We start from the raw sequence: 42,805 nt of genomic DNA on the forward strand, positions 1-42,805 counted from the left end.
TGTTCCAGGCTCCGGCGCCCGTTCCCGCGATTCCCCGCCAGCGTCCGCCGGCTCCGGCCGAGCGGCGCCGCGTCAGGGGCACTCGCGTGCCTCGGAAGCCCGCCCCGCGGCACCGCAACCGGCGCGTGCGAAGCGGCTCCCCGCTCGAACCGGTCGGGGGTGTGGTCGCATGACGGAAGTCGAGCCGTACGCGGACGTCTTCGCCGTCGAGGACGGGCCCGCGGCAGGTATGAAGCTCTGCTACACCGCCTTTCCCGGTACGGACGAGGTCACGGTGACCGACCCCGGTTCCCGGAACGCGCTGGTCGCCGTCGCCTCGGGCATCACCGCGTTCGACTATCCGCGGTTGGTGTTCGAGCCGGGGTACTTCGACCTGCTCAACTACGACCGCAAGACCATCCGCGACAACGCCCGAGCGCACTACGAGGGCGCCATGTGCGAAAGGTCGGTCCTGTGACGCCGCTCGGGCCGGAAGTCGGCCCCCACTCCACCACGACCGTGACCATCGGTGACGGCGACCGGGAACGGGTCCTGGCGCTCAAGGTGTTCGCCAGCAGCGGCCTCGCGACCGTCTCGGCGAGCGAGGACGCGCCCGAGTTCCTCGGGACCGTGACCGGCCTGAACACCCGCGAAGGCCACTTCAAGCCGAAAGCCGTGGTTGCTGGCGAGTTCACTCAGATCGAATGCACGGCGCTGTGCCAGGCCGCGGACGCGGCCTACCAGGCGGCGCAGGCGAACCTGCGGGCCGCCAGCCTGGTCGACCCCGCGGGCCCGCCGATCCTCGCCCCGCGTGCGGGCTCGACGTACTTGACGGTCGACGGGCTCAAGATCGCGTTCACCCCCGACACAGGGAACGGGTCGGTCTCGCTCCACACCGGGACCGGATCGCCGCGGAACATCGGCCAGGTCCGCAGTCTCGGCGGTGCCGGTGACGCTCAGGCCGTGCTGTGGCTCGCGGGCTACTGGGGCTTCCGGTTCGGCGGCGACGACCTCTCACGCGAACTCAAGGAGGCCGCGGGCAACATCTGGCGTGCGGCACGCGATGCGACCACACCGAGCGAGGTGCAGCATGGGTGAGCGAGCGACAGCAACGGCCGTGCAGGAGGCGGGCGCGGGCGGGAACGTCGGCCAGTTCCACCTGGACGCGCCCGGCGGCGGCGAGTGGACCTACCGCATGTACCTCCACGGCGCGGACACGATCGTGGTCCACCGGGCCCACCCCGATCCGGCGACCGGCCGGTACATCGCGACCGCAACCAATCTCGACCGGCTCGATGCGGGCGGGGCGGTCTTCGACTTCCCCGCCGACTGGGCCGAGAACGGCAACGCGGTCCTGGCCGAGGCCGCGATCATCGACGCCTACCGGCGCATCGCGGACGCCGCCGTGTCGGCCTCGATCCGGTTCGGGGAGGTCGTGCTCGTCATGACCACCGCCCCGGGGATGAACCTCGTCAGGGTCGAGGAGGCGACTACCGGGCCCGAGCCGCGGTGGGCGGCCACGCTCACCGCGCCGCACCGGGACTACATGGCCGTGCAGGTCTCCTGGAACGGGCCCGACTTCGGGCACGTCCTCGGGACCGACGCCGAGAGCAACCCGGGACGCGCGAACCGGTTCCTGCTCGCGCGTGCCGGGTCGGCGCTGTGGCGCTCGGTCAACCGCGACCGGCTCACCCTCCCGCGCCAGCCTCGCGCTGACGATGTGAACGAGGGGTGCGACCTGCTCAATGGATGACTCCGCGGAGGTGCTCGGCGAGTTCGAGCGCGAGGACTACGTCTTCACCGTCCTGCACGTGGACAAGGTCTATCGCATCGAGGCCCGAACTGAGAAGCGACGGCCGGTGCTGGTCGGGCTCATTCACCACCTCGGCACCCCGACCAGTTGGTCCGGGGACTGGGGCGGGGACTCCTGGCGGTCGTGGATCGACCAGAAGGCCCGCCCGATCATCGCCGGGGCCCAGCAAGACGCCCGCGACCGCGCGGATGCCGCTGCGGCACAACCAGACCACATAGCCGAGTAGCGGCAGTCCGCGACGCGATCACCGCGCCGTCTCTGACAGCCGGAAGGTCATTGCGAACCCGCTCCTCACCGACTCGGGTGCGGCGGCGCTCCCGATCCGGCGGCCGAGTCCCATATCGGCCCGCCGCCGCCGCACCCGACCCTCCACTACCGAACCGAGACGGAGCGACATCTCCCATGCACGAACCCACCACCGCGACCGCCGAACCCGATACCGGGCCCCTGGTCCCGCCCGAGGTCACCAGGGCCCGCGCCCGAGCGTTCGCACTCGCCCCGATGCTGTCCCTGGCCGCGATCATCGGGTGCATCAGCCTCGCGGTCGCCGCCGCCACCCTGGCCGTCGCCGACCCCACCGGACCACCGCGCCCGGTCCTGGTGTGCGGCATCCTCTCCCTCCTGTTCGGCCTGGGCGCGTACGCCGCATTCGTAGGGACCATGAAGCTCCTGGTCGAGGTCGTTGAAGACCTCGACCAGTGGGAGTGGAACCGCTGGCGGAACCGGTCCGCGTCATGACCGCGCCGATCGTCGCCGAACACGGCCACATCGCCGTGATCTCCCAGCACCGCAGGGAAATGCTGGTGGCCTACCGCGAGGACGCCGATGGCGGGGGCCACTTCGACCTCGCCGTCGCCGGCGGATGCCTCGCCGACACCCCCATCGGCCACATCAGCGTGAACACGGGCCTGCTCAGCGCGCACCTACTCCCGGTCGCCGACCGCCTCGGCCTCGGCGCGGGCACCCCGGCCCGCCGTGAACTGCGGGACGCGGTCGACGAGCTGTCGAACCTCCTCAACGGCGCCGCCGCACTGCGGGATTTCGGCGTCCAGCTCGCCCCCGGCGGATACCGGCTCCTGCGCGGCCCCGGCTCAGCGGTTCCGGTGGCCCAGCTCTATGGAGGCACCGCATGGGCGGCCTGATCGTCGCGTACCTGCTCCGGGCCGTCCCCTATCTCGTGCGGCTGTTCTGGGCCGCGCTCGTCATCGCCGTCCTCACCTGGCTCGCCTCCGGCGTCTGGCACCGCGCCGCCAGCGGCGCGCTCGACTGGGAAGCCGCGTCGATCATGCTGGCCGCCTTGTCGGTCCTCGCCGCCACGAGCATCGTCGTGTCCGCCGCCAGCATCCGCGCCTACCGCAAGAGCGTCCCGCCCACCCCCCACCTGTAGACACCGAACCTGGATTGCTCCAACATGGACGAAACCACCGTCACCGCTTCCGACCTCGACCTCTCACCGGGCCTCGTCATCGGCATCATCCTCATGCTCGCCGCCATCGGCTCCTTCAGCCCCGCCTTCCGCGGGTGGCTCGACTACCGCCTCTTCAAGCTCACCCGGTCCCTGCTGATCATCGGCGCCCTGTACTTGGTCGCACGGGCCTACGCCAGCTCCTAGTGAAAGGCACTCCGATGCGTCCCCGCACCAGTCGGCTAGTCCCGCTGCTCAATACCGGGCTCGCCCCGTTCACCGCCCGCCGCGACGCGGACCGCTACCTCCACAAGATCCTCGACCGGCTCGGCACCAGCCCCGGCGAGGACCCCGAGTTCATCGACGGGATGCGGTTCCTGTTGCGCGAAGTCGCCCAGGCCGACCGGCTCTCCCCCCTCGGCTGGCTCTCCTTCACCGGGGACATCAAGGCCCGCATCGCCAACCGGGCCCGCATCCGCCGCCGGATCGCCGAGTGCCCCGCGATCCTGGACGAGCGGATCGAGCGGCCCATCGTGGTCGTCGGCCTCCCGCGCACCGCCACCACCCTCGCCCATCGCATCCTCGCCGCCGCACCCGGTGCGAGGGGCCCGGCCCTGTGGGAGTGGGGGCACACCGACCTCGCCCTCCCCGAGGCCCAGCGGCGCAAGGCCATCCGCAGCGTCGACAACGCGATGCGGGTCGTGGGCCTCCTCGCGCCCGCCCTGCGCGACATCCACCCCCAAAGCGCCGAAGCGGCCGACGAATGCGCGTTCCTGCTCCCGCACGGTGAGCAGCATCTTGCCCGCACCTCCCTGCCCGGGTACGAGTCGTGGTTGGCGACGTACGACTTCGGCCCGGACTACGAGTACCACCGGCAGGCGCTTCAGGTCCTCCAGTACGGGCGGGAGCGGCGCCGCTGGGTCCTGAAGTGCCCCACGCACCTGGGCCGTCTCGACCTGATCTTGCGGCTGTACCCGGATGCGCTGATCGTGTGGACCCACCGCGACCCCGCCGAGGTCGTCGGCTCGATCGCCTCGCTGGTGGAGGCCAGCCGCGGCGCCCACCAGCACCGCCTGAACACCGACGACCTCCACGACATCGGCCGCATGGTCGTCACGTCCATGTCCGGCCTGGTCGACAAGGGACGCACTGCCCGCACCGGCATCCCCCGCGATCAGATCATCGACCTGCGATACCCCGAGCTGACCGCCGATCCTCTCGGCAAGGTCGAGTGGCTGTACGGCCAACTCGACCTCGAATGGACGGCGGCCGACGAGGACCGGGTCCGCGCGGCCACCGAGTACCGCCCCGGACGCCCCCACGAGTACGCCCTCGACCGGTACGGCCTCACCCCTGCCGACATCAAGACCGCCTTCGGCGACTACGGGCGACTCGCCGAGCCCCCGGTCTTCGGCAGCGGCTCGACCTAGACCGGGACGGCCATGGAGGCGTGGCAGAGCGGCCAAATGCAGCCGCCCGCTGGTCAGAGCGGGCGGTAGTTCGGGCTAGCGATCCAGCAGGCCCGGCCGGAGGTTCAAATCCTCCCGCCTCCGCAACTTCAGATCAGGGGCCGCTACCGAACCGGACGCAACGGCGGCGGCCCCACCCAGACGGACGCGAGGCCCAATGGCGTGCCCCGCGTCCCCGGGGCAGCCGCGCCAGTCATATTCGACGTATATCGGATGTTCTCACCGGCGCGACTGCCCCACCACCCCCACCGTCACGTTCCCTGGCAAATCGGTCTCGCGGATCACGAGCCGACAAGAGATAATCAACCGGCTACCCCAAGTAATCGCATTGAGAGTGGGGCCCTGTGGACCGCAAGCACCCTCCCCTTCCACCTGAACTCGTGGCGGCCGTCGACCAGAAGATCGGCGACATGCTCGACGGCCTCGCCGAGATGATCGCCGCGATCCGCGCGGACCCGGCCTTCGACCCCGACGATCCTGTCGCCAACACGGTCACCGCCCGCACGCTCATCAACGGGCTCAAGGCCAGCGGTGGAGAGACCTTCGCCGACACCCTCGCCGCGACGGCGTTCGCGGTGCTCGCCGCCGCCGACTGGCAGGCCCCGAGCTGACACTGCGGGGACCGGCCCGGTACCGATCCCCGCGCACCGCAATCCCAATGGCCCAAAACAGAACGGAGCACGACATGATGCAGGCACGAGAGCTGTTCCCGCTCAGCGGGAACGGCGGCGTCACGGTCTCGGTCAAACACGAACCCGGGACAGTCCGCCCCTTCGCGGCCACGATCGCGAGCGCCCTCGCCCCCCAGGCGGACAAGCACTCGCGCCCGCCGACCTCGAAGACCGTCAACACCACACAGAAGACGTCCATGGACGGACAGCAGGTCGACGACACCGCCAACGACACGCAGAACGACTAGCGATGAGCGAAGTCCTGATCCTCAGCAACGACGACGACGGCTCCGCCGACCTCGTCGCCCAGCACCTCACCGAGACTGGTCGCCCGCCGCTCCGGCTCGACCCCGGCGACTTCCCCTTGGAGTCCGGGCTCTCGGCGACGATCCTGGACAGCGGCGGCTGGCGGACCACGGTCGGCGGCATCGACCTCGACCAGGTCTCGGCGGTGTACTACCGCCGCCCGACCGTCTTCACCATGCCCGAGGGCATGTCGAACGCGGATCGGGACTTCGCCATCGGAGAGGCCCGCCGCGCCTTCGGCGGGCTTCTCGCCTCCCTCCCCGCCCGACTGTGGATCAACCGGCCCGAGCACAACGCCGCCGCCGACTACAAACCCCACCAACTCCACACCGCCGTCGCGGTCGGCCTCACCGTCCCCCCGACCTACATCGGGAACAACCGCGAGGACGCCCTGAAGTTCGCTGTCGCCTTCGGGCCCGACCTGATCGCCAAGACGTTCCAACCCCGCCTCGTCGTCGAACACGGCGTCACCCGGACCACCTGGGCGACCGCGATCCGCCCAGAGCAACTGGAAGACCCCGCGTTCACCGTCACCGCCAACCTCATCCAGCAGCGCATCGAGAAGGACTACGAGGTCCGCGTGACCGTAGTCGGCGCCCGCGCGTTCGCCGTCAGGATCGACGCGCACTCGCCAGCGGCCCGCACCGACTTCCGCTCCGACTACGACGCCCTGACCTACCGCCTGATCGACCTGCCCGAGGACATCGCCCGGAAGCTCCAGAGCTACATGGCCCGGACGCGGCTCGTCTTCGCCGCGTTCGACTTCGCCGTCACCCCCGGCGGGCACTGGGTGTTCTTCGAGTGCAACCCCAACGGCCAATGGGGCTGGCTCGAAGACGAGACCGGCGCGGCGATCTCCCAGGCCATAGCCGAACTCCTACGCTCGGAGGCATGATGACCGAAACGACCTGGCAGACCCACGCCGCCGCGCTCGCCGCGACCATCGCCCAGGAAGTGAACCTGAGCGAGGCGTGGCGCGCCGCGTTCGAGCAGACCCCCCGCCACCGATTCGTCCCCGACGTGGCCGAGGACCAGGCGTACGAGGACGCGTCGATCGTCATCAAGACCATCCACATCGGCGGTTTCGACTGGCCCGTCTCCAGCTCGACCCGCCCGAGCCTCATGGCCTACATGCTCGAAGCGCTCCAGCTCCAGGAGGGCATGACCGTCCTGGAGATCGGCACCGGGACCGGGTACAACGCCGCGCTCCTGTGCAACCGGCTCGGAGACGACGCCCTCGTGGCCTCCGTCGACCTCGACGCCGAGCTGGTCGACGCCGCCCGCGCGCGGCTCGACGCCCTCGGGCTCCACCCGACCCTCACCGCGCTCGACGGCCGCAACACCACCACCCTCGGCCAGACGTTCGACCGGATCATCGCCACGGCCGGCGCCCGACGCATCCCGCCCGCCTGGGGCTCCCAACTCAACGAGGACGGCCGACTCGTCGCCGATGTCGGCGGCGGGACCTGCCCGCGCATCGCCACCCTCACCCGGCAGCCGAACGGGGACCTGCGAGGCCGCCTCCACACCCGACCCGGCTGGTTCATGCCCATGCGCCCCAACGCGGCACATCCCCACGAGCACCCCGGCATCAGCCCGACGCCGATCGACCAGGATCACGCCATTGAGACCACTACCCTCACCGCCCTCCAGGATCTCGCCGAGAACGAAGGGCTCGCGTTCGCGATCAACTGGTACATGCAACCCGAGATGATCACCGACCTACCCGCCGACTCAGGCCATGGCCCCGGTTCGCTCATCACCTTCACCGACGGGTCATGGGTCGAGACCACCAAGACCAGCACCCGCTACAGCGGACCCAACCCGCACCTCAACGACCTCGCCCAGCTCGCCACCGCATGGCGCGAACTCGGCAAACCCGGCTCCGACGACCTCCGCCTCACCGTGACCCCAGACGGCGCGCACACCCTCAGCGCATACGGGTACGAGTGCCTCTGGCAGAACGATTAACAGCAGGAAGGCCCCGCCGTTCGGCGGGGCCTTCTTCAAACATCGAACCCATCAATCCGTCGCGTGCGGCTCTCCGGCATCATCTTCGCCGCCGCGCAGCGCTCGCCGCCCAGCTTCGATCACGTCGAGTGGCGCAATGGCGGCAATTACACGCCCCCGGTCGGACAAGTACACGATTCGGCCGTCGAGGCCGGCGTCCCGAACCAGGTTGCCGAAATTCGCGCGAGCCTCCTTGATCGGTATCGCTCCTTGCGGTTCAGCACTGCTCATACGCGTAAGTGTACCCTAGAGGAATCTAGAGTACTCTAGTGTACACTTCAATGGATCTCGCTCCCCTCCTTGAAAGGTGCACCTCATGAGCCAGCACTACCACCTCCACCGACGCGACCCCGAGACCGGCGAGGACCTCGGCGTCTCCCGCTACGTGTTGGCGGAGGCGAATGCGCTCAAAGACGGGTCTCATGACGTGCGGATCTCGCTCGTGCGAGAGGAGCGGTCCGACCGGACCCGGTTCGAGGTCGACTTGAACTCCAAGATCCTCGACGGCGAGGGCGAGGTCCGCCAGGCGATCTCGTGGCTCGACCGGTTCGGTGGCGAAGAGGGGCACGAGGCGCTCAAGGCGTTCCACGGCCAGGTCGCCTTGTTCGCTCGCGAGGTCAGCTCGTGGGACGTGTTCTACGCCCCCGAGGACGAGTCGAAGCCCTAGAACAAGGTCGGCCCCGGGTCTGGTGCGCGAACACCTCTCCGGGGCCTACGCACCGTTTACCCGCTCGGATTAGGAAAAGAGAAGGAAGCCGATGCGCTCCGAACAGCCTACCCACTCCCAGCCCCCCGGCTTCATCCGTGCCCTCCCGTGGGTCGGGCTCGCCGCCGCGACGGCACTCACCATGCCCACCGAATATGAGTTCGCCGTGGCGCTCCACTGGTACCCCGTCGTCGCGTGGCTGTACCCGGTCCTGCTCGACGCGTACTCCGTCATTGCCTACTGGGCCCACCGCCAGGGCGACATCGCGGCGGTCATCGCCATCAAACTGGCCGCGAACATCGGCGCGCACCTGGTTGCGGCGGGCATGATCGAGATGAACTGGATGGTGCTCGCAGCCGGATCGGGGCTCGTCGTCATCGTCGGCTGGCGCCTCCACGCCATGATGATCCACAAGCCGCCCACCGAGTTCGAGCAGCCTCCGCTCCCTGCCATGCCACCCGCTCAGACGACTCCCGCCGCGGTGGCGCCTGCCCCGGTCGTCGAAGCTGCGCCCGTGGCGCCGGTTGCGTCAGACCCGGCCGTGCCCGACTCCCCGGCGGCGCTTGACGGACTCGGTGCAGCGGTCGCCGAGCCCGTCCGGTTCCCCAACGGCATCGCCCCGACCGGCATCCACCAGGAGGTCTGGGACGAGATCGTGCCCCTCCACCGCCGGCACCCCGGCTTCTCGGCACCGGACTTGAAAGAGCGGTTCAACCTCGTCCCGTCCGTCCGCACAATCCAGCGGGTTGTGAAGGAGGCCAAGACACGCGACAATGTCCTGATTGCTGTGTAGCGATAGGAGATTCCTCATGCCCCGGCGCCGCCACCCAATCCGGACCCCGTTCAAGCGCGCCGTGGGCCGCTCCAAGGCCCGCGTCCTGCGCAAGGCTGATCCTGGTACGCGGCGGGTCGTCACGACCGTCCGCAAGGCCCGCAAGGTCAAATGGTGGACCCGGCGGCTGCTCTGACCTCTAGCGCTACAACGAGAAGCGGCCCCGCCCCTTCGGGCGGGGCCGCGCGCCGTGCTCAGGTTAGCGGGTGCATCGGACGATGAACCGCCAGGCGATCCGGCGGGCGTCCCTGCGCGAATATCCGGTGTTCCTGGCCGCGGAGTAGACGCTGTGCGAGGAGCGGACGACCGCGGACCAGACCGCGGCGGCGATCTCTATCTTGGCGTCCACCAGAGCGTCCTCCAGGCCCTCCTGGAGCCCGGAGAGCAGGCGGCGGGCCTCGCCGTCGTCGAAGGCGTCAGCGCTTGGGGCTACCACTTGTACGGGGTGGTGTAGTACGGGCGGGCGAAGTTGTAGTAGAGCTTCATCAACTCCTCGGTGGCCCTGTCGAGGCGCTCGGGCGTGATGCGGACGGTCTTGACGGTGTCGAGGCCGAAGCGCATGGCATGACCGGACTCGCCGATCACCAGGGCCGTCCCGTCGACCTTGTTGACCTCGGGGGACTCGAAGATGAACTCCGTGCCCTTCTTCAGGGCGACGGTGACGGTGGTGCGGGACGGGGCGGTACTCATCAGATGGTGCTCCATTCGGACTCGGTGGCGAGGGCTTTGAATCGGATCGGGTTGCTGTTCATGGAGGTCACGACGACGCCCTCGGCGACGGCTCCGGGGGCGCCGATGTAGGAGCCCTCCTTGTCGAGGTGGTCGAGGGCCCAGGCGACGCGCTTGGTCAGCTCGTGGCCGGCGGCGGTCGCGATGCGCGGCACGACTCCCACGTTCGGGGGGAGCCCGTAGGGGAGGGCGTTGCGCCACTTCTCGTCGAACAGGGCCCAGACGCGGTGGTCCATGCCGTAGCCGCGTTGAATGCCGCGGCCGACCCACTCGCCGTAGTGGCGGCCGACGCCGAGGAGCGTGAGGGGCCCGGCGTGCTCGCTCGCCCACTGGGCGAACCCGAAGTTGTCGCGGGGACCAGGGGCGATCCAGCGGGTCCGGGAGGCGGCTCGGACGGCGAAGCACCCGTCCTCGGTGTAGACCACGGTGACGCCGTGGTGCTCGGGGAAGTCGAGGTCCGCCGCGGAGACACCGCTGCGGTCGCCGAGGCGGGAGATCGCGATGCACGCGTTCGTGCCGTCCAGCTTCTCCGTGATCACGAACGGCGTCGTCAACCGCGGGGTCTTGGGCCATTTGCGGTGCTCGTCGCGGACGGCGAGCAGCTTCGGCGGGGTGTCGGTCCGTTCCAGGGTGGTGTGCATGGTGGTGGGGGCTCCTTTCGCTGGCGGGGTTAGAAGGGGGGCGCGTCGCCGTAGGCGGGCGCGGGGGCACTCTGGCGCTGCGCGCCGACGCCTTTGTCAGGCCACTGCGGGGCGCACTGCGATCCGCGCGGGCCGGGGCAAAACCAGCCGGAGTAGGGCTTGCCGGAGTTCGCGGAGACGCCCGCCTTCCAGGTCATCTCGCCGTGGTCACAGACGCGGCGCTCACCGCCGGGGGCAGTCTGGGGGCCGGGTGTGGCGGCGTAGCCGGAGCGCTGTCCGGCGGGAGCGGCGGGCCGGGCGTTGGCGGCGTGGTTTTGTCCGCCCAGGCCCCGCCAGTAGGCGGAGATCGCCGAGGCCCGCTGGAGGAGCCCTTGGATCGCGGGCTTGTCGTCGAGGTGGGCGATGATGTCGGCCGCCGACCCGGACTCGATGGTGAGCCAAGGCGGGCCGTCCTCTTTGAGGGTGAGGCGCACGATCGCCGAAGGCACTGCGGCGGAACCTGATTGAGGCGCCGGGGCAGATACGGGGGTGCCCTGCCCCGGCGGGGATGACTGTACCGGTGCAGCCTGAACCGGTGTGGTCCACGGATCGTCGGACACGGGTGATCCTCCTAACAGCATGTATGTTCTTTATGGACATACAGATTGGTGAAGTGTGGACAGATGTGTCCGGGTGTTTTGCCTGTTCAGGGGCGGGTGGTGGCGCCGTACATGCGAGTGCGTTCCTCGGCGAGGTTGTTGAGGAGGTAGGTGAGGGCGCGGACGGCGCGGCTGACCTGGGAGGCGGTGGGCGCGGGCGTGCCCGCGTTGGCGAGGACGGGTCCGAACTTGGCGGTCAGGGCGTCGCGGTGGTGGTCGGCGACGAGGCCGAGGGCCGCGGTGAGGTCGGCGGCCTCGGCGAAGCCGACCGTGTACGCCCCGTCCGTGCCGCGGGCTTCGGTGGCGGCGCCGGGGATGAGGCCGATGCCTTCCTCCAGGAGGGCTCGGACGCGGAAGACGGTGTAGAAGTCCGACCCATGGAAGCGCCGGCGGGCCTCGGCGGCGGCGTGCGCGGCCCGGTATGCCTTGATCCGCAGGACCTTCTTCAAGGCCCCGGTCGTGAACCCGTCGATGAAGGAACGAGTCGCGGCCGTGTCGCGGGCGAGTTCGGTCATGAGGTCCTGGGCGAGGTCGTCGGCTTCGACCAGGCCGCGCGGCCAGGTGGCGAGTTCGTGCCGGGCGGCGGCGCGGGCCAGGCGCAGGAGCCGCGCCCACTCCTCGGCGGTGACCTCGTCGGCGGGGACGGTGCGGGTGGCGGTGTCAGTCGGCATGTGGGGTCTCGGTTTCGTCGTCGGGGAGCGGGCAGCACGCGCACTCGTCCCATCCGCCCTCGTGGGGCTCGTCGGTGAAGTACTCGGGGTAGGCGGCGCGCAGGAATGCGTCTTCGTCCCCGGGTTCGGGGACGGCCCCGAACTGGTCGTAGGCGCGGAGGTCAGACACCGGCGGGAACCGCCCGCGGGCCCTTAAGGACGTTGTTCGCCACGCCTTTGAGGTGGGCGTCGTTCACGTCCATGCCGTGCGGGCACGGTTCGACCACGGCGGCCGGGATCTGTTTCGCCAGCTCGGCGGCCCATTTCATCGACTGCCCGTCGTCGTCGGACTGGGCGAAGATGCGGACTTTCCGGTACCCGTAGAACGCCTGCGCCATATACGGTTTCCACGCTTCGACGCCGGGAACGCCCACGGCGTGGAGCCCGTAGGCGAGGGCGGTGATGGTGTCCCACTCGCCTTCGCAGATGCACATCTCGTCGACCGGGGCCAGAAGGTCCCGGGTGTTGTACAGGCGGGAGGCGTGGCCGGGCAGCGAGTTCATCTTGCCGTGGTGCTCGTGGGCGCACCCGGTCCTGATGCACGCGAACCGGATCGTCGTCACGTTCGGGCCGGAGTAGCCATAGCGCAGGTAGGGGATCGACATGAACCCGCGAAACCGCTCATGCTCCGCCGAAGGCTCGCCGACCCACCCCAGGCCGAGGCGTTTGATCAGAGCCGGGTCGCTGATGCCGCGGCGCCTCGCCAAATAGGCGGCGACCGGGGAGTCCTCGGCCTGTTCCGCGTAGTTCCTCGCCGATTCCAGGAGCGAAGCTCTCTGCTCGTTTGACAGCATCGTGGAAATCCACTCCTTCCTGTTGGCGGATAAGGGAAATGAGGTCCCACGCCTCACCGCACGAGTGGCACTTGAACGCGCCCTTGACGGGGTGGACGGAGGCGGAGGGGGTCTTGTCCTCATGAAGGGGGCACCGGGTCTTGTGCCAGCGGTCGGCCGGGCTGGCGGGGGCCTCCCAGCCGGGCCAGTAGTGGCGGATCGCCTCGTAAATCCCCGTGCTCATCGGCGGCGGGTTCGGGGCTCTTGAAGACCAGCACGCCCGCCTCCCACAGGCCCCACAGGTGGAGCAGCCGCAGGGCTAGGGCCTCCTCGAACGACCACGCGTTGTGGACGTGGGGGGCGTAGGAGTCTCCTCGGCGGTAGCGGTGGACAGTCGCCCAGTTCGCGCGCCCGGCGTTCTGGGCCTGGGCGCGGGCGGCGTCGAGGGTGGTCAGGAGGGACTGGTGCTTGGTGTTCTTAACCTGGATGACCAGGTCGAGGATCGGAACGTCGATGTCGCCGTGGTCGTTGGGCCCGTACAGGGTGCCGTTGCGCTTTGCGTCCGGGTCCGTGCGGCGGACCGCTTCGAGGACGTGGTTCTCGAAGTTCCTGCCTTTATCTTTGCTGGCTCGCCCATGGGGGGGCCGGGAAGGTGGAGTCACTGATAGCCATCCTGGAGAGATCGGCCTCCAGCTCGACGGTCAGGCCGCCCGAGGGGTCGGACCGTCCCGAGCGGCTCTTGACGATCGAGACCCCCATGAGCTTCTCGCCTGCCTTGTGGAGGGTGAGGATGAGCGCGGGAACCCGCGAAATCTGGCCCTTGACCCCGGACAGCGGGATCGGCGCAGCGCTGTCGTTGTGCGCGGCCGTGGTGTGGTGGAGGCCGAGCACATGAGCGCCCGTGGCGCGGGCCATCGAGTTCAGGTAGTCCATCAAGGACTCAAGACCTGAGAACGGATCTTCCGCGTTCGCCTGCGAGACACCGCGTACGTTGGTGACGTTGTCGACTACGACCAGGTACGGGTACTCGCCGTAGATCTCAAAGTAGCAAGCCACAGACGCCTCAATGTCGTCCATTGTGGGTAGTGGCGTGAAGTCCCAGCGGAAGAAGAGGTTCTGACCTAGCGTTTCGCCGATCTCGGCGGGCCAGCTCTGTGACCGGGTCCACTCTTCGGACTGCGCGAGTGGGGTTCCGGTGAGGATGGAGATCGTCCGGGAGGTCTGGACGTGGGAGTCGGAGTCCGCGCTGAGGTAGAGCACGGAGACGCCGGATTTCAGGGCGGTGGTGAGCGCGAGTGCGCTTTTCCCCGTGCCGGACGGGGCCGCGTACAGCGAGAGCTGTCCCCGGAGGTGCCGCGCTCCCCACCGCTCCAGGGAGCGGAAGACGGTGGGGAGGGCGGCTCCGGTGTCGCTCCCGGCGCGGTGGGCCTGGAGGAGCGAGAACACCGGTCAGGCGGCGTTGCGGTCGCGGTGGCGGCGGTTGCGCTCGGCCTGGCGGTCGGCTACGCGCTGGAGGAAGTCGTCCTGGAGGCCGGGCCAGACCCGCGGCGTGCCGATCTCGGAGACGGAGTGGACGGTGAATTCGCCCCTGGTGCGGGAGGTCTTGCCGCAGAACAGCAGGTCCGTCCATGCTGATCGGATGCGGTAGGAGTTCGGGCTGTGCCGCACCATGACGCCGAGGTCGACCAGGCGGCCCATGACCTCGCGCGGCCCGACTTCGAGCGCGCCAGCCAGGGACGCGCGTAGGTCCCAGACCGACTGGCCGCCGTACAGGGCCTCGGCGCCGATGGTCGCGACGGCCTTGGGCCCGAGCGTCGCGCACCGCTCGCCGAGCTGGTCGGCCTCGGCCTCCAGGTCCGCGTAATCGGTCTCCAGGTCCGCGTTCTCGGACTGGAGCGCGGTGAAGGCCGCGCGCAGCTTCGCGAGGTCCTCGGTCTGGGCGGCGGGGTCGGACACGTCGTACACGCCGCGACGCAGCACGGCCGGCAGCACGTCGTGGGTGACCCAGCGTTTGAACGCCTGCGCCTGGGGCACACGGGCCGAGAGGATCGCCGAGTACAGGCCCGAGACCGAGATGACCCGAATCCGCTGGTCACCACCAGGGGTATGCAGAATCCGCGTACCCTTTTCGTCCTCGTCGAGGCGGCGCACGAGCTGCGGGGCGTCCCGGTAGCCGAGGGCCTTCGCCACATCGGAGGCGACGAACCACGGACCACGGGCGTCGGTGGCCGTGCGGTAGACGCGGATCGCGTCGCCGGTCGAGGGGAACTCGAACCCCGCCGCCTCGTCGATTCCGGCGCCGGCCGGGGTCTCGGCCTCGTCGGCTGCGGTGGGGGCGGGTTCGGGCGGGCGGAACAGATTGTCCACGATGTCTCCTTGTAAGGGAAGCACCACTGATAGTGATGTGTGGGTACGTGCGGGTGCCGGTCCGCTCTTTTTGGACACCGCTGCGCCAGGTGGGGGCGGCACAGTGGCAGGTAGGTGGGAGAAACCGCGCGCGAGCCGGGCCGGATGGCCGGTGGAAACGCTCAGATCACGCGGGGGCTCAGACGGCGCGCTGCTCGCACCGGGAGTTGACCGGGCAGGACCGACACACCGCGGGAGACGGCGTGGGGTCGAACCGCTCGGCGCGGATGTTCTCATCGAGCGCGCCGAACTCGTCGGTCAGGTGCTCGACGGTGTATGCGGAGAGGTCCTTGACGCGGGACAGCCGTCCCGTCTGGCCCTTCCAGTAGTCGCCTTCGGTCGTCTCGATCCCGTAGAGCAGGAACAGGGCCACGGCGTAGGTCCCGAGTTGGAAGTGGTCGGACCCGGGGTCGCCGGTCTTGATGTCGCGCACGCGCAGCGGGCGGTCTGGGACGGTGGAGACGTTGTCGATGTAGCCCAGGATCGGCACCTCGCCGAGGGAGAACCGGACCTCCATTTCGACCGCGCGCCGGCCGTCGATGATCGCGGGCGTCTGCTCCGGGTTCGCCTGGCACCACTCGAAGTAGGCGCGGCACTGGTCCAGGCCGAGCGTGCGGCGGCGCTTGATGTCCTCGGCGGCCGGGTAGCGATGACCCGAGTCGGCCCAGAAGTCCATGTTCGGCGTCGTCTCAAGTTGCTGGGAGATCTCCCAGTCGTAGTGGGCGCGGAAGACCGCCTGCACCGCTTCGAGGGTCATCGTCCGCCCTGACCGCTCCAGGGCCGCGGCGGCTTCGTGGACCGCCTTGCCCTGTGCGCTCCAGGCGTCTGGACGCGTCCAGACGCCCTCGATGCGGATCAGCCGGAACTGTTTGGGGCACCGCCGGTACATGTTGCGCTGGGAGACCGAGCGGTGCGGGCGGTCGCTGCGGTCAGGAGGGGGAGCGGCCTGCTTTCTTTCGCGCATGAGGATCGTCATCGTTTCGACTCCGATGGTGGGGATGGTTGGGGTATATGGAGTTCTGGAACGGATTGGTGGGGAAAGCCCCGACTCTCGGGCGGGAGAGGATCAGCCTACAGAGCGTGGCAAGCGCCGCGCTACTCCACATTGACACCAGTCGCGTACTGCGCGACGGGGTACGTGAGTGACCCATGGGCCACTATGGACATAGAACGCGTGTACCGCAAAGAGTTTCAAGTTGACTGCGGGGTGTAGTTGGATTGGGAACGTTTTCATCAGGCACGTGCCTGAGCTGGGAAACCTGCCTGTGCAAGTGGCGACAATCCAAATGTCCGCATGTTGACATTTGCGATGTTCGATAGAGGCCGTTGCCAAGTTCCCATGATGTGGCAAGTTTTCTGGGACGATGCAAGCATTCCTCAAAGTGACCGACATCACTAGTCGATATGAGAGCGAGCCCACTGCAACCTGTTTCGCGTTGAGCTGCGACTGTGGAGGCTCCACTACCTTCCTCGTCGAAACCCGACATTGCACTGTCAAGCACCTGACAGTCCAGAAACTTGACCGCAAAGCGAACGCAGAGTACAAGCGCTGTCAGACCCGGCTGGCATCATCCCGGTATGCCTGACGCCAGCGCACCGGACTCCGCACTCGACTTCGCCCCCTATGTCAGGGGACGCGCAACGCGGAGATTCCGTCTCAGCTACGTCTGTGGCGAACAACAAGAGCGGTGGGGGGTCTCTCATCTGGGGGTGGGCCTTCGAGGACGGCTCCGTGCTCCTCAAGCTCTTCAAGACCCCCCGGGAGATCCACGAGTTCGCCGACCTGCCCAAGTGCTTCGCGCACTTCGGGATCAGTGCCGAGGAGCTGTACTGGAGCGAGGAACCCTGGCCGGTCCACCGCGAGTACATCCGCGTGCCGAACCCGCCGATCGCCGGCTACATCCAAGGGAACTACCGCCGCGGAGACTCATCCGGCAGCGGCACTTAGCTCAGCGATCTCGGCACGGCAGCCGTACCTCACCATAAGCAGGGTCGAGTCGTCAAACTCCAACTGCGTAGTCCCGCTTTGACGGGAATCGAGCAGGATCTCAAGGAGCATCATCGCCCGAAGCGCTTCGCGGTCGTAGTCGAGTGCCGCGGGACACGAGTGAACTAGGTTCTTCCAGTCGCGTGAACGCTTCACCCTCGCTCGCGCAGCATGACTCCGATCGCGTTGAGATGCGATCTGGACTCCAAACAGCATCGCGCTCAACTGGTCAGCTCGCACAACATGAGAGGCCAGTACCCCCTCCGCCGCCTGTCGAGCCTTTTCTTCAGGTCCGAAGCAGTAGCAGTAGCAAAGAACCATACCGAGCAAGCGGCCAAGAAGGAATGCAGCGTTCTCGTTCAAGGGAGCAGCTTTAGCCTGTGCCTTCGTCACAGCGGCCTTCGAGATGCCGAATCCGAACGACAGGCGGTAGTTTGTGAATCTCCGAGGATCAACGTGAGGCGCGAGCTGTATGAGCGAAGTCCGCTCGGCCTTGAGCACCTCGTGACGGTCTAGATCCTCAGCGATCTCCTTAATCAGGGCGGCAAGGTCTTCCTCAAGGACTTCCAGGTTGCCCCGCCAGTCAAATTTTGTCCCGTTAACTTCTTCAGCCACACAAACATCATGGGCCTCCGCAGCTCAGGAGGCCGCGCGACACACGGGGGCAACCTGGTAAACATCCGCCTACCCAACAGGCCGGTTGAGGCACGACCCGAACCTGTGTATCCTGGGCTCTCAACACTCCCAAGCGATCTAGCTGCGGTGACGTAGGACGTAAAACCGTTCCATTCCACTGGGCAGACGGCGGCGACACCAACGCCGACAACCTGATCCTCCTGTGCCGATTCCACCACGGCCGCATACATTCCTCGGGCTGGTCGGTCGAGAAGACCGCCCCCGGCAAGGCCCTCATCACCCACCACGACCACACCGCAGACGACACCGAGACCACCGGGACCGATCAAGCCAGGACATGCGGATGCGAGGACTGGCGAACCGATGCGGACATGGATGCCGACCACGCCACCGATGAGGCGAACAATGTCTTCCCGACCGGGCTCTACCGCACCGAATGGTCGGAGACACTGAAACCCGACCTGGACTCACGAGCCGAAGCAGCCGAAAGGCAAAGAGCCCTCGCCGCCATCCGAGCAGCCAGAGCCAAATGCCGAACACGCTTCACCCCCAAAGCCACCCCGGTCCCCGCCGGAGCCCCAGACGACCCGCCCTAAACCCGGCACCCCCACTCCCGCCCCACCCCCACATCTCTCCGTCGCCGCCAAAAAGCCCGCGCCCCAACGCACCCCGCAAGTCGGCGAACCCGCCCCACCCCACCCCCACATCTCTCCGTCGCCGCCAAAAGACCCGCGCCCCAACGCACCCCGCCAGCCGCAGCACCCGACCCCACCCTCCCACTCACCCCGTTGTCGCTGCCCGCTCTGACCGAAAGCACCACCCACTAACCACCCACCAACCACCCCCCAGACAGCACGAAAAGGGGCGCAAGGCAGATGAGTTGCCTTGCGCCCCTTCCCCTATGGTCCAGGTGTTTTGGGTCAGCCTAGACGGTCGCCGCGCGGGTCAGGCGCGGGTCGCGATTGTCGTCGGGCGTCCGTTTGTGGGCACTTAGTGGACGCCGACGGTGCGGGTGCGGCGCATCGAGAGCACGTACTCGACGAGCTTGATGAGCACCTGCTTGGTGGACTCGCGGTTGCGCGCGTCCGTGTAGACGACGGGGACCTCCTGCGAGATCTGGAGGGCATCGCGGATGTCCTGGATCTCGTGGAGCTGCTTGCCGTCGAAGCAGTTGACGGCCACCAGGTACGGCAGCTTCCGGTGCTCGAAGAAGTCGATGACCGAGAAGCAGTCGGCGAGGCGCCGGGTGTCGACCAGGACGATGGCGCCGATGGCGCCGCGGACCAGCTCGTCCCACATGAACCAGAATCGGGTCTGGCCCGGGGTGCCGAACAGGTACAGGATCAGGTCCTGGTCGATCGTGATACGGCCGAAGTCCATCGCAACCGTGGTCGTGGCCTTGTCGGGCACCAGGTTGTTGTCGTCGACGCCCTCCGAGGCCGAGGTCATGATCGCCTCGGTCGTCAACGGGGTGATCTCGGAGACCGAGCCGACCAAGGTCGTCTTGCCGACGCCGAAGCCACCGGCGATGACGATCTTGGCAGAGGTCACACGAGAGGTGTCTGCGGGTGAGTTCATTAGGGTCTATAGCCTCCTGAGTCCACTGAGAACGCGCTCAAGGAGCTCGGTTCCAACCGATTCGTCGCCGCCGTCCGCGTCGAAACCGGTGGGTTCGTGCACTGCCAGCAAGCCGTCGGCCGCCATGTCGGCGACCAGCACGCGGGCGACCCCGAGGGGCACCTCCATGCGTGCGGCGATCTCGGCCAGGGACTGGAGGCGGCCGCCGCACAGGTCGACGATCACCTTCTGCTCCCTGCCGCCGAGGAACTGCCCGGACCTGCCGCGCGCGGTGGTCTCCACCAGCGCTTCGAGGGCGATCTCCAATTGCGGCCGCGTACGGCCGCGCGTGACCGCGTACGGTCTGACGAGTGAGCCAGTAGGCTCATCACCACCGAGGACCATTGTTACCTCCAACTACGGCCTCGGATCCCACAACCCTTGTGCCGCAGTCTTGTCAGTTATCCATGTACCGGATGCCCGGGGAGGCACCGGCCCGTCGCCTGGGGATGCGACGGAGGGGTCGTTGTTCAGTTCGTCCCACTCGTGCTGCGTTCCGCTCGAATGGAGCCTACCGTGCCGCAACCCGTTGCGCCAAGCGCGCACCGGAAGCGGCCCGGATCAGCTTCGGGCCGAAGGCGTCAGGGCCTGGCCGACCCGGTCGACCAGGAGGGCCATCTCGTAGCCGACCTGGCCCACGTCGCAGTTCTTCGACGCCAGCACCGCGAACGAGGAACCGTCGCTGATGGACATCAGGAAGAGGAAGCCACGGTCCATCTCGACCACCGTCTGGAGGACGGCGCCGCCCTCGAAGCAGCGGGACGCGCCCTGGGTCAGGCTCACCAGACCCGAGGTCACCGCCGACAGCTGGTCGGCGCGGTCCCTGGGGAGGTCCCGGGAGGACGCCAGCAGCAGACCGTCGGCGCTGACCGCCACGGCGTGGGCCACGCCCGGCACGCGTTCGGCGAAGCCGGCCAGCAGCCAGCCCAGGTCCTGGACCGAGGTTCCACCAGTGCTCATCGTTTGCGCTCCTTAGTAGCGTCTGCCGTGTTGCGGATCAGCGACTCAGTTGCCGTCATTGCCACGTCCTCGCTGCACCCCACGGTGATAGGCCGACAGCAGGCCCCGAATGCCCTCGGGGTTGCGCTTCTGCGCGCTGACGGTCTCCTGAGATTCCTCCACCGCGCCGGGAACGAGGCGTTCCATGGGGCGGCGCTTGGGAAGACCGACCGTGGTCGTCTCTTCGATGGTCTCCGCGAAGGCGTCGTCGACGCGCGACCACCCGTCGTCGGCGGCGGTGCGCCAGGCGTAGGACCCGGTGTCGGTCTCGGGGGAGGTCAAGCGGCGGCGTTCCATGCCCGGGGCAGCGGCCGGCGACTCGTCGGCGGCGGGGGTGTGCTGCATGGTCGGGCCTTCCGTGGGCTGCGGAGGGGACGGCGGCGCCGCGTCCCAAGCCGGGGCGGGGGACTCGGCCGCACCTGACTGGTCAGCGTAGCGCGGCGAGGTTGCGTCCGCCACCTCCGCGGGTGCCGCCGGGGCGGCCCGGAAGGACGACGCGGGGGCGTCCTCGACCTTGGCGGCCTCGTCCTCGACCTTCTTCGGCGCGGGGGTGACCGCCTTGAACCAGGCGGACTCCACCTCGCGGAAGATCGGCAGCTCGGTCGTCGCGTCCAGTGCGGACACGCGGTCCCGGCGGGCGGCGCGGGGCGCCTCGGTCCCGGCGGGGGCCGCGGCCACGTCGGGCCACGACGGGGGCGCGGGCTCCGGCTCGGGGGTCCACGCTTCGAGCTGGATCTTCGGCAGGGCCACGTGCTCGGAGGAGACGATCTCCCCGGTCACCTCCATGACCTTGCCGTTGGCCTTGCGCTCGTCGGCGAGCCCGCCGGGGCGGAACATGAAGCCCGGTTCCTCGTCCGCCGGGGCGGTCTGCGGGAACGGCGGCTGGAACGACTGCTGCTGCGGCTGCGGGCGCTGCATCGGGTACTCGCCGGTGACGGGCTCGACCGGGTGCGGCGGCACGTTCGGGCGCGAGGGCATCGGCGGGGCGCTCGGCTGCCACGCGGGAGGCGTGGGCTGCGGCGGCGGCGGGGAGTGCGGGGCCTGGGGCGCGGCGGTGTCGAACAGGCCCGCGGGGCTCTCGGGGACCCGCGGCAGGGCGCCGGTGGACTCCATGCCCGACAGGAGCTCGCCGCGCGAGGCGGTGCCGTTGATGGCGTCGAGCGAGACGCCGGAGCGCAGGCCGCGCTCGGGGAGCTTCGCCTCGGTGAGGACGGCCTCGCCGAGGATGACCTCCGCGACGGTGCCGCGGTGCTCGCCGGGGCGCAGTTCGACGTGGACCTCGTGGCGCTTCGCGAGGCGCGCGACCACGACCAGGCCCATCATCCGCGAGGACGCGAGGTCGATGACGTCGGCGGACTCGGAGAGCTGCCGGTTGATGTCCTCGATCTGCGCGGGCGGCATGCCGATGCCGACGTCGTGGATGCGGACCCGGATGGCGCCCTGCGGGCTCTCGGCCGTGCGCATCTGCTCGGCCTCGACGAGGACCGGGGACTCCGGCGGGGAGAACGCCGTCGCGTTGTCCATGAGCTCGGCGATGAGGTGCACGAGGTCGTTGACGGCGGCCGGGCGGATCTCCCGCTCGGCCTCCAGGGACCCGAACTCGATGCGGGTGTACTGCTCGACCTCGGACTGGGCGGCCTGGAGGATGTCGCCGACCGGGGCCGGGTACCGCTCCTGGCGGGTGGAGTCCGCCCCGGCGAGCACCAGGAGGTTCTCGTCGTTGCGGCGCATGCGGGTCGCGAGGTGGTCGAGCTGGAACAGCTCGGCCAGGCGGTCCGGGTTCTCCTCGCCGCGCTCCAGGTGGTCGAGGTGGCCGATGAGCCGGTCGACCAGGTTCTGGGACCGGCGGGCCAGGTTGATGAACATCTGGGAGACGTTGGCGCGCAGGGCGGCCTGCTCGGCCGCGATGCGGATGGCCTCGGTGTGGACGATGTTGAACGAGTGCGCCACGTTGCCGATCTCGTCGCGCTGGTCGATGTCGATGACCGCGCCGGTGTCGGCGGCGACTTCGTCCGGTGTCCGGTTGCCGATGGTCTCCGCGTCGCGCATCTGCGCCACCGCCTGGGGCAGCGACACGTGCGCCACGTCGAGCGCGCCTTCGCGGAGGCGCCGCAGGCCGGTCGCCATGTTGCGGGCGATGAGCAGGGCGACCACGGTCGCGACGACGAACGCCGCGAGGATGAGCACGGCTTCGAGCAGCAGCTGGAAGATCTGCGCGTTCAGGTCGCTCTCGGCGTCCGCGAGGACCTGCTCGGACTCGTCGTTGACGTAGTCGAGGCCGTTCTCGAGGATCGCGTTGTACGAGTCGATGACCGCCGCGTTCACTTCGAGGGGCTTCGCGGTGCCCGCGTTGACGGCGTCGTTCTCGAACACCAGGGCCGCCTCGGCCTCGGTGGTGTTCAGGCCGCCGGGGCTGAAGAAGAACGCGAGCTGCTCGTCGCGGTCGGCCACGGTCTTGAACTCGTCCTCGGCCGTCTCGCGGAGCTTCGCGAAGGCGATGAAGTTCTGCCAGCGCGTGTTGTTGATGAAGTTCTTGCCGTTGCCGACGTTGATCGCGATCGACCGCTCCTCCTCCAGCGTCTCCAGGACGGTGGTGGCGGCGGCGATGGCCTGGAGGTTCCGGGCGATCTCGGGGTCGTTGACGATGCGCGAGGAGATGTCGGTGATCGTCACGAGCTCGGCGACGAGCCGCTGGTAGACGCGGGAGGTCTGGTCGATGGAGACGCCGTCGGGGCTGTCGGCGGCGGCCTGGCGGATCTGCACGAGGGTCTCGTACTGGGTCCGGACCGCGTCGATGCGGTTGGCGATGTCGTCGGAGATGTCGGGGAGTCCGTCGGCCTTCTCGTTGAACTGGGCGAGGGCGTCGTCGGTCTCGGCCTGGCGGGCAGCCACGGCCGCCTCGTCGTACTGGGCGGGGTCGATGTCGGCGACGTGGTCGTCGCCGATGCGGAGGTGCGTGACCAGCAGGGACCGCTCGACCTGGAGGTCGTAGCGGAGTTCGGCGGTCACGGCGTTGAACTCGACGAGGCTCACCATGTCCTGGGACTCGAACACCCGGTCCGCGAGGTCGTACAGGCGGAGGCCTGCGACCGCCACCAGGACGACGAGGGGCACGAGGAGGATCAGTCCCAGCTTGGACCGGATTCGCATGTCGGCGATGCGGGGCAGGCCGAGCGGTCCTCGTCGAGCCGCTGAACCCGCACGGTTCGAGCTGCGCTTGCTCACCTTGTCTAGCCTCCTGGGGTGGTCCTCTGTGTCAGACCGACGGGCCCGTGCCGGGCCGGGCTCGGTCTCGGGCCGACGGCGCGCGCCGGCTGCCGTCCTGCCGCCGGGGGCGGCGGGGGTTCGGCATGTGAAGCCCAGCAGATTCCATCATGACGAATGAGGGCGTCGAAATCCAGGGGCGTACCGGAGTACTGAACTCGGGCCCGTATCGCACCGAGTTACCGGGCGAATCTCAAGAAACGCTGGTATTTCGGACACACGCCTACTCCGTATTCGGCCGTCTGGTCGAGAAAAGCGACTACTCGGACGATGAGGCTCAGACCAACGGCCCCGTCCGCGGAAAATCACCGCCGTCGATACGTTGCGCGGCAGCACGAGCACGGTCGGTAGCGACCGTTTCGCGACCTTAGTCCGGTGACGCCGCGGGTCCATGCGACCACGCGTTCCGGACAGATCCTGCATATCCCCGCCCAAGCGCCGGACAAATCGCACCTCTTGTGCGACAGACTCCACCCCCCGCTAGGGCACGGTTGACCCACGACGCCTTCCAGGAGGTAACCCCATGGACCCGCTCGCGGTCACCCTAGAGCACCACCACTTCACGTACGGCTGGCTCAATCCGGCGATGGGCCTCGCCTTCGCCGCCGCCGGGTCCTACCTCGGCCTCTCGGCTTCCCGCTACGCCCGCGCCGCCGCCACGCGCGGCTCGCGACTGCGCTGGATCCTCATGGCCTCCTTGGCCATCGGGGGGATCGGCATCTGGATGATGCACTTCATCGCGATGATCGGCTTCACCGTCACCGGTGCGGACATCGCGTACGACCCCGCGCTCACCGCCCTGTCCTTCGGGCTCGCGGTGCTCGCCGTGGGGACCGGGCTGTCCGTCTCGGGCGGCAGGCGCGCTGGCTGGCCGCGCCTGCTGCTCGGCGGGCTGCTCTGCGGCGCGGGCGTGGTCGGGATGCACTACACCGGCATGGCGGCGGTCGCGACGGGCGGGCGGGTCGTCTACGACCCCGTCCTCGTCGCGGCCTCCGCGGCCGTTGCGGTCGTCGCGTCCACGGTCGCGCTCCGCTTCACCGCGGTGGTGGACCGCCGCGGCTCGATGGCGCTCGCCTCGGCCGTCATGAGCGTCGCCGTCGTCGGCATGCACTACACGGGCATGGCCGCGGTGGAGGTCGAGGGCCCGGCGCGCGGGGACATCGCGGGCATCAGCCCGCTGATCCTCCTGCTGCCGATCCTCCTGCTGGCGCTCATCGCGATCGTGGGCATGGTCTTCGGCGTCCTGGCGTCGCCGAACCTCGACGGCGCAGACCGAAATGACCGTCCTAGTGCAACTGTCCGTCTTGCGGATGCAGCCGGACAGTAGTCGTATAAGTTTCAAACCGCGCAGATCCCAATCGCGCAACATTCCGGATACGGGCATCTGCCTGAGGAGGAAGACCACTGATGGAACATGTGAGTCACTTCACTTACGGGTGGATCAATCCGATCATGTCGTTCGGGTTCGCCTTCGCGGGCTCGCTCCTCGCGCTCATGTGCATGACGCAGGCGCGCAGGCAGGACGGCACGGTGAAGGCGGCCCGCAAGCGCGTGCAGTGGATCGCCCTCGCATCGTTCTCCTTGGGCGCCACGGCGATCTGGATGATGCACTTCACCGCGATGATCGGCTTCAAAGTCCTCGACTCCGACATCGCCTACGACCCGCTCGTGACCTTCCTGAGCCTCCTGGCCTCCGTCGGCTCGGTGTTCTTCGGCCTCCTCGTGGCCGGCACCGGCACCCGCGGCACCGTCGGCAAGATCCTCATCGCCGGACCGCTCACCGGACTCGGCGTCGTCGTCATGCACTACTCGGGCATGGCCGCGATCAACGTCTCGGGGCACATCACCCACGACCAGACCTACTTCATCGCGGCCGTCGTCATCGCCGTCGTCGCCGCCACGGTCGCGCTGTTCTGCGGCATGTACCTCGAAGGCTGGAAGTGGCACACCGCCGCCGCCGTCGTCATGGCGATCGCGGTGTGCGGCATGCACTACACGGGCATGGCGGGCGTCCGCGTCACCCTCTACAACCGGGGCCGCGACACCGTCGAGGGCATCGACCCGATCATGCTGATCCTCCCGATCCTCGGCGTCGCCACCCTCGGCATCATCGTGCTCCTGTTCGCGCTCATGGGGACCACCCCCAAGACCGTGAGCCGCCGCGAGCAGCTCGGCATCCACGTCGAGGACGAAGAGGTCCTCCCCACCGCCACCGGCGCCATCCAGGTCGACCGCATGCGCTCCCAGCAGCAGCGCCCCCGCACCCCGGGCCGCGTCCGCAACCGCACCGAGCGCACCGCGGGCCACGTCCCCGACCAGCGCCCCGCCACGCCCCCGATCCCCGCCCCCCAAGGCCAGGACGACATCCCCCGCATCGTCCCCGACCACCCCCGCGCCCAGCGCTCCTTCCAGCAGGCCGACCTCGACGTCACCGCCGAACGCTACGGAGCCGCCCGCAACACCCGAGGCCACTGAGCCGCCGACACCGACCCGCGCACCCGTCAAGCAGCGCGAACGGCCCCCGCTCGATCGAGCGGGGGCCGTTCCCGTGCACCTTATATATATGCGCGGCTACGCACCGTCGATTCCATGCGCCCGACCGGGTTTCGGTGTACCACACGATCAGTGACGAGCCGATACCATGAAGCTCAGAGCAAATGATCCCGATTTAACCCCGGAGGTCCCGTCGTGGCCCAACGGATCCTCGATCCCGCATACCTGGAAGCCTTCCGAGACGAACTGGTCGCGAGGCTCAACTTCGTCACCGAGCTGACCCAGAAGCTCGTGTCCGGCAACGAACTCGGCGTCGAGCCCGGGTTCGGACTGCTCGAAGCCTCGCAGCAGGCCCGCGCCGATTACGCTCGCGCGCACGAGGAGACCTGGAACAACCTCCAGAAACTCCGACAGGACCTGTACGGTGCGATCGTGACGCTCAACGACTCGCTCGGCGTCCACACGGACTCCGAGGAGCTGAACGTCCAGATCCTCAGCGCACCCGACGCGGACACCGAGAGCTAGGACCCCTCCATGAAGCGATTCGCAAAGACCGCCGCGGCCGCCGGCGCCGCCGCCCTCCTCCTCGCCGCCTGCAACGGCGCCGACGAGCCCTCCGGGGACGCGACCGACGGGGGCGGCGACGACCCCGTCTACGCGGCGATGGCCTCCTGGAACGCCTGCGAGGTCCTCGGCGACCTCCAGCCGGTCACCGACTACATGGGCATCGTCGGCTGGGGCGCCTCGACCTCCGAAGGCGGGCTCCCCGGCAACTCCGAGCTCGGCAACACCTGGGACCCGGACGCGATGGGCTGCAACGGCCTCTTCAACCTCGGCGACTACGAGGGCTACTCGATGAGCGGCGAGTTCAGCGTCGGCATCGTCCCCGCCGAGAGCGAGGAGGCGGCGGCCGCCGCGTACGACGAGCGCCTCTCCGCGATCGAGTCCGACGCCTCCGCGGGGCAGGACCTCGTGCAGGAGGAGTTCGGCGACCCCTGGGACCAGGGCGCGGCGTACTCCTGGGTCGGCGACGCCGACCAGCCGTACACGCAGGTCATCGCCCAGGACGGGCAGTGGGTCTTCCACATCGACCTGTACCACTCCAACGACTACGGGCTCCGCGGCGGCGGCGACCCCGCGCTGGCCTTCACCGAGGACGGCCTCCGGCAGTGGTTCGTCGAGACCTATCTGCCGCAGGTGAACCAGACCGTCAACGACCGGATAGCGGAGGTGCAGTAGCCATGGGCGACGACATCGAGTACGCGGCCGAGGACTACAGCGGCATGGAGGGCGCGACGGCGTCGGGCGGCGTGGCGACCGCCGAGGAGTCGTACCTCGTGACCGGCGAGGGCTGCGCCGACTCCAACTGCACGAACCGGCAGAGCCCGGCGGAGGTCGCCTGGATCAAGCTGGTCTCCGCGATCCCCGTGGCCGGGCAGGCCGAGAGCTTCCAGTGCGTCGCGGGCGGAACGGCCGCTCCGACGCCCGAGGAGGTCCAGTCGATGGTCGCGCAGATCCGGCCGGCCAACGGCGACGACTACGCGCTCCGCACCATCGCCGAGAAGTGGACGACCGCGCAGTTCGACTTCGCCGCGAACGAGTCCACGGCCGTCGCCCCGATCCTGCGGACGAAGCTCTCCGAGCTGTCGAACGGCTGGCAGGGCGACGACTTCGACGCGTTCGCCGAGCAGATGGAGACCGTCTTCACCAACTGCGAGCAGATCGGCGCCGAGGTCGGCGACGGCACCGCGGGCATGTCGGGCCTCCTCAACCAGGCCGCCGACGAGATCTACGCCCTGCAAGGCGGCGAGTCGAAGGAGCTCCCCTACCCCGCGCCCCAGTACTGGGTGAAGGACGAGGGCGGACTGTTCTCCGATCCCGAAGTGCACCACCGGCCCCCGTTCACCGACGGGGGGTGCGAGGTCACCGACGGCTGCTCGTGGGACGGCGAGGACGACTCCGCCAACCGGGCCATGGAGCTCGGCGGCTTCGACGGCGACTACGCCAACGAGCTGGGCCAGTACGTCACCGACCAGACCGAGTACCACCTGTCGCGGCTGAAGAACGAGAACCCGGACGCCACCGACGCCGAACTGCGGACCGAGGCCGAGGAGCTCGCCAAGCGGGACGGCGACACGCGCGCCAAGCGCGACTACGACTCCGGCTCCGAGGACTACCAGGACCGCTCCGCCGAGCAGAACGACACCGTGATCGCCAGATGGGAGGACGCGGAGATCACGACGCAGGAGTTCAGCCCCACCGTCGAAACGGTGCAGGACACCACCTTCCGCGAATCCGGGGCCGACCTCGACGGCGGGGGCTACTCGCCGCCGAGCGGCGGGGACTTCAATGGGTCGCCCACGAGCTCCGGGTCGAGCGGGCTGAACCCGCCGCCGAGCACGACGAAGTTCGGGGAGGGGACGACGACGTCGACCGTCCCGCCCTGGTCGCCCGATGACGCGGCGACCGGGGACGAGGACCCGTCGGGCGGTCTCGCCAGCGGCGGGCTCGGGTCGGGCGGGCTGCCCGGTGGCGGTGCGGGCGGCGGGGCCGGTGGGCTTCCCGGCGGTGGCGCCGGGGGCGGCATGGGGTCCGGGATGGGCCTGTTCGGGCCTGCGGGCGGCGGCGGTGTCGGCGCCGGGGCCGGTGCGAAGGCCGGCGGGGCCGGGCTCGGGAAGGGCCAGGGGCTGTTCGGGAAGACCGCGGGCGGCGCCGGGATGATGGGCGGCGGCGCGGGCGGACGCCCGGGCGCCGGAGGCGACGAGGACGGCGAGGGCCAGGACACGTGGCTCACCGAGGACGAGGACGTCTGGGGCCTGGCGAGGTTCGATGACGACAACGACCCGCTCGCCTAGAAGGCCGTTGAACCCCGACTGAAGCGACCTGATGATGCGATCGGGCCCCCTTGCACTGGCGCGCAAGGGGGCCCGATCGGCGTTCTGTAGAGGTCAGACTCCCGCGTAGGAGTGGAGGCCGCCGAAGACGAGGTTGACGGCGGTCAGGTTGAAGAGCATGACCGCGTAGCCGAGGATCGCGATCCAGGGGGCGTTGGCCTTGGCGGACTTGCCGGAGACGCGCGCGTGCAGGTAGGCGGCGTAGACGACCCAGGCGATGAAGGCCCAGACCTCCTTGGGGTCCCAGTTCCAGTAGCGGCCCCACGCCAGGTGCGCCCAGACCGAGCCCGCGACGATGCCGAAGGTCAGCAGCGGGAACGCGAAGACGTGGATCTTGAACGTCAGGCGCTCAAGCACGGTCGCGTCCGGGAGGCGCTCGGCGATGTTGATGGGGAAGCGGACCGGCTTGCCGTCCGAGACGCGGCGGTCGTGGCCGCGGCGCAGCAGGTGCAGGATCGCGAAGACGCAGCCGATGAGGAGGATGCCGGAGGCGGCGATGGCGGCCGTGACGTGGATGATGATCCAGTACGAGTCGAGGGCCGGGACCAGCGGTCCGGCCTCGGTGTACACGCGGACCGAGGTGCCGAGGACCATCGTGACGGCGAAGGTCGCGAACAGGCCGAGGCGCCGCGGGACGGAGCCGCGCGAGACGAGGAACAGCCAGGTGGTCATGCCCGCGAGGGCGACGCCCACGGTGTACTCGAACATGTTGCCCCACGGCCACCGTCCGGTGTAGACGACCCGGACGACGATGCTCGCGGCGAGCGCGGCAGTGCCCAGGAACGTCAGGACGAGGCCGAGGCGGCCCGCGCCGCGGGCGGCCGCGGGGCTGATGGGGGCCTCGGACGGCGCTTCGACGGCGTCGTCGGAGGGGGTGTCGCCTCCGCCGCCGGCGGCGACGAGGGCGTTGGCGCGCTTGGGGGCTCGTTTGTCGAAGGCGTATTCGACGGCGTAGGAGAACATCGCCGCCGCGTAGACGACGATGGTCGCGACGAACAGGGCGTTCGCGACTTCGGCACCGGTCATTGGTCACTCCTGTCGGTACTGGTTCCCGGCGGCCGGAAGTCGGGAGCGATCGCGGCGGTGAGTTCGTCGCACTCCTCGTCGAGGCCGTCGAAGTCGTTGCGGTTGAGGCCGGCGGTCTCGACGGTGCCGTCGGGGTTCCACCGGATCCAGTAGCGCCTGCGGCGCACGGCGAGTCCGGGCAGCAGGCCGAGGAGCAGCAGGACCGCGCCCGCGAGGACGACGGGCCCGCCGGGGTCGTGGCGGACCTGGAGGACCGCGTACTGCTCGACGCCGTCGAAGGCGAGGGTGCTGCCGTCGGGGAGGGTCATGGCGTCGCCGACGCCGATGACCTCGACGTCGTCGTTGACCTGCTCCAGTGCGCCGGAGGCGATCTGGTCCTCGTTGATGGAGTACACCGACTCGGGCAGCCCGTCGCCGAGGCCCAGGTCACCGGTGTAGGCGGTGAGCGCGAGGACCGGGTTGTTCAGCTCGGGGTCGGAGCCGAGGAGCATCGCGGTCGAGTCGTCGAAGGTGGGCACGAGGATCGCGTCGAAGCCGACTTCGGCGTCGTCGTCGACGGCGCCGGTCTCCGGGTCGACGTTCACGTCGGGGAACTTGAAGGCGCCCTCGGAGTTCAGGGCCGCGTCCATCGACAGGAACTCCTGGTGGAGCGTCTGGGTCTGCCCGTACCGGTCGGTGTAGGTGACGACGGCGGTGTAGCCGTGGCCGATGAGGAAGACGTTGGTGCCGTCGATGTTCAGCGGGTGGTTGACCTTGAGGTCGTACTCGCCGGTCTCGGTCCCGCTGTCGTCCGTGGTCTCGTAGGTGACGTCGGCGTCGAAGGCGGTGGGGCCGCCGTTGGTGAACTCGGCGTCGAACTCGTCGAGGGTGACGCAGAACTGCGGGAGGTCGGTCTCGTCGACCCAGGCGCCGAGCCCGTACTCGTCGTACTGCTGGAGGTTGTTGCAGTACGCCTTGTCCTCGGAGAGGATGCGGTTCCCGTACCAGCTCATGAGGCTCCCGGCGGCGACGCCGACGAGCACGAAGATGATCGAGGTGTGGAACAGGAGGTTCCCGGTCTCGCGCAGGTAGCCCTTCTCGGCGGCGATGACGACGGTGCCGTCCTCGTGCTCGCGCACGGCGGTGCGCCAGCGCCGCTGCTTGAGGACGGCGCGGGCGCGGCCCTGGTTGGCGTCGGTACCAGGGTCGAGGACGCGGTGGTACGGGAGGATCGAGAGGCGCTTGGGGGCGTCGGGGACCTTGGCGCGCAGGGCTTTCCAGTGGACGCCGAGGCGCGGGATGATGCAGCCGACGAGGCTGATCATGAGGAGCAGGTAGATCGCGGAGAACCACGGCGAGGTGTAGACGTCGAAGGCCCACACGCGGTCGAGCCACGGGGCGAGGTCGGGGTGCTCGTCGAAGTACCCGGCGACGTCGACGGTGCTGATGGACCGCTGCGGGAACGTCGATCCGGGGATCGCGGCGAGCGCGAGCACGAGGAGGAGGATGAGCGCGGTGCGCATGGCGGTGAGCTGGTGCCACCAGCGGCGCCAGAACGCGCGGAGGCGCTTGGCGGGCTTGGGTTTGCGGGGCGCCTTGGGCGTCAGGGTCGCGGTCACAGCAGGCTCACCCCGGTTCCGACGGTGGCTCGCAGCCAGTTGGTGAACTCGCCCCAGGCGCCGGTGGCGAGCATGACGCCGACGGCGACGAGCATGACGCCGCCGGCGATGGAGATGGCGCGGCCGTGGCGCTTGAGGAAGTCGAGGGCGCGGGCGAGGCGGTGCATGCCGACGGCGAAGAGCACGAACGGGAGGCCGAGTCCGGCGCAGTAGGCGATCATGAGGCCGACGCCGCGGGCGGTGCCGTCCTGGATGACGGCGAGGCTGGTGATGGCGGCGAGCACCGGCGAAGTGCAGGGGATCCAGGAGAGCGCGAAGACGGCGCCGAACAGGGGCGCCCCGGCGAGGCCGACGGCGGGCCGCCATCTGGGGGCGAAGCCGCCGCGGGTGGGGATGAGGCCGATGAACATGAGGCCCATGGCGATCATGACGATCCCGGCGACGGTCTCCAGGACGGAGGTGTTCTGGAGGAGGGCGCGTCCGGCGCTCTGGAGGGCGAAGACGAGCACGGTGTACACGGCGGTGAATCCGGCGACGAACAGGAGGGCGCCGGTGAGGACGCGTCCGAGGCGGCGCTCGGCGGGGCGGTCGGCGCGCAGTTCGGTGCCGCTCATGCCGGTCACGTAGGAGACGTACCCGGGCATGAGGGGGAGGGTGCAGGGGGACGCGAAGGAGACGAGCCCGGCGAGCGCGGCGACGCCGAACGCGAGGAGCAGCGGCCCGGAGGCGGCGGTCTCGGCGGGGTTCACGCGGCGCCCAATGTTTCGGGCGCGGCGGTCGCGGGGCGGGTCACTCGGCGTCCTCCCGGGGGGCCGCGGTCTCGGAAGCGGGGGCGTTGAGGCGGCGCTTGACGAGGGAGGTGACGGCGACGGCGGCGATGGCGGCGGTCCCGGCCATGACGGCGCGCTTGGCGGCCTTGCGGAGGGCGGGGTTGTCGGTCGTGCGCATCAGGACTCCAGGGCTTTGGTGACGTCGGCGACGATCGTCTCGGTGTCGTCGAGGGCGCCGCGCCAGATGGAGAACACGCGGTGCTGTGCGTCGATGACGATCGTGGCGGGGATGTCGTTCGGGGAGAGGCCGTAGTCGACGAACTGGTCGGCGATGCGGCCGGCCTCGTCCTCGATGGACGGGTACTCGACGCCCCAGCGGTTCTCGAACGCCTTCGCGGCGTCGGGGGTGTCGCGGATGTTCACGCCGAGGAACCGGACCGATTCGCCCGCAAGGGATTCGGCGGCCTCGACGAGGTAGGGGGCCTCGGCGACGCAGGGCGGGCACCAGGAGCCCCAGAAGTTGACGACGAGGACGCTTCCGGCCCACTCGTCGGTGTCGACGGCGTTCCCGTCGAGGTCGGTGCCCTGGAGGCGGGGCGCGTCGAAGCGCTCGTCCGGGTCCTCCCACCGGTAGTTCGAGCCGTCGCCGGAGACGAACCGGTCCCGGTTGATCTCGTTGACCCGGTCGGCGTTCTCGCCGGACTCGCCGCAGGCCGCGAGGGCCAGCAGCGGTGCCGCAGCCAGCATGGTCCTCCGCCGCAGCCCCACGGTCAGGCGCCCTTGGCCCGCCGGGCCGACGCGGACCTGAGCACGAGGTGCGCGGCCGGTTCGGAGTACTCGACGCGGGCGAGCGTCTCGCCTTCGTAGACGAAGCTGGTGACGGACGCGAGGGCGCACTGGCGCTTGCGCGGGTCGTGCCAGAGGCGCTTGCGCTCGGCGAAGCGGCGGACCGTCCAGATGGGGAGCTGGTGGGAGACGATGACCGCTTCGGCGCCGTCGGCGGCGGCGCGGGCCTTGTCGACGGCGTCCATCATGCGGCGCGCGATGTCGAGGTACGCCTCGCCCCAGGAGGGGCGGAAGGGGTCGCGCAGGCGCCACCAGTAGCGGGGCTCGCGCAGCGCCCCGTCGCCGACGCCGACCTTGAGGCCCTCGAAGGAGTTCCCGGCCTCGATGACGCCGTCGTAGGTGACGGCGTGGAGGCGGTGGGAGGCGGCGACGGGCTCGGCGGTCTCCTGGGCGCGCTGGAGCGGGGACGCGCCGACGTGGACGACGTCGCGCTTGGCGAGCCGCTCGGCGGCGGCCACGGCCATCTCCCGGCCGAGCTCGGACAGGCCGTACCCGGGCAGGCGCCCGTAGAGGATGCCCTCCGGGTTGTGGACCTCGCCGTGGCGCAGCAGGTGGACGATGGTCTTGGAGCCGCTCATGAGCGCACCTTAGCCGCGGCTTCGGCGGCGGGTTGCAGCGCCTGTTCGATGTGTGACAGGGCTTCCTCGCCGATCGCGGCCGACGTGAACCAGCACTCGAACGCGCTGGGCGGCAGGTACACGCCGTGTTCGAGCATCGCGTTGTGGAACGCCCCGAACGCGGCCGTGTCCTGGGCTTTCGCCTCGGTGAAGTCCTTGACGGCGGTGTCGGTGAAGAACACGGAGAAGAGGTTCGAGGGCGCGGAGACGTAGTGCGGGACTCCGGCCTTGGTGAGGGCTTCCGCGGCCATGCGCTGGATCTCGGCGGCGGTGGCGTCGAGGGTGCGGTAGACGGCGTCGTCGCAGGCGCGGAGGGTCGCGAGCCCGGCGGCGACGGCGAGCGGGTTCCCCGAGAGCGTCCCGGCCTGGTAGACGGGCCCGGCGGGGCTGATCATCGACATGAGGTCGGCGCGGCCGCCGAACGCGGCGGCGGGCAGGCCCCCGCCCATGACCTTGCCGTACGTGTACAGGTCGGCGGGGGCGGCGAGGCCGCCGGGGGCGACGCGGAAGCCGGTCATGACCTCGTCGGAGATGAGGAGCGCGCCGCGGGCGTGCGCGGCGGCGTAGAGCTTCTCGTTGAACCCGTCGAGGGGGGCGACGGCGCCCATGTTGCCGGGGACGGCCTCGGTGATGACGGCGGCGATCTGCCCGGGGTGGGCGGCGAACGCGGCTTCGACGGCGCCGAGGTCGTTGTAGGGCACGACGACCGTGTCGGCCGCGGCGGCGGCGGGGACGCCGGGCGAGTCGGGGTGGCCGAGGGTGGCGACGCCCGATCCGGCTTCGGCGAGGAAGTAGTCGGCGTGGCCGTGGTAGCAGCCCGCGAACTTGATCACCTTGTCGCGGCCGGTGGCGGCGCGGGCGAGGCGCACGGCGCTCATGGTGGCCTCGGTGCCGGAGGACACGAGGCGGACCATCTCGCAGGGCGTGCGGTCGGTGATGAGCTCGGCGAGCTCGATCTCGCCGACGGTGGGCGCCCCGTAGGAGGTGCCGCGGGCGGCGGCCTCGGCGAGCGCCGCGACGACGTCGGGGTGGGCGTGCCCGAGGATGAGCGGGCCCCACGAGCCGACGAGGTCGACGTAGGTGTTCCCGTCGACGTCGGTCATCCGCGCGCCCTTGGCCTCCGCGATGAACACGGGGTCCCCGCCGACGCCCCGGAACGCCCTGACCGGCGAGTTCACGCCGCCGGGGATGACACGCGCCGCCCGTTCGGCGGCGGCCTTCGAGCGGGAGCGGTCGAGCGGCCCCGGTTGCCTGTCAGTCACGGCCCCAGCATCGCACACGCCCCGCGCGGGCCGCGGGAGCGGCGGCGGCGGGTGTGGACCCCGCCGCCGCCTCCGCTTCAGGCGACCGCGCGCAGGCGCGGGGGGTTGAACGGGACCGGGTGGACGAGGCGCTCGGCGAGGTCGAGGCGGGCCGCGGGGGCCGCGTCCGGGACCGCGTCGGGGCCGGCGAGGAGCCAGCGCAGCGGCGCGGGGACCCGGTAGACGGCCTGGTCCATCGCGGGCCGCTCGATCACCACGAGGGCGGCGTCCACGAGTTCGACGAGCGCTTCGAGGCTGCCGTCGCGCTGGCGGCACAGGTCGAGGACCTCGTCGACGCTCGCGCCCCGCTCGCGCGCGGCGAGTTCGAGCAGGACCGCGCGGGCGGGGCCGGAGATCGCGGCGACCGCGTCGTCGATGGCGGCGCGGAACCGCCCGCCCGCGTCGAGGACCGCGACCGGGTCGGCGCGCAGCCGCCGCAGGGCCGCCTGCGGGGACGCGAGCGCGACGAGGTCGGCGAGCGCGAGGAGCGCGGGCGGGAAGTTCTCGACGGCGGCGGCGAGGCCGCGGCAGTCGGCGGCGGTCCACGGCGCGCCGCGGTCCTCGCAGAACCCGGCGAGCATCGCGGCGCCGACCGAACCCGCGGGCAGGTCCAGGGAGCGCTTGACGGCGCCCGGCAGGTCGAGCGGCCTGCGGCCGACGGCGAGCAGGTGCAGTTCCGGGCAGGACTCCAGGAGCAGCAGCAGCTCGGAGCGGCGCTCGGCGCCGAGGCGGTCGGTGCCGTCCACGACGAGGAGCGCGCGGCGGTCCCGGAAGTGGTCGGTGACCGTGGCCATCGGGTCGCGCAGCGGCTCCGAGCGCAGGTCCAGGGCGTCCAGGAGGGCCCGGCCGAGGTCGGGCCCGGCGTCGGAGTACCAGACGCCGTGCTCGTAGGAGGCGAGGCGCTTGCGGGCCCACGCCTTCGCGAACACGGTCTTGCCGCACCCGGGCAGCCCGGAGAGGGCGACCATGCGGCCGACGGCGAACGCCCGGTCCAGTTCGCGGGCGTCCTCGGGGCGCTCCACGGGCGGCTTCAACGCGTGCGGCAGGTTGTGGAGGCGCGGGCGCGACGACGGCGGCGGGAAGGCTTCAGGGAGGCCGGGCGTGTCGATCTGGACCAGTTCGGTGGCGCCGGGCAGGCCGCGCAGCTCGAAGTCGCCGAGGCGGCGCACCCGGGTCGGCGGCAGGCCCGCGGCGGCCGCGCACGCCGCGGACGCGAGGATCTGGTCGCCGTGGGCCGCAGAGCAGATGCGCGCGGTCTTGTGCACCTCTGGCGTGGCGTACCCGCCCGCGGAGGGCCACGCCTCGCCGGTGTGCAGGCCCATGCGCACGCGGGGGCGCAGGGGCCCCGAGCCGTGGTCGGGCCAGTCCGCGCCGTGGAGGGCCGCCTGGATCCCGGCCGCGGCGGCGCAGGCCGCCGCCGCGTCGTGGAACGCCACGAAGAACGAGTCGCCCTCGGTGTCGATCTCGACGCCGCCGAGGTCCCTAAGGACCTCGCGGACGAGGGCGCGGTGGCGGTGGAGGACGACCCGGTAGCGCTCGGCGCCGAGGCCCGAGGCGAGGCGCGTGGAGCCCTCGATGTCGGTGAACAGGAACGTGACGTCCCCGGCGGGCAGCGAAGCCGGTCCGGTCGGGCCCTCGCCGCCCCCGCCGGCCGCCGGACGTCCGGCCACATCGGACGGAGATCCATAGGCGGGCGCCGCATTGGCGAACGGCCGGATCCCGTTCCCGTCCGACGGGTTCCGGAGATCCGGTCTCTCGTTGCCAAGCATCGAAAAGGAAGCCAGTGCGGCGTGCGATGCCGTTGTCGTATCCACGTGTCGGTCAACTTTCGTTCAGCCCCCGTATGCCGGGCTGTGGCGCGCTGGTGCGCGGGCACAAATGCCCAGCGGCCTCACAGTGTCACCCCCATCTCAGTCGGTTACCTGCCGTGATGGGAACTGGCACTCCGCAATGGCCGTGTCTTCTCGCCCTTCCGCGGACGTGAGGCCCTCTCGACGCGGGTTTGCTCGTGGCAACCACCGATCCGATATAGGAGAACGATCCGGCCGCCCGCCGGAAGCGGGCGCCGGGAGAATTGTTGCCTCTCAGGCGTTGCCCGCGGGAACGAAACTAGGGAATACTCGCATTCAGTCCGGTCCCGCCGCGGCGCCGCAAGCGCGCCGCCCCGCGGGTGCATACTGGGCGCGCCGCACCGCCCGCGCGCACTCCCGCCCCGCCCGACGAGATCCGCCCCGGACGCCGCGCCGACTCCACCGCAACCCGGCCCCGAGAACCCCGGCCGCCACGATCGAGAAAGGACGACCCGCACCCGTGCTGCTCCTCCTCCGACGCCTCGCACGCCGCCTCGCACCCCTCCCCTGGCGCGCCCTCAAGGCCGCCGGCAGAGGCGTCCGCGCCGCCTGGCGCGCCCTGCGCGCCCCCGCGGGCCGACTCGGCGTCCAGGTCGCGCTCACGGTCCTCGCGGTCACCGGCGCGCTCGCCGCCGGGTGGTTCGTCGTGCCCGGCGCCGGACCCGCCTGGTCGTTCGGCACCGAGCCCAGCCCCGAGGCCGAGGAGGCCCCGCTCGTCCTCACCCCCGAGGACGCCCCCGCCGCGGGCCTGCCCGCCGAGACCGACGGCACGGACGAGTTCGACACCGGCTCCCCCACCGACGGCACCACCACCCAGGCCGGCGCCACCGACCTCGACTCGTGGGCCCGCAGCCTCGCCCACCTCGGCATCCCCGAGCGCGTCCTCGTCGCCTACGGCCGCGCCGAACTCGTCTCCGCCGTCGAGAACCCCGGCTGCAACCTCTCCTGGACCACCCTCGCGGGCATCGGCGCCACCGAGACCAACCACGGCACCACCGGCGGCAACCGCGTCCAGGCCGACGGCACCACCCTCACCCCCATCCGCGGCGCCGACTACGACGAGATGGGCCCCATGCAGTTCCTCCCCAGCACCTGGGACGCATGGAAGGCCGACGGCGACAAGGACGGCCTGTTCAACCCCGACGACGTCGACGACGCCGTCACCGCCGCCGCCAACTACCTGTGCCACGGCGACCGCGACCTCGCGACCCCCGGCGGCTGGCAGGAGGCCGTCCGCTCCTACAACCCCAGGGACGACTACGTGCAGAAGGTGTTCGACCGCGCCGACCAGTACGGCAGGACGAGCGCCGCCTGACGGGGACCCCGACCGCTGCAATCCGTGAGCCGGGGGTTCCGTTCGGTGACGATTTCGGGTAAGGATAAGAGATGCCCCTGAAGCAGCTCGCTCCCGGCGAGATGACGGACGACGACCTCCGCGACTGGTGCTCGGTGCTCAACGACATGACCGCCGCGGACATGCCCGCCGAACCGCGCTGGCGCACCGACCGCCTCCGCGACTACCTCGACGGGACCCTCCCCGAGGACGAGCGGCACCTCTTCCTCGACCGCGACGCCGACGGCGACCTCGTCGGCCACGCCAGCCTCATCGTCTTCGGCGGCGAGCAGGCGGGCACCGGGGTCGTGGAGATGTCCACGCGGCCCTCCGCGCGCGGCAAGGGGGTGGGCACGCGCCTGCTCCGCGCCGTCGCCGACTGCGCCAAGGCCGGCGGCTGCCGGACCCTGTCCGTGGAGGTCATCGCCACCACGCCCGCCGTCGGCTTCTACGACCGGCACGGATTCGCCCGCTCCACCGTCGAGCAGCGGCACCTCCTGCGCTGGTCCGACATCGACTGGGAGAAGATCGAGCACGCCGCCGGGCGCCTCGCCGCCGGGTACCGCCTCGAATACCACGCCGGGGGCGTCCCCGACCGCCTCATGGACTCCTACGCCGACGTCAAGGCGAACCTGCGGTCCGCCCCCGGGAACGTCGCGTTCGTGCCCGAGTGGCGCGGCTCGGCCTACGCGCCGGCCCTCCGCGACTCGTTCCAGACCCTCGCGAGCCGCGGGATGCGCTCGCACATCGCCGTCGCCGTCTCCGAGCCGTACGGGAACGTCGTGGGCCTCACCGAGCTCGTGGTCTCCGCGCAGCGGCCCACCCGCGCCGACCAGTACGACACGGTCGTCGCCCCCGCGCACCGCTCCTACGGGCTCGCGATGACCATGAAGGCCCGGCTCCTCACGGAGCTGCGCCGCGCCGAACCGCAGCTCGTGGACGTCCAGACCTGGACCCTCGACTCCGCCGACGACGTCCGCTGGATCAACGGCGAGCTCGGCTTCGTCCACGACGTCGACTGGTACGACTACGAGGCCGACGTCGACAAGCTCCTGTCCCGCCTCGCCCGCCCCGCCTGACCGGCCCGCCCGCCGGGCCGCCCGACCGTCGCTCGTGAAGATCCCGTGAACTTCTGTACCGCAACCGTTTGCGAATGTTCTTTACACTGACAGTCATGCACCCCCGGCACACCGACCCCGACGACGCGCGCCACGAGCGCCGCGTCATCGTCGTCGGCGACAACGGGCTCACCCTCAGGTTCATCAGGAACCTCGTCGACAACTTCGCGTTCCACGTCGTCGCCGTCATCCCCTCCGGGCCCGGCGGCCAGCGCGAGGAGATCCGCCGCGCCGCCGAGCACAACCACCGCCTCACCATCCGCGAGGCCCGCCACGTCGACGCCGACGTCATCCGCGACGCCGGACTCACCGACGCGTACGCCGTGGCCCTCATGGACCAGAACGACGTCGGGAACCTCCACCTCGCCCTGAAGCTGCGCGAGATGTCCCGCTACCTCAACGACGACACCCTCCCCCGCCTGGTCATCCGCATGTACAACAGCGGCCTGCGGGCCCACATGCAGAAGCTCCTCGGCGACGACGGCGTGTTCGTCAAGTCCGATGCGGACATGGTCGCCCGCACCTACGCGGCCGCGGCGCTGGAGCAGATCCCGCCGGGCGACATCGTCATCTGGGAACGGCGCCTGTACCTCGCGCGCGCGTCCGAACTCGGACGCGCGCAGGCGCAGTGGATCGTCGCCACGGGCAACGAGTTCGGGGTCGACATGATCCCGGACAACCCGGAGGACGCCGACGAGGCCGTGCGGCTCCTGTGCCTCGAACCGGTCGCCGCGCGGCGTTGGGTCGGGCCGATGTGGGAACGGGTGCGGCAGTGGTCCCGGCAGTCGCTGCACACGCTGCGGCGCACGTTCTCCAAGGGCCTGTGGATGGCCGCGGCCGTCCTCATGGCGGTCATGCTCGGCGGCATGACGACGCTGCTGACGGTGAACAGCCTCAACCCGAGCCGGGAGGTCAAGGGCGACTTCTGGGACGCCCTGTACATGCTCGCGATGATGGCCGCGGGCGGCGCCGACCCGGACACGACCGACCACTGGGAGCTGCGACTCACGCACGTCGTCGTGGTCGTCTCGGGGGCGCTGCTCATCCCGGTCGTCACCGGTGCGATCGTCCAGGCCGTCGTGGAGCGCCGGTACGCGCTCGCGGAGGGCCGGATGGTGCGCGCGGTGAGAGACCACGTGATCGTGGTGGGCCTGGGCAACATGGGGACGCGGGTCGTGGAGATCCTGCGGGAGCGGCGGATCCCGGTGGTGGCCATCGAGAAGGACCGCGACGCGATCGGGGTGCGCGCGGCGCGGGCCGCGGGCGCGCAGGTGCTCCTGGGGGACGCGAGCCGCCCGGCGACGCTCCAGGAGGCGGAGGTCAAGTACTCGCGGTCGCTGGTCGCGATGGCGAAGCAGGACTCCGCGAACCTGGAGACGGCCCTGTCGGGCCTGGAATGCAAGCCGGACCTGCGCACGGTCATGCGCATCTACGACCCCGAGTTCGCGGCCCTGATCCGCCGGAACCTGAACAAGAACCGGTCGCTCCACGAGGCGTCGCAGCACTCGTCCTACAGCGCACCACAGGTCGCGGCCGGGTCGTTCGCGCGGGAGCTCACCGACGACGAGATCCTGGAGACCATCCCGGTGCGCGGCCAGATCGCGTACATCGCCGAGGTGACGGTGGAGCAGGGCGCGTGGCTCGACGACGTCCCCGCCCGCAAGGCCACGGTGCCCGGTTCGCACCGGCTCCTCGCGGTGCGCCGCCCCACGGGGAACGTCCGGTGGAACCCCGACGCGGGCTTCCAGATCACCCACGGCGACACGCTCCTGGTCCTGGTGACCCGCAAGGGCCTCAACGAGGTCCGCGCATGCTGCGCGCCCCGTCCCGCTGAGGGAGCGGACGACTTCGACCTCGTGTGACCCTCGCCGTTCGGTGCGAGTGCGCACTCCGCCTTCGCAGCGCCCGGCCGCTTAAGCCTCGTGTGAGCCTCGCCGTTTGGTGTGAGTGTGCGCAACTTCCGGGCCGCTCGCTCGTTTCAACCGTGGAAACATCTCTCACGGAAGGGGCCGGCAGTGGCGGCGAGCGAGCGGAGACCGCGGGCGGATCGAGACGGCGCCGGAGGCGCCGGGAACCTGAAGCGCAAGCGCCGCAAGGCCGTCCTCGCGGCGACCGCGGGCGCGCTGGCGCTGGGCGGCGCGGCGGTCGTGGTCCCCACGGCGTTCGCGGACGACCCGGTCTCGGAGGCCCTCGCGGGCGCATCCGAGATCCTCCCGGTGGACGACTCGCTGCTGGGCCTGGTCGACGTCGGCGAGGTCGAGCAGCTGACCGAGTCGCTGACGTACGCCGACGCGCAGGACGCCGTCACCGTGTCCGGGCCCGACGCCGGGTACGTGAAGGTCCACTTCGAGCGCCTGCTGCTCAACGACGGCGACTACGTGACGGTGTCGAGCCCCGACGGCGCCGAGTCGTACCGGTACGAGGAGTCCATGGTCGACGCCTGGGCGACCTCGATCACCGGCGACACGGCGATCGTGGAGCTGCACCGGGCCGAGTCGAGCCCGGCTTCGGACGCGCTCGGGGTGCTCATCGACCGGGCCGCGTACGGGTTCGCCTCGGACGTGGTGGACGCGCTCGTGGCCGAGCAGGCCGACGCGGCCCACCCGGAGGAGAGCGTCTGCTCGGGCGACGAGAAGAAGTCCTCGGCGTGCTACCGGTCCTCCTACCCGGAGGTCGTGGAGCACGCGGAGCCGGTGGCGCGCCTGCTCATCGACGGGACCGTGCTGTGCACGGCGTTCCGGGTCGGCGAGGACAACCGGATGCTCACCAACCACCACTGCTTCACTGAGACGTGGGAGGCCCAGCAGACGGAGGTCTGGTTCGGGTACGACTGCGTCGCGTGCGGTGCCGACGCCGCGAACATCCCGGTGAAGGTGTCGGGCCAGCAGGTCCTCAAGACGTCGAAGCCCCTGGACTACACGCTGTTCACGGTGGACAACTTCTCGCGCATCGACCAGTTCGGGTACCTGGAGCTGGCCGACGAGCCCGCGAAGGCGGGCGAGGCGATCTACATCCCGCAGCACCCGGCCGGGCGGCCCACTGAGATCGCGATGGAGTCGTCGGTCGACGGCGGCAACTGCGTCGTCAAGAACGCCGTCTACGACGGCTACGTCGCCGGCAGCGACGTCTCCTACTACTGCGACACGGAGTTCGGCTCCTCAGGCTCCCCGGTCATCTCCCGCGACACCCACGAGGTCGTCGCCCTCCACCACTTCGGAGGCTGCCCCAACTCGGGCGTCAACGCCCAGCTGATCAAGGCCGAGATCGGCCACCTGCTCTAGACGCGGCGAACGGCGGCGGGGCGGGGCCCGGGTGGGCGCCCCCCCCCCCCGGGCGAGGGCAAACCCGTGGGGAACCCCCCCCCACCC

Annotated in this window: 52 protein-coding genes and 1 tRNA gene (1 of these 53 running past the window's edge); 28 read left to right on the forward strand and 25 right to left on the reverse strand. The window is 70.1% G+C overall.

Annotation, left to right across the window (positions count from 1 at the left end; translation table 11 throughout):
• The 15 genes from AB0A65_RS03200 to AB0A65_RS03270 all read left to right on the forward strand — a co-directional run.
• On the forward strand, positions 1–173 hold the 3' portion of the coding sequence (locus AB0A65_RS03200; RefSeq protein WP_359945382.1) for a hypothetical protein. 265 nt of this gene lie to the left of the window's left edge; the window shows 173 of its 438 coding nt (coding positions 266–438); its start codon lies beyond the left edge, outside the window; it ends in the stop codon at positions 171–173.
• On the forward strand, positions 170–457 hold the full coding sequence (locus tag AB0A65_RS03205) for a hypothetical protein (protein WP_359945385.1): 288 nt from the start codon (positions 170–172) through the stop codon (positions 455–457). Before AB0A65_RS03200 ends, AB0A65_RS03205 begins: the two co-directional genes overlap by 4 nt.
• On the forward strand, positions 454–1,077 hold the full coding sequence (locus tag AB0A65_RS03210) for a hypothetical protein (RefSeq protein ID WP_359945388.1): 624 nt from the start codon (positions 454–456) through the stop codon (positions 1,075–1,077). The genes AB0A65_RS03205 and AB0A65_RS03210 overlap by 4 nt, the downstream gene beginning before the upstream one ends.
• Complete coding sequence (locus tag AB0A65_RS03215; protein WP_359945391.1) at positions 1,070–1,732, forward strand: hypothetical protein; 663 nt, start codon at positions 1,070–1,072, stop codon at positions 1,730–1,732. Before AB0A65_RS03210 ends, AB0A65_RS03215 begins: the two co-directional genes overlap by 8 nt.
• Positions 1,725–2,018, forward strand: a complete 294-nt coding sequence (locus AB0A65_RS03220) for a hypothetical protein (protein ID WP_359945394.1) — start codon at positions 1,725–1,727, stop codon at positions 2,016–2,018. The genes AB0A65_RS03215 and AB0A65_RS03220 overlap by 8 nt, the downstream gene beginning before the upstream one ends.
• Positions 2,019–2,194: 176 nt before the next feature.
• On the forward strand, positions 2,195–2,530 hold the full coding sequence (locus tag AB0A65_RS03225) for a hypothetical protein (RefSeq protein ID WP_359945397.1): 336 nt from the start codon (positions 2,195–2,197) through the stop codon (positions 2,528–2,530).
• On the forward strand, positions 2,527–2,934 hold the full coding sequence (locus AB0A65_RS03230) for a hypothetical protein (RefSeq protein ID WP_359945400.1): 408 nt from the start codon (positions 2,527–2,529) through the stop codon (positions 2,932–2,934). The genes AB0A65_RS03225 and AB0A65_RS03230 overlap by 4 nt, the downstream gene beginning before the upstream one ends.
• A complete protein-coding gene (locus AB0A65_RS03235; protein ID WP_359945403.1) occupies positions 2,922–3,179 on the forward strand; it encodes a hypothetical protein in 258 nt (85 codons plus the stop codon). Before AB0A65_RS03230 ends, AB0A65_RS03235 begins: the two co-directional genes overlap by 13 nt.
• Positions 3,180–3,203: 24 nt before the next feature.
• Positions 3,204–3,404 carry a hypothetical protein gene (locus tag AB0A65_RS03240; protein ID WP_359945406.1) on the forward strand — a complete coding sequence of 67 codons (201 nt, stop codon included), beginning with the start codon at positions 3,204–3,206 and terminating at the stop codon, positions 3,402–3,404.
• Between the two features lie 14 nt (positions 3,405–3,418).
• Entirely contained in the window at positions 3,419–4,627 is a 1,209-nt protein-coding gene (locus tag AB0A65_RS03245) for a sulfotransferase (RefSeq protein ID WP_359945409.1), read from the forward strand.
• A gap of 14 nt (positions 4,628–4,641) precedes the next feature.
• Positions 4,642–4,750, forward strand: a tRNA-OTHER gene (locus tag AB0A65_RS03250).
• Between the two features lie 260 nt (positions 4,751–5,010).
• Positions 5,011–5,277 carry a hypothetical protein gene (locus AB0A65_RS03255; protein WP_359945412.1) on the forward strand — a complete coding sequence of 89 codons (267 nt, stop codon included), beginning with the start codon at positions 5,011–5,013 and terminating at the stop codon, positions 5,275–5,277.
• A 74-nt stretch (positions 5,278–5,351) separates the two neighbouring features.
• Entirely contained in the window at positions 5,352–5,585 is a 234-nt protein-coding gene (locus tag AB0A65_RS03260; RefSeq protein WP_359945415.1) for a hypothetical protein, read from the forward strand.
• Positions 5,586–5,587: 2 nt separating this feature from the next.
• Positions 5,588–6,538, forward strand: coding sequence for an ATP-grasp ribosomal peptide maturase (gene tgmB, locus AB0A65_RS03265; RefSeq protein WP_359945418.1), 951 nt, complete (start codon positions 5,588–5,590; stop codon positions 6,536–6,538).
• Positions 6,535–7,614 carry a methyltransferase domain-containing protein gene (locus AB0A65_RS03270; RefSeq protein ID WP_359945421.1) on the forward strand — a complete coding sequence of 360 codons (1,080 nt, stop codon included), beginning with the start codon at positions 6,535–6,537 and terminating at the stop codon, positions 7,612–7,614. The genes tgmB and AB0A65_RS03270 overlap by 4 nt, the downstream gene beginning before the upstream one ends.
• A gap of 51 nt (positions 7,615–7,665) precedes the next feature.
• On the opposite strand, the gene AB0A65_RS03275 is transcribed toward AB0A65_RS03270, so the two are convergent.
• Positions 7,666–7,884 (reverse strand): hypothetical protein, encoded by a 219-nt coding sequence (locus AB0A65_RS03275; RefSeq protein WP_359945424.1) that lies wholly within the window; start codon positions 7,882–7,884, stop codon positions 7,666–7,668.
• An 85-nt stretch (positions 7,885–7,969) separates the two neighbouring features.
• On the opposite strand from AB0A65_RS03275, the gene AB0A65_RS03280 reads away from it, so the two are divergent.
• The 3 genes from AB0A65_RS03280 to AB0A65_RS03290 all read left to right on the forward strand — a co-directional run bounded on the left by AB0A65_RS03280 (position 7,970) and on the right by AB0A65_RS03290 (position 9,327).
• A complete protein-coding gene (locus AB0A65_RS03280) occupies positions 7,970–8,320 on the forward strand; it encodes a hypothetical protein (RefSeq protein ID WP_359945427.1) in 351 nt (116 codons plus the stop codon).
• Positions 8,321–8,411: 91 nt separating this feature from the next.
• Positions 8,412–9,152 (forward strand): hypothetical protein, encoded by a 741-nt coding sequence (locus tag AB0A65_RS03285; protein WP_359945430.1) that lies wholly within the window; start codon positions 8,412–8,414, stop codon positions 9,150–9,152.
• Positions 9,153–9,168: 16 nt separating this feature from the next.
• Complete coding sequence (locus AB0A65_RS03290) at positions 9,169–9,327, forward strand: hypothetical protein (RefSeq protein ID WP_359945433.1); 159 nt, start codon at positions 9,169–9,171, stop codon at positions 9,325–9,327.
• Between the two features lie 63 nt (positions 9,328–9,390).
• On the opposite strand, the gene AB0A65_RS03295 is transcribed toward AB0A65_RS03290, so the two are convergent.
• The 11 genes from AB0A65_RS03295 to AB0A65_RS03345 form a co-directional block, all read right to left on the reverse strand.
• Positions 9,391–9,627 (reverse strand): hypothetical protein, encoded by a 237-nt coding sequence (locus AB0A65_RS03295; RefSeq protein ID WP_359945436.1) that lies wholly within the window; start codon positions 9,625–9,627, stop codon positions 9,391–9,393.
• Entirely contained in the window at positions 9,621–9,881 is a 261-nt protein-coding gene (locus AB0A65_RS03300) for a hypothetical protein (protein WP_359945439.1), read from the reverse strand. Before AB0A65_RS03300 ends, AB0A65_RS03295 begins: the two co-directional genes overlap by 7 nt.
• Positions 9,881–10,561 carry an RNA ligase family protein gene (locus tag AB0A65_RS03305; RefSeq protein WP_359945442.1) on the reverse strand — a complete coding sequence of 227 codons (681 nt, stop codon included), beginning with the start codon at positions 10,559–10,561 and terminating at the stop codon, positions 9,881–9,883. The genes AB0A65_RS03300 and AB0A65_RS03305 overlap by 1 nt, the downstream gene beginning before the upstream one ends.
• Before the next feature lie 29 nt (positions 10,562–10,590).
• Complete coding sequence (locus AB0A65_RS03310; protein WP_359945445.1) at positions 10,591–11,049, reverse strand: hypothetical protein; 459 nt, start codon at positions 11,047–11,049, stop codon at positions 10,591–10,593.
• 197 nt (positions 11,050–11,246) lie between these two features.
• Positions 11,247–11,870, reverse strand: coding sequence for a hypothetical protein (locus AB0A65_RS03315; protein WP_359945448.1), 624 nt, complete (start codon positions 11,868–11,870; stop codon positions 11,247–11,249).
• The gene (locus tag AB0A65_RS03320) at positions 11,860–12,039 is read right to left on the reverse strand and encodes a hypothetical protein (RefSeq protein WP_359945451.1); all 180 of its coding nucleotides are present in this window, start codon (positions 12,037–12,039) and stop codon (positions 11,860–11,862) included. The genes AB0A65_RS03315 and AB0A65_RS03320 overlap by 11 nt, the downstream gene beginning before the upstream one ends.
• Positions 12,032–12,703 carry a topoisomerase gene (locus AB0A65_RS03325; RefSeq protein WP_359945578.1) on the reverse strand — a complete coding sequence of 224 codons (672 nt, stop codon included), beginning with the start codon at positions 12,701–12,703 and terminating at the stop codon, positions 12,032–12,034. The genes AB0A65_RS03320 and AB0A65_RS03325 overlap by 8 nt, the downstream gene beginning before the upstream one ends.
• Before the next feature lie 119 nt (positions 12,704–12,822).
• The gene (locus AB0A65_RS03330; RefSeq protein ID WP_359945454.1) at positions 12,823–13,344 is read right to left on the reverse strand and encodes a hypothetical protein; all 522 of its coding nucleotides are present in this window, start codon (positions 13,342–13,344) and stop codon (positions 12,823–12,825) included.
• Positions 13,298–14,128 (reverse strand): AAA family ATPase, encoded by an 831-nt coding sequence (locus AB0A65_RS03335; RefSeq protein ID WP_359945457.1) that lies wholly within the window; start codon positions 14,126–14,128, stop codon positions 13,298–13,300. The genes AB0A65_RS03330 and AB0A65_RS03335 overlap by 47 nt, the downstream gene beginning before the upstream one ends.
• A gap of 3 nt (positions 14,129–14,131) precedes the next feature.
• Positions 14,132–15,049 (reverse strand): Bro-N domain-containing protein, encoded by a 918-nt coding sequence (locus AB0A65_RS03340; protein ID WP_359945460.1) that lies wholly within the window; start codon positions 15,047–15,049, stop codon positions 14,132–14,134.
• Positions 15,050–15,227: 178 nt separating this feature from the next.
• Positions 15,228–16,064 (reverse strand): PD-(D/E)XK nuclease family protein, encoded by an 837-nt coding sequence (locus AB0A65_RS03345; protein ID WP_359945463.1) that lies wholly within the window; start codon positions 16,062–16,064, stop codon positions 15,228–15,230.
• A gap of 693 nt (positions 16,065–16,757) precedes the next feature.
• On the opposite strand from AB0A65_RS03345, the gene AB0A65_RS03350 reads away from it, so the two are divergent.
• Positions 16,758–17,036, forward strand: coding sequence for a hypothetical protein (locus AB0A65_RS03350; RefSeq protein WP_359945466.1), 279 nt, complete (start codon positions 16,758–16,760; stop codon positions 17,034–17,036).
• On the opposite strand, the gene AB0A65_RS03355 is transcribed toward AB0A65_RS03350, so the two are convergent.
• The 5 genes from AB0A65_RS03355 to AB0A65_RS03375 form a co-directional block, all read right to left on the reverse strand.
• Positions 17,016–17,690: a hypothetical protein gene (locus tag AB0A65_RS03355; protein WP_359945469.1), complete on the reverse strand. Its 675-nt coding sequence runs from the start codon at positions 17,688–17,690 to the stop codon at positions 17,016–17,018. The genes AB0A65_RS03350 and AB0A65_RS03355 overlap by 21 nt on opposite strands.
• A 1,011-nt stretch (positions 17,691–18,701) precedes the next feature.
• Complete coding sequence (locus AB0A65_RS03360; RefSeq protein ID WP_359945472.1) at positions 18,702–19,289, reverse strand: ATP/GTP-binding protein; 588 nt, start codon at positions 19,287–19,289, stop codon at positions 18,702–18,704.
• Positions 19,290–19,295: 6 nt separating this feature from the next.
• Positions 19,296–19,673, reverse strand: coding sequence for a DUF742 domain-containing protein (locus tag AB0A65_RS03365; RefSeq protein ID WP_106364086.1), 378 nt, complete (start codon positions 19,671–19,673; stop codon positions 19,296–19,298).
• A gap of 216 nt (positions 19,674–19,889) precedes the next feature.
• Positions 19,890–20,288: a roadblock/LC7 domain-containing protein gene (locus AB0A65_RS03370; protein ID WP_030161947.1), complete on the reverse strand. Its 399-nt coding sequence runs from the start codon at positions 20,286–20,288 to the stop codon at positions 19,890–19,892.
• Positions 20,289–20,333: 45 nt separating this feature from the next.
• Positions 20,334–23,477 carry a nitrate- and nitrite sensing domain-containing protein gene (locus AB0A65_RS03375; RefSeq protein WP_359945476.1) on the reverse strand — a complete coding sequence of 1,048 codons (3,144 nt, stop codon included), beginning with the start codon at positions 23,475–23,477 and terminating at the stop codon, positions 20,334–20,336.
• A 637-nt stretch (positions 23,478–24,114) separates the two neighbouring features.
• Between AB0A65_RS03375 and AB0A65_RS03380 the strand changes: the two genes are divergently transcribed.
• From AB0A65_RS03380 to AB0A65_RS03400, 5 genes are all read left to right on the forward strand, one after another.
• A complete protein-coding gene (locus AB0A65_RS03380; RefSeq protein WP_359945479.1) occupies positions 24,115–24,918 on the forward strand; it encodes an MHYT domain-containing protein in 804 nt (267 codons plus the stop codon).
• Between the two features lie 80 nt (positions 24,919–24,998).
• Positions 24,999–26,066 (forward strand): MHYT domain-containing protein, encoded by a 1,068-nt coding sequence (locus AB0A65_RS03385; protein WP_359945481.1) that lies wholly within the window; start codon positions 24,999–25,001, stop codon positions 26,064–26,066.
• Positions 26,067–26,279: 213 nt separating this feature from the next.
• On the forward strand, positions 26,280–26,609 hold the full coding sequence (locus AB0A65_RS03390; protein ID WP_359945484.1) for a hypothetical protein: 330 nt from the start codon (positions 26,280–26,282) through the stop codon (positions 26,607–26,609).
• A 9-nt stretch (positions 26,610–26,618) separates the two neighbouring features.
• A complete protein-coding gene (locus tag AB0A65_RS03395) occupies positions 26,619–27,323 on the forward strand; it encodes a hypothetical protein (protein WP_359945487.1) in 705 nt (234 codons plus the stop codon).
• A gap of 2 nt (positions 27,324–27,325) precedes the next feature.
• The gene (locus AB0A65_RS03400) at positions 27,326–28,939 is read left to right on the forward strand and encodes a hypothetical protein (RefSeq protein WP_359945490.1); all 1,614 of its coding nucleotides are present in this window, start codon (positions 27,326–27,328) and stop codon (positions 28,937–28,939) included.
• Between the two features lie 93 nt (positions 28,940–29,032).
• Here AB0A65_RS03400 and ccsB read toward each other — a convergent pair whose 3' ends face one another.
• The 8 genes from ccsB to AB0A65_RS03440 all read right to left on the reverse strand — a co-directional run bounded on the left by ccsB (position 29,033) and on the right by AB0A65_RS03440 (position 36,806).
• Positions 29,033–30,004, reverse strand: a complete 972-nt coding sequence (ccsB, locus tag AB0A65_RS03405) for a c-type cytochrome biogenesis protein CcsB (protein ID WP_359945493.1) — start codon at positions 30,002–30,004, stop codon at positions 29,033–29,035.
• Complete coding sequence (locus AB0A65_RS03410) at positions 30,001–31,602, reverse strand: cytochrome c biogenesis protein ResB (protein WP_359945496.1); 1,602 nt, start codon at positions 31,600–31,602, stop codon at positions 30,001–30,003. Before AB0A65_RS03410 ends, ccsB begins: the two co-directional genes overlap by 4 nt.
• On the reverse strand, positions 31,599–32,351 hold the full coding sequence (locus AB0A65_RS03415) for a cytochrome c biogenesis protein CcdA (protein ID WP_359945499.1): 753 nt from the start codon (positions 32,349–32,351) through the stop codon (positions 31,599–31,601). Before AB0A65_RS03415 ends, AB0A65_RS03410 begins: the two co-directional genes overlap by 4 nt.
• A gap of 40 nt (positions 32,352–32,391) precedes the next feature.
• Entirely contained in the window at positions 32,392–32,550 is a 159-nt protein-coding gene (locus tag AB0A65_RS03420) for a hypothetical protein (RefSeq protein WP_359945502.1), read from the reverse strand.
• Positions 32,550–33,119 carry a TlpA disulfide reductase family protein gene (locus AB0A65_RS03425; protein WP_359945505.1) on the reverse strand — a complete coding sequence of 190 codons (570 nt, stop codon included), beginning with the start codon at positions 33,117–33,119 and terminating at the stop codon, positions 32,550–32,552. The genes AB0A65_RS03420 and AB0A65_RS03425 overlap by 1 nt, the downstream gene beginning before the upstream one ends.
• Before the next feature lie 23 nt (positions 33,120–33,142).
• Complete coding sequence (locus AB0A65_RS03430) at positions 33,143–33,796, reverse strand: histidine phosphatase family protein (protein ID WP_359945508.1); 654 nt, start codon at positions 33,794–33,796, stop codon at positions 33,143–33,145.
• Positions 33,793–35,097 (reverse strand): glutamate-1-semialdehyde 2,1-aminomutase, encoded by a 1,305-nt coding sequence (gene hemL, locus AB0A65_RS03435; RefSeq protein WP_359945511.1) that lies wholly within the window; start codon positions 35,095–35,097, stop codon positions 33,793–33,795. Before hemL ends, AB0A65_RS03430 begins: the two co-directional genes overlap by 4 nt.
• A gap of 77 nt (positions 35,098–35,174) precedes the next feature.
• Positions 35,175–36,806 carry an adenylate/guanylate cyclase domain-containing protein gene (locus AB0A65_RS03440; RefSeq protein WP_359945514.1) on the reverse strand — a complete coding sequence of 544 codons (1,632 nt, stop codon included), beginning with the start codon at positions 36,804–36,806 and terminating at the stop codon, positions 35,175–35,177.
• 640 nt (positions 36,807–37,446) lie between these two features.
• Here AB0A65_RS03440 and AB0A65_RS03445 point away from each other — a divergent pair.
• The 4 genes from AB0A65_RS03445 to AB0A65_RS03460 all read left to right on the forward strand — a co-directional run bounded on the left by AB0A65_RS03445 (position 37,447) and on the right by AB0A65_RS03460 (position 42,718).
• Positions 37,447–38,301, forward strand: a complete 855-nt coding sequence (locus AB0A65_RS03445; protein WP_359945517.1) for a lytic transglycosylase domain-containing protein — start codon at positions 37,447–37,449, stop codon at positions 38,299–38,301.
• A 71-nt stretch (positions 38,302–38,372) separates the two neighbouring features.
• Complete coding sequence (locus tag AB0A65_RS03450) at positions 38,373–39,398, forward strand: GNAT family N-acetyltransferase (protein ID WP_359945520.1); 1,026 nt, start codon at positions 38,373–38,375, stop codon at positions 39,396–39,398.
• A gap of 95 nt (positions 39,399–39,493) precedes the next feature.
• Positions 39,494–41,299, forward strand: coding sequence for an NAD-binding protein (locus AB0A65_RS03455; RefSeq protein ID WP_359945523.1), 1,806 nt, complete (start codon positions 39,494–39,496; stop codon positions 41,297–41,299).
• Between the two features lie 153 nt (positions 41,300–41,452).
• Entirely contained in the window at positions 41,453–42,718 is a 1,266-nt protein-coding gene (locus AB0A65_RS03460; protein ID WP_359945526.1) for a serine protease, read from the forward strand.
• Positions 42,719–42,805 lie beyond the last annotated feature (87 nt).

Origin of the sequence: Glycomyces sp. NPDC047010, from assembly GCF_040644205.1 — a bacterium.
Lineage (GTDB): Bacteria > Actinomycetota > Actinomycetes > Mycobacteriales > Micromonosporaceae > Glycomyces.

Coding starts and splice junctions, on each gene's coding strand:
- AB0A65_RS03385 (WP_359945481.1), top strand. CDS start 24,999: ATGGAACATGTGAGTCACTTCACTTACGGGTGGATCAATCCGATCATG.
- AB0A65_RS03270 (WP_359945421.1), top strand. CDS start 6,535: ATGATGACCGAAACGACCTGGCAGACCCACGCCGCCGCGCTCGCCGCG.
- AB0A65_RS03315 (WP_359945448.1), bottom strand. CDS start 11,870: ATGCCGACTGACACCGCCACCCGCACCGTCCCCGCCGACGAGGTCACC.
- AB0A65_RS03225 (WP_359945397.1), top strand. CDS start 2,195: ATGCACGAACCCACCACCGCGACCGCCGAACCCGATACCGGGCCCCTG.
- AB0A65_RS03420 (WP_359945502.1), bottom strand. CDS start 32,550: ATGCGCACGACCGACAACCCCGCCCTCCGCAAGGCCGCCAAGCGCGCC.
- AB0A65_RS03400 (WP_359945490.1), top strand. CDS start 27,326: ATGGGCGACGACATCGAGTACGCGGCCGAGGACTACAGCGGCATGGAG.
- AB0A65_RS03325 (WP_359945578.1), bottom strand. CDS start 12,703: ATGCTGTCAAACGAGCAGAGAGCTTCGCTCCTGGAATCGGCGAGGAAC.
- AB0A65_RS03395 (WP_359945487.1), top strand. CDS start 26,619: ATGAAGCGATTCGCAAAGACCGCCGCGGCCGCCGGCGCCGCCGCCCTC.
- AB0A65_RS03375 (WP_359945476.1), bottom strand. CDS start 23,477: ATGCGAATCCGGTCCAAGCTGGGACTGATCCTCCTCGTGCCCCTCGTC.
- AB0A65_RS03230 (WP_359945400.1), top strand. CDS start 2,527: ATGACCGCGCCGATCGTCGCCGAACACGGCCACATCGCCGTGATCTCC.
- AB0A65_RS03360 (WP_359945472.1), bottom strand. CDS start 19,289: ATGAACTCACCCGCAGACACCTCTCGTGTGACCTCTGCCAAGATCGTC.
- AB0A65_RS03345 (WP_359945463.1), bottom strand. CDS start 16,064: ATGACGATCCTCATGCGCGAAAGAAAGCAGGCCGCTCCCCCTCCTGAC.
- AB0A65_RS03370 (WP_030161947.1), bottom strand. CDS start 20,288: ATGAGCACTGGTGGAACCTCGGTCCAGGACCTGGGCTGGCTGCTGGCC.
- AB0A65_RS03285 (WP_359945430.1), top strand. CDS start 8,412: ATGCGCTCCGAACAGCCTACCCACTCCCAGCCCCCCGGCTTCATCCGT.
- AB0A65_RS03455 (WP_359945523.1), top strand. CDS start 39,494: ATGCACCCCCGGCACACCGACCCCGACGACGCGCGCCACGAGCGCCGC.
- ccsB (WP_359945493.1), bottom strand. CDS start 30,004: ATGACCGGTGCCGAAGTCGCGAACGCCCTGTTCGTCGCGACCATCGTC.
- AB0A65_RS03275 (WP_359945424.1), bottom strand. CDS start 7,884: ATGAGCAGTGCTGAACCGCAAGGAGCGATACCGATCAAGGAGGCTCGC.
- AB0A65_RS03240 (WP_359945406.1), top strand. CDS start 3,204: ATGGACGAAACCACCGTCACCGCTTCCGACCTCGACCTCTCACCGGGC.
- AB0A65_RS03380 (WP_359945479.1), top strand. CDS start 24,115: ATGGACCCGCTCGCGGTCACCCTAGAGCACCACCACTTCACGTACGGC.
- AB0A65_RS03450 (WP_359945520.1), top strand. CDS start 38,373: ATGCCCCTGAAGCAGCTCGCTCCCGGCGAGATGACGGACGACGACCTC.
- AB0A65_RS03280 (WP_359945427.1), top strand. CDS start 7,970: ATGAGCCAGCACTACCACCTCCACCGACGCGACCCCGAGACCGGCGAG.
- AB0A65_RS03365 (WP_106364086.1), bottom strand. CDS start 19,673: ATGGTCCTCGGTGGTGATGAGCCTACTGGCTCACTCGTCAGACCGTAC.
- AB0A65_RS03205 (WP_359945385.1), top strand. CDS start 170: ATGACGGAAGTCGAGCCGTACGCGGACGTCTTCGCCGTCGAGGACGGG.
- AB0A65_RS03215 (WP_359945391.1), top strand. CDS start 1,070: ATGGGTGAGCGAGCGACAGCAACGGCCGTGCAGGAGGCGGGCGCGGGC.
- tgmB (WP_359945418.1), top strand. CDS start 5,588: ATGAGCGAAGTCCTGATCCTCAGCAACGACGACGACGGCTCCGCCGAC.
- AB0A65_RS03425 (WP_359945505.1), bottom strand. CDS start 33,119: ATGCTGGCTGCGGCACCGCTGCTGGCCCTCGCGGCCTGCGGCGAGTCC.
- AB0A65_RS03290 (WP_359945433.1), top strand. CDS start 9,169: ATGCCCCGGCGCCGCCACCCAATCCGGACCCCGTTCAAGCGCGCCGTG.
- AB0A65_RS03245 (WP_359945409.1), top strand. CDS start 3,419: ATGCGTCCCCGCACCAGTCGGCTAGTCCCGCTGCTCAATACCGGGCTC.
- AB0A65_RS03300 (WP_359945439.1), bottom strand. CDS start 9,881: ATGAGTACCGCCCCGTCCCGCACCACCGTCACCGTCGCCCTGAAGAAG.
- AB0A65_RS03260 (WP_359945415.1), top strand. CDS start 5,352: ATGATGCAGGCACGAGAGCTGTTCCCGCTCAGCGGGAACGGCGGCGTC.
- AB0A65_RS03430 (WP_359945508.1), bottom strand. CDS start 33,796: ATGAGCGGCTCCAAGACCATCGTCCACCTGCTGCGCCACGGCGAGGTC.
- AB0A65_RS03220 (WP_359945394.1), top strand. CDS start 1,725: ATGGATGACTCCGCGGAGGTGCTCGGCGAGTTCGAGCGCGAGGACTAC.
- AB0A65_RS03235 (WP_359945403.1), top strand. CDS start 2,922: ATGGGCGGCCTGATCGTCGCGTACCTGCTCCGGGCCGTCCCCTATCTC.
- AB0A65_RS03305 (WP_359945442.1), bottom strand. CDS start 10,561: ATGCACACCACCCTGGAACGGACCGACACCCCGCCGAAGCTGCTCGCC.